This is a genomic window from Agromyces arachidis, assembly GCF_052805135.1.
In genome coordinates, this window is record NZ_JBRBDK010000003.1 from 1 (window position 1) to 55,100 (window position 55,100).

The window sequence follows — 55,100 nt, forward strand, 5'->3', positions numbered from 1 at the left end:
CGGTGGGGGAACGTCGTAAACGACGCTCGCCGATCGCTGGCTCGCTCAGGGATCGTGAGGGCGATCGCCATGCGCCTAATCTGAGGGGCGAAGAATCACGTCAGCCAACCGCAACTGAAGGTTCCGAAGCACAGCCGGGATGCGTAGAGGGAGGGGATTCTCCGAATGTGTTGACTCCCGTTGGGAAGCCATGCCACTGTTCTCCCATCCCGATCCGGCGGTCGAAGGGAAGATACATGCGGGGAAGAGCAAATCTCGTTCGCGCAGCAGGAGCCTTCGTCGCGGCGATCGCGCTCGTCGCTATACCGATGTCACCTGCGTCAGCGCTGGGAAGCAAGACGATCAACTGCGTCTACGGGACTAACGGCACAGGCCAATCGAGCGGCTACTCCTGGCGCAACGCGGACTTTACCGGGGGCGCTCAGACGACCCGCACACCGAACTGCAACGTCCTCGTCACCTCGGTCCGAGCTCTGTATTCCGCTTACCCCGGCGGGCCTGCCTACTGGACGAGCTGGTCATCCACGAGCTATCAATCGGTGACGAAGTACCAGTCAGGTACGTCGAAGGGCGAGCACGAGATCACCGGCCACGCGAAATGGCAGACGTGAGAAATGGAACGCTTGAAGATGAAGACTCGAACGACTGTTCTCCGTCTGATGGTCGCAGCCGCCATCCTTTCGACGGCTGGTTGCGCCGCTACAACCGCGCAGGCCGGTAGTGGGGCGGTCATGCGTGAGGATCTCCCGCCGATTCAGCAGAGCGCTGAGCAGAAGGACGCGATCGCTGACGGAGTGATCACCCGTGGGGAATACACCTCCGGCTTCGCTCGCTTCAGTGCTTGCCTCAACCAGGCCGGGTTCGACGTCGTTGCGGTGAAGGAGAATGGAAACTTGATCGAGTACTCCGTTCCTGCGGACGCCGTCGCGACAGGTGACGACGACAGATGCTACCGCGGCGAATTTGTCGACATCGACCGAGGCTGGCAGCTCGCGCACGAGGATGAATCGTTCACAACCAGGATGAACCAAGTGTGCCTGGACGCGAATGGCGTGCCCGCAAGCAAATCGGCCGAAGAGGTCTGGAAACAGCTTGAACGTCACGGTCTCGATGAGGAGGCCTGCTTGGAGTATGCCGACGAGGTCGAGTAGGGGTTCTCTCGCCTCTAGAGCACCCGCGAAACCCGGGGCGCTCACGCTGAACCGTCGGCGTGGAGCAGTCGGGATCGAGCGCGCCGGGATTTCCGTCTGACCGCGTCGTGTCGAGGTGGGCACTCGTGGGCGCGATCGTCACGGTGGTCTACTTGTTCCAGCCGTGGCGAACCTGTCCCTACGACGACTCCCCGGCAGCCTGCGCAATGCTGCCCGCGGACGCGACCGTATTGGCCGTCGCTGCCTGCGCGACGTTGATCGGCGTACTCATCCTCGTGCTCGGACTTCTTCGCAGACACGGCGAGACGTCCCGCTGAGGAATCGCCTGTCGGTTCGTGGGCCAGGCTTCCTATATTCCATTTAGGCGAGTATTCTCGCCATCATGAGGTCTGAGATGCGGGAGCCGACGTTCTGGACGTTGGTTTCCCTGAGCGGCGGGCGCCGGCACGGCTACGCGCTGATGCAAGAGGTCCGCGACGCTTCGGACGGACGCGTGGAGTTGAAGGTGGCGACGCTGTACGCGGTCCTTGAGCGTCTGCAGCGGGAGGGGCTCGTGGCCGCGGACGGTGACGAAGCGGTCGACGGTCGGCTGCGCCGGTACTTCCGCATCACTGAGCTCGGCGAGCAGGCCGTGGCGGCTGAGGTGGAACGCATGGAGACCGCCGCGCGACTTGCCCGGATCCGGTTGGGCTTGAGATCGGCGGCAGCGCAGTGAACGCAGCTGGCATGAACGGAAGTGGACGAATGGGTGAGACAGCGCGGGCGGAACGGTACCGGCGGATGCTGCGGTGGTACCCCGCCGATTGGCGCGCCGAGCATGAGGCGGTGGTCGTCGGCATCCTGCTCGATCAGGCCGACGCGCGCGGCGACGTCCGCCCGCGGCTCGGCGACCGGTTCGCGCTGGCCATCGGAGGCCTGCGACACCGGTTCGGCCTGGCAGAGGGCCGGCGGGCTGCCGTGCTGGTCCCACTGGTGCTCGCGGTCGCCTTCCTGCTGTTCTACGTGTCGGTGATCATCTGGTGGCCCGGGGTCGTCTACCCAGGAGCCTTGGGACCCTTCAGCAATCCGACGGTGATCGTCGCCGGGCTCTTCATCTTGGCGCTTGCCGCAGCAGCGACAGGGCGCAACGCTGCCGCACGCTGGATCGCACTCGGCGCCGTCACTACCCAGCTCTGCCTCTCACTGCTGGCGGCCCTGTTCGGGTGGCTCGGACCGAGCCTGCCCACGACCGTGCTGATCGTCGGCTTCGGCGTGATCGCTGCCCTGCCCTGGCGCACACCCCTCGCCACCGGCATCTCACTCAGTGCACTGCTCGCGGTGTTCGGCTACATGCTGATCGGCGACATCGCCGCGGCAGCCCTGCCCATCCCCGGCGCCGACATCGGCATCGCGCTCGCGCAGGTTGCAGTGCTCGTCGCCATCATCGCGGTGATCGCGATCGCCGCCCGACACGCCCGCAGACTCGAGCCTCAAGCGAAGCCGTCATGAGACGCGCTCGACGGTGACTCATTGAGGGATCGGCTGTGAGTCCTCGTCGGCATCAGGAACCCAGACCTCGAATCTCGACCCTGAGATCGCCGAATGCCACTTCGCCGAACCCGTCACTGCACAGGAGCGTGATCTGGTCGGACGACCTCGCGACCACCATGCCGACGTTGCCGACGCCGAACTGCATGACCCCGCGGGTGTCTCGCCACGCGTTCCAGAATCGACTCGTCATCGCTCGCCGCCGATTCGGCCGAGCATGCACTTCCACGTGCGGCGGGGCGGTATCGGTCCACAGCACAAGGTCGGACGCGTCCTGCCCCTCGACCTGCAGCGTGCCACCCTTCGCCGTCATGCAGAGCGCCTGAGGCCGCGGCGAGGACGCATTCAGCGACAGGTGGAAGACAACGGCATCCGAGATCGGCCCCACCTCGGTCCAGAGGTGAACGTCCTCGCCGCCCACGTTGATCGGCCGACCTCCGGACGCCATGAAGCGTTCCGCGAGCGTTGCGCTCACGCTGTGGTTTCCGGTTGGGCCTTCACGGCTCCGAGCCTATGCGGGCGTCGCGCTGAGGGATCGACGAATCACCCAACGACCTCTTCGTCAAGTTTGGGGTTGACCTCGCCGAAGAAGTGCGTCTGACTGACGTGCAGGTCATATGGGGCGGTCCCAACGAGGTGAGAGGCAAGTCGCGTTCATGAATATCGACCCCCTCGTGGAGAGCATCCTCGCGGCCATCGCGCTGCTCGAGAACTCGCCTGACTCGGAGATTGATCCCGATGTCGCCGTCCACGGAATCGAGTCTGTTGCAGATTCGCTGGATCAGCTCGACGAGGACGGTCGCCGTGAGTTCATCGCGGCAGTCGAACGAGTCGCCGAAGCGCAGGCCGACTCGGGGGCGAAGCGGTTCTACCTGTCGGTTCCGCGGCTGCTCGGCTTGTGACCCAAGCTGGCTAAAGAATCGTGCGGTGCGCGTCGACGTGACCGTACCGCCATCGCCGGTCACTTCGACACTCGAAGAGCCTGCGTTCGTCAGATGATGTTGACGCGCGGATCGCCCACGGCACTCTGCCTCCGGCACTTGAAGAGGAAAAGCCGTGGCAAGCCTAGAAGCGGCCGCCGCGCTCGTTCGCCGCGAGGTACTCGACCAAGACGTGCTCGGCCTCGGCGGGCTCAGCTTTGGCGCTGATCGGTGCCAGCTGTGGTCCGAATAGGGTTCCGGCTTCTGTCTGCCCGGCCTTGCATTGAGGGATCGTCCCTGCGTCGAGTGCGCACCGGCTACCGGGCGGTGCCGGCCGTCGTCTGCTCGCCTGAAAGGTGCTCAATCTGGGCGGCGAGCCGACGCAGCCGCGGCCGACGCGCCGTCAACGCACACAGTGTCCGCTCGTCGAAGACCGCGAATGTGATCGGCTCGGACTGCGCTCGGAGCGTCAGCACCAGCACGTCCGAGCGGCCGGTGAACATGCGCGCTCGCGAGGTGTCGACGCGCTCAAGCTGCTCGATCGGGATGAGCACGGTTCCGGCGCCCCGAGCCGTACTCATGAAACCAAGGTGCGAACTGTTCGCGAAGAAGACGAAGCAATCATCGGCGGCGTTCTCCAGAGCGGGGCGCCCCACCGCCGCTGAGAGCGCGGCGGAGGTGCTCAGTCCACGACGACCAACAAGAACGAGCGCCCTGCGGTCCAGCCTGCTGAAGGCCTGCGCGCGACGCAGGACAGGGACCCGGAACGCCAGTACGCCGGCGCCGTAGAGGCCGGCGATGAGAACGAGCGACCCCCCGACGAGCGTCCAGCCGCGGGATGGCTCGATAACAAACGCCTCGACGAGGGTCAGCGCCGTCACAAGCCCAAGTGGGACCGCCAGGCCGATCGCGCCCCAGAACCACCTCGTGCGGGTCCACGGGACGGCGCCGGCTGCAATATCGCTCAATCGCTGTTCCTCGCACTTCGCACTGGCACTTCCATGCCCATCTTGCAGCAGTCGAGAGCTCGAGTTTCACTACGGGATCGTGCGCGCGTCGCCGGCGGACCGGCTTTCGGGCCGGCGCGGCCCCGCCATCGCTAGGAGTCGAAGTACCTTCGGATCGTGGACACATGGAATGGCTTGCGGATCGAGATCTCCAAGCTTCGCCAAGCCGTGACTCGACTCCTCGATGATGATCGGGGCGTTCAGTGGGAGCTCGTGTGGCTTGGCGACGTCCTGAAGGTCATCGGTCCTCTTGCCTAGCGTGATGGCTGGCAGGGGTACCCGGCTCGCCGCTGGCGTCTCGGTGGGCATCGGCGTCGTGTCGTCGCTGTCGGGGTGTGTGCTGCTCGAAGCTCAGGGTGGTCCGTACAGCCTCGGCTGGGACGGGGAGCACCTCCTCATCGGGATATGCCAGGCGATGGAGATCGACCGCGTGCGACTGTTCGAGAGTCGGAGCCCGGGCCGTGACGACGGGTTCGTGTGGGACGCGCGAGGCCACATCGAAGCCGATGCTGGCGACGTGCTGACGGTGCGAGGGTCGAATGCCGGTTTGTCAGATCGGCTTGCATCGGACGGTGTGCGCCCGTTGCTTGGTGTCAAATTCGACCTCCTCGTCAACGACCGGCCCGATGCAGACAAGGTCGCGGTCTTCGTCATCCCAAGCGAAGGACTCGCTCCGGGAAGTTGGTTGACGTCGCGAGGGAACGAGGTCCACGACGAGCCGTGCGATTGAGAGTTCCGCTGAAGGATCATGACCGAGCAACTGCGAACCCTGTTCCGTGACCGGCTCACGAAGATCTCAGGTCGGGTTTCGACCGACTGCCTCGCAGCCGTGCGGATGTGGCTGGGTGATTTCCTCGACCTCTGACCATCTCCGGCACCTGACATCCCCCGGTCGATCGATGTCGAGTTCGCCGGCGAGACCGCTCGGAGGATCACGCTCCGAGCTCGGCGAGCTCCTCCCTCATCCGTTCGACATAGAAGGGAATCGTGAGTCGTTGAACCGAGAGCTGAAGCACGATCCCACGTGCGTCGGCTTCAGTGCAGCCGAACGCCTTCGCCACCAGGACCTCCGCATCACTGCGATCCTCCGCCGACCGCAGGATGGCCACGTACTCGTCGAACCGGTCGGCCACCTCGAGAATCAGTCGCAGGACTGCGATGCGCTCCTTGCGCCATTGGTCGGCTTCATCAGGCATGGCGCCATCGTACGATCAGCGCCGCTCGCCGGGCGAAGGCCCGCACCTCGGGCGCGAACCGCGGGATAATGAGGCATGTCCTCCTCTTCGGTCGAACGCCGCTCCAACCCGACAGCCTGGGCCGCGTTCTGGGTCGCGCTGGCCGGCCTCGTGCTCATGCCCATCCCCCTGTTCATCGGCCTGATCATCGGCGGCGGCCTCTCGGTCATCGCCGCGATCCTCGCCGTCATCGCCCTCTTCAAGGGGCTCGCCCGCAGCGGCACGGGCATCGCGCCCGTCGTCTTCGCCGCGATCTTCATCGCCCTCACGTGGGGCGGGATCTCGGTCGGCGGCGGCACGATCTGGTAGGTCGGCCGACCGTCGGCCGAGACGCACGCGTCGGCGACGCCGCGCGTTCGAGAGGGGGAGCGATCGGATGGCGCCACTTCGGTACGCGATCAACGTGACGCTCGACGGCTGCGTCCATCATGAGGCGGGGATCGCCCCCGATGCCGAGTCGATGCGCTTCTGGACCGCCGAGCTGGAGCGAGCCGATGCGCTGCTCTTCGGCCGGACCACCTACGAGATGATGCAGTCGGCCTGGCGACGGCCGGCCACCGGCGAATGGCCCGACTGGATGCGGGAGTGGGAGATCCCGTTCGCCGAGGTCATCGACCCGAAGCGGAAGCACGTGGTGTCGAGCACCCTCGACTCGGCCGACTGGAACGGCCAGCTGGTGCGGGGCGACCTCGAGCACGCGGTCCGGCGGCTCAAGCAGGAAGCGGGCGAGGGCCTCTTCGTCGGCGGCGTCGAGCTTCCCAGGGCGCTGGCATCGCTCGGCCTGATCGACGAGTACGTGTTCGTCGTGCAGCCGGTCGTCGCCGGGCACGGACCGACGCTGCTCGCCGGGCTCCCCGAGCGCATCCGCCTCGAACCCGTCGAACGCCACGAGTTCGCATCGGGCACGCTCGCCCTGCGCTACCGGCCCGCTGACCGGGACTCGGCCTAGGCACGCGCCGCACCCGCCGCACCCGCCGCGGCGGCCGCCGGATGCTGCACCCGGTCACTCCGCCAGCGGCACGACCTCCAGCCGGCCGTCGGCGCCCGCGAGCACGAGCACCCGGCGTGCGGCGACGCCCTCGAACGCGGATGCCACGGCCGCGGCATCCGCGACCGGGACCGGTTCGGCGGGCGTGACCGCCGCGAACGGCTCACGCCGCCACACGGTCACCGAGGCGCCCGTGGCCGCCTCGATCGAGCGCACGAGCTCGGGCGCGGCATCCGCCGTCACCAGCACCACCCGGCCGATGCGGCGCGACGGCGCGATGCCCTGTTCGACGATCGCGGCGCGATCGCGGCGCCACACCGCGAAGTGGTAGGCGAACACCAGCACCGTCGCCGTCAGCAGGCCGAGCGGAGCCCGGATGCGGTCGACGAGGCTCGCGCCGGATGTCGCGTCGAGTGCGAACTCGAACAGCCGGAAGCCCACCACGAGCAGGGTGATCAGGCCGACCACGGCGCTCAGCCCGAACACCGCGATCAGGTAGACCCGGCGACCCTGGTACGTCAGGTCCTCGGGCGTCGGGGGCCGCGTCGGATGCCAGTGCACCCACCACACCGGCGCGCCGACGACGAGGGCCGCGATCCCGCCGAGGAGCAGGGACCGGGTGTCGGCCGCAACGAGCGGGCTGACCAGCGCGCCGAGGGCCGCGTTCACGACGACCCCGATACCCGCGGCGGCGGCCGCGAGGCCGAGCGCCGACATCACGAGATCGGCCGCGCGGCGGGTGCCCGTGGACCGTGCGGCGGCGATGCGCCGGTGGACGACCCAGACGACGGCGCCGACCGCGGCCGCGGCGAGCGCCGTGCCGAGCGGGGCCAGGATCTCGCCGACGGTGTCGGCAGGGTCGAAGGCGAGCCGCAGCCCCACCCACAGCGCAGTGCCGAGCCCCCCGAGCATCACCGCAGCGCCGCCGAGGACGCCGACCACGACGAGCGCGACGCCCGCGAACCCGGTGCGGAGCGACCGCACGTCGTCTCGATACCAGTGCCACCACCACACGAGCCCGCCGACGACCGCTCCGACGAGCGCGGTGAGCGACAGGCGCCACCAGGGCGCACCGGCGAGTGCCGGCGCCGTGCCGCCGACCAGCGCCTCGTCGAGGAGCGGAGCGAGGACGCCGATCGCCCCCGAGACCAGGAGCACCAGGCCGTAGACGGCGGCGATCACCCACGGCACGGCGCGGAGGCGCACCGGTCCGCGGCGCGGGTGGCGCGACATCCATCGATGCCAGACCCAGACGGCGGCCCACACGACCGCGGTGGCGAACTCGGCGGGCAGCCAACGGGCCTCGATCGCCGCCGTCGCCGTCGCCATCAGCGCCGAGGTCGCGACGATGAGCGACACGGTGTACATGGCGGTGAGGTACAGCCCCCATGCGAGCGAGGACCGTTCACCCTCGTCCGTCAGCCGACGCCAGACCACCCACCAGAGCACCGCCGCGAGCGGGCCGGCGATCAGGGCGAAGGCGAGCCAGAGCGCCAGGTCGGCGACGCCGCCGCCCGCGAGCGCCGCTCCGGCGTCGACCGCACGGCCGAGGAGCCCGGCGAGGCCGATCGCGGCGATCACGACCAGCACGAACAGGAGGCCGTAGACGATGAGGCGTCGCACGGTCCCCTGCGCGCCGCCCTGCTGGCGGACCACGACCGGCTCGGCGGCGCTCATCATCGCCACGCCCCCGGCTCGCAGATGGTGAGCGGCCACGGCGCCGTCTCGATGCGCCATCCGTCGTCGGTCCTGACCAGGTCGAAGGTGCCCTCCTCCTCGACGCCCGAGCCGCCGAGCGGCCCCTCGTCGTACGACCACGAGATCAGCACGTCGACGTCGGCGCTGTCGTCGCGTTCCGTGGTCGAGGCGAGCGTGACCCGCATGCGGTCGGACGGGGCCGTCTCGATCCGGATGCAGTCCTCGGCGACGTCCGGCACGAGGTAGCCCATCGCCTCGCCCTCGTCGCCGGCGATGACCGCGGCCGTGTACCGCTGCACCACGCCCTCAGGGGTGGCCTCGTCGAGCTGCTCCGGCTCGCCGCGCGTGAAGACCACGACGAGCGCGACGGCCACGAGCGCGGCGACCGCGGCGAGGATGACGAGCAGGGTGCGGTCGGCGCGCGACCGATCGCGCGCGACGGGTGACCGGTCGGAGGGCGCGTCGGGTGCGGCACCGGACTCGGGCGCGGGGTCGGGTGCCGCGTCGGGATCGCGTTCGTCCATCCCTGAATCATTGCGCGGGGTCCGACCGGATCGGCGGACCAAGGTCATTCGGCCGCGGCGCGTCGCGGGGCACGTTCGAGGGGCGCGTGTCCGGCGATCGCTCGCCTGACCCGCGCCCCGTCCGGATGGATGACTGCGTGCGTCGTTCCCCTGCTCACTGGACCTGCGAGGCCTTGAACTCGCGGACCTGCTCGGGAGTCATCGGCTCGGCGGTCACCGGCGCCGGCTCCGACTCGGACTGCTTCGACTGGCGGATGCGCTCCTGCACGCTCAGCACGGGGGTCGACTCCGACTGCTTGACGGAGCGGAGGACCTCGTTGCGGCTCATGTCCGCGGCGGCCTGCTGTGCGGCGCGGGCCTGGAACTCGGCCTCCTTGGCCTGGCGGAGCAGCTCGTAGGCCTGCGCCTTGAGGGCCTGGTCAGGGCTCAGCTGCTGCTGGGCCGCGGAGAGGCGGTTCTGGGCGGACTCGGCCCGGGCCCCGTCGTCGAACTGGCCATCGACCCCGGCGCAGCCCGTGAGGGCCAGCAGGATCGCGGCGGTGCCGGCGATGAATGCGGTGCGGTTGGTGTTCATGGTTCCTTCTCCTTCTCGAGAACCCGACTCTCTGGAGTGGGGATACTGCGAGGTTAGGAATCCTCAGGTTGCTGCTCATCAGGGCGGTCCCCTCGATTCGCTCGCGAGGTACGTGAGGGCTCGCACGGACCCCCGCCGGTGGCAGCACCGGGCGGCATCCGTACCGGCACCGAGGCCCGCGCGCCCCGAATCAGCGCGGGCCGTGGCTCAGCAGGCCCGAAGCGGGCAGCGATCCGCCGAACTGCTCCGCCACCGTGGCGAGGGTGAACCCCCGGGCCCGCAGGCCCGCGATCACGCCCGGCACCGCTTCGACCGTCTGCTCGTGCGTGTCGTGCATCAGCACGATGCTCCCGCGCCGACTCCCGCCGACGGCGCGCTCGACGACCACCTCCGGCCCGGGGTCGCGCCAGTCGACCGTGTCGACGTCCCATACCACGAACGGCAGGGCGACCAGGCCACGCACGCGCTCGTCCGAGGCGCCGTACGGCGGCCGGATGCTCCGCGCCGTGACGCCCGTCGCGTCGCGGATGGCGGCCTGGGTGCGCTCGACCTCCCGGCGCACGGCCTCGTCGTCCTTCAGCTTCGTGAGGTCGGGGTGCGCCCACGTGTGGTTGGCGAGTTCGTGCCCGCTCTCGGCGATCCGCGCCGCCGTGCCCGGGGCGCGCTGCACCGACGAGCCCTGCACGTAGAACGTCGCGGGCGCCCGCGCACCGTCGAGGAGGTCGAGCAGGCCCGCGGTGAGCCCGGTCGGCCCGTCGTCGAAGGTGATCGAGACGCAGGTCGCGAAGGAGCAGTCGACCGGGTCGTCGCCGACCGGGGCGGACGGGGCGGCGTAGGGCTCGTCGGCCGCGGCCGTCGCCGTCGCGGCGAGGCCGGCCTCGGAGAGGAACGGCTGCAGGAGGCGGCCGGGCACGAGCACCGAGACCGGTGCGGTCGACCCGGCGACCGCCAGCGTGACGATGATCCCCTCCCGGGTGACCGCGGAGTCGGCGAGCAGGGCCCGCATGGCCGCGGCGTCGAGCCCGGCGAAGGGATCCGCGGCGGCCTCCGCACGTCCCGCGGAGCGCAGCGCCTCCGCGACGAGCCCGAGGACCCGCCCCTCCCGGCCGGGCTCGTAGAGCGCGGCGCCGTCGTGCACCGCGCCGGTCGCGGCATCCCCGTACCAGACCTCGCGCGCCACGGACCCGGCGCCCCCGGCCTCGCGGCGCAGCACCGTGAGGCGCTCCCCCAGCAGCGATCCGGCGGCGGTCACGATGCTGCAGTCGACCGAGAGCACCGCGCCGGCCGCGCCCGACACGGTGGCGCCGCGACAGGGTGCCGAACTCCCGCCCGGGACCACGTCGGCGGCCGGCACCCACGCCGCGCCGTGCTGGGACGCGAAGTCGCGCGCGAGCTGCTGCACGCGAGCGTCGAGCGTGTCGCCGAGCGCGCTGCGACCGGGGGGCGTCGCCCAGCGGACCGCCGCGGTGAGGTCGGCGGCGGTGGTGGCGGCCAGGCGCGCGACCAGCCCGGGCGCCTCCGCCGCGGACAGTCGCGGCGGCCCGGGGACGATGCGCGGCTGGCTCGGCGCGGGGGCGGCGGGCGGCTCCGTCGCGCCCGACGGCGCCGTGGCCACGGGCGACGCGGCGACGGTCGGGGCGCCCGGGACGATGGGCGCCTGCGCGGTGCACGCGGCCAGCGCGCCGGCGAGGAGCACCGCGAGCCCCGACGGCACGGCACGCCGTGCCGGTCGGCGTCGCCGCGTCCCGCGCATGCCTCCACGCTAACCCCACGAAGGGGTTGCGCCTCCCGGCGGCGTGCGTGTCCGCCCGTCGGGGGCGCGGGCGTGCGCGAGTTCGCAGGTCGCGCGCGTGGTTTCGCGCGTCCACGCAAGAATCCCGCGTGCGCCCGCAATCAATCGCGAAGGACCGCCACGTAGCCTTGAGTGGGCGGCCGAATCGTCGCCGCCCACCCGCGCCGCGAGGCCCGACCCACTGAGAACGGAGGTTCCGATGTCACAGGACACCCTGACTGCAATCGTTGGCGAACCCGAGGTTCTCGAGGACGAGGGCATCGAGGTCACCCCCGAGCTCATCGCACTCGCAGGCGGCGTCGAGTCCGACCCCGCCTGGCTCCGCCTCAAGGAGTCGGCGACCGAGCTGCAGTCGCTGCAGGTCAAGGACGGCTCGGTCCCCGAGGAGTCGGACAAGCCCGCGGCATCCGCGCTCGTCGACGCGATCGTCGAGTCGGTCGCCGCGCTCGCCCCGCGATTCCCGCACGAGGCCGCGTACCTCGAGGCGCTGCAGGCCGACTTCCGGAAGTGGCAGGCCGACGGCCTCGGCGTGCCCGACTTCCTCGACTCGCTCGTCGAGTTCCAGCCGCAGCTGCACCGCGTCGACGGCATCCGCCACCTCGTCGTGTTCCCGATGTACACGCAGAACGGCTCGTCCGACCGCCACGTGGAGGCGCTCGTCGTCGAGACGATCTGGCCCGAGTTCATCGCCCACCTCGAGGCCGGCGACTACGGCAACAAGCTCTTCGTGAGCCTGCGCCTCGTCGACTTCACGCCCGGGTACGACACGAACTCGGCCGTGCTGTTCCCCGAGACGGTCGCGATGCGCGAGATCCCGCCGTTCACGTGGGGCGCGATCTTCCAGGACCGCGAGGCCGCCCGGTACCGACGGGTGGTGCGCGCGGCATCCGAGATCACCAAGCTCGAACTGCCGGATGACGCGGCGAGCCTGCTCGACGACCAGGACCTCGCCGAGCGCACGTTCGTGATGTGGGACATCATCCACGACCGCACGCACATGCGCGGCGACCTGCCGTTCGACCCCTTCATGATCAAGCAGCGGATGCCGTTCTTCCTCTACTCGCTGGAGGAGCTGCGCTGCGACCTGACCGCGTTCCGCGAGTCGGTGAAGATCGAGCGGGGCCTCCGCGCGCGCGTCGACGCCGGCGAGACGCTCGACGAGGTCGACGCCCAGATGCTCGAGCACGCGAAGCTCGTGCAGTACGCCGTGATCTTCGACCGCATCTTCCGGTTCGCGATCACCGGTACGCGCGTGCGCAACTACGACGGCCTCGGCGGGCAGCTGCTGTTCGCGTGGCTGCACCAGAAGCACGTGCTCGACTGGACCGACGTGAAGCTCACGTTCGACTGGGACGCCGTGCCCGACGCCGTCGTCGAGCTCGGCGACGCGATCGACGAGCTCTACTGGAAGTCGATCGACCGGCCGAAGACCGCTCACTGGCTCGCCGCGTACGAGCTCGTGCGCTCGGTGCTCACGCCCAACCCGGCGTCGGTGTGGGCCGAGGGCCTGCCGCGCGAGGTGCTCGCCGGCCCGCCCAAGGGCTACACCGACCTCGTGATGGACGACGAGTTCCCGCTCTCGATGTTCTTCGAGGCGCTCGACAAGAAGATGAAGCCCGTCATCGAGTCGACGGTGGGCATCACCGCCGCCGACGCCTGACGCCGACCCGCACCACCGCACCACCGCACCACCCGCGAGTCACCCCGAACGGCCATACCCGAGGCATCCGCCGGCCGCTCGGGGTGACTCGCGCATGAGAGGATCTCCTACCGTGAACAGCCTGCAGGACAAGGTCCTCGTGATCGCCGGCGCGACCAGCGCCTCCGGCCGAGCCGTCGCGCGCGCCCTCGTCGACCAGGGTGCGAAGGTCGTCGTCATCGGCACGCACCAGGGCCGCCTCGACGAGCTCGAGGTCGAGATCCCCGGAGTGCTCGGCGAGCGCGCCGACCTCACCGACGGCGACGACGTGCTCGAACTCGCCATGCGCGTGCACGCCCGGGTCGGCGACGTCGACGGCGTCGTGCACCTCGTCGGCGGGTGGCGCGGCGGCGGCGGCATCGCCGGCCAGACCGAGGAGGACTACCGCGTCCTCGAGCGCTCGTTCACCGCGCTGCGCTACGTCAGCCGGGTGTTCTTCGACGACCTCGTGCACTCCGACGCCGGCCGCATCGCGATCGTGTCGTCGACCACGGTCGAGAAGCCCACCGCCGGCGGCGCGAACTACACCGCCATCAAGGCGGCGAGCGAGTCGTGGATGCGGTCGCTCGCCGACGGCTTCACCAAGGCCGACTCGCCCGCGGCGGCGGTGACCTTCCGCGTGAAGTCACTGTCGGGCCTTGAGGAGCGGCTCGCCGACGAGGTCGTCGCGCTGTGGTCGGCGGATGCCGCGGCCGCGGAGCTGAACGGCCGGGTCACCACGATCACCCCCTGACGTCGCGCCCGCGCGACGCCGCCCGGCTCAGTCGACGGTGGGCGGCAGCGCGGCATCCGTCGCCGGCTCGTCGCCCGCCTGCGGACCGGTCGTGACCTCGCGCGCCGTGTCGGCCGGGTCCTGCTCCCGCCGGCTCAGCAGCACGAACGGGACCGCGAGCACCTGGACGGCACCGCTCCAGAGCATCGAGAAGCCGTACCCGCCGAGGTCGGCGGTGCGACCCAGCGCCGGCTGGATCGCCGCGCCGCCCGCGCTGCCCAGCAGCGAGTCGAACGACAGCACCGTCGCCCGCTGCTTCGACGGGATCATGTCGTTCAGGTACGCGCGGTGGACCGGGTCGTCGATCGACGACGACACCCCCCACAGCGCGATGAGCGCCACGGCGACCCAGAAGTTCGCCGAGAACGCCAGCGCGACGAGCACGGCCGTGCTCGTCAGGGTCGACAGGAGGATCACCGAGGTGCGCTTGCGGAACCGGCGCCGAACGACCGGAGCGAGCAGTCCACCGACGATGCCCGCGCCCGACAGCAGGGCGGCCGCGAGTCCGGCGATCGAGTAGGCGCCCTCGTCGCCCCACAGCTCGAGCAGGTACGGCTGGAGGGCGTAGAACGCGTAGAACCCGACACCCGTCGTGAACGGGGTCGTCAGCATCAGCCAGCGCACCGGGCGGTTGCCGAGGCCGTACTTCACCGACGCCCGGAGCACGGTCCCGGTGGCCTTCAACGGGCCGGCGCCCCGCTCCGGCGTGAAGCCGAGGTCGCGCATGAGCAGGGCGGCGACCCCGAACATGACCACGAGGATCCCCGCTCGCACCAGGAACGGCACGCCGAGGTTCGTCAGCTGCGCGATGACGCCGCCGAGCACCGACCCGCCGAGCATCGCGACGCTGCCGATGATGACCGCGCGACCGAACACCGACTCGAGGCTGCCCGTGTAGCCCGTGGCGGTGAGCGCGTCGACGAGCCACGCGTCGACCGCGCCCGAGAAGAACGTGAACCCGAGCCCGAGCAGCACCGATACCAGGGCCCACGCCCAGAACGGCGACTCCCACACCCACAGCAGCCAGTACAGCGCCGTCGTCGCAGCGAGCGTGACGGTGCCGAGCAGGTAGGACACGCGCCGGCCCAGGGTGTCAGCCACGACGCCGGTCGGGATCTCGAACAGGAACATGCCGACGCTGAAGAAGGCATTGGCCGCGAACGCCTCGAGGTTCGAGAGGCCAGCATCGAGGAGGAACAGCGTGTTGATGCCCCAGATAAACGACGCCGCGAGGGTGTTGCCGAGCATCAGCGTGTAGTACGTGCCCTGGACGCGCCGCGCCGCCCGCTGGTCCGGCACCGGTCCGCCCGGTCGATCGCCGCTCGTGCCCGTCACGGAGTCATCCTCCCCCCGACGGGCGTCCGCCGCTAGCCTTCGAGCATGGTGCGCTTCCTGATCAACATCGCGATCTCGCTCGTGACCGCGGCCATCGGCCTGCTGGTCACCTCCTGGATCCTGCCGGACTTCCACCTCGACGCCGCCGGCTTCGTCGTCGCCGTCGTCGTCTTCACGGTCGCGCAGGCCATCCTCGCGCCGTTCATCTTCAACGTCGCCCGGCAGTACGCCTCCGCCATCCTCGGCGGCATCGGGCTCGTCTCGACGTTCGTCGCCCTGCTCATCGCGTCGCTGTTCCCCGACGGCATCCGCGTCGACGGCATCGTGACCTGGATCCTCGCGACGCTCATCATGTGGATCATCACCGCGCTCGGCACGTGGCTGCTCGGGCTCTGGTGGCTGAAGGGACGCGTCGGGAAGCGCTCGAACCCCTAGTGCCGCCGGGTTACCAGAGTCGGCGCAGGGGCGGCAACGCCCTTGCGGGGCGCGGCGCGACCCGGTCGCATGGTTCTCCGGAGGTGGTCCGGATGACCCAGCATCGGCCGACAGACCCGCACGAGACCGACGCCGCGACCGACACCGGCGGCGGCGAGCGGCACGACGATTCCCGGAGCACCGCGGCGACCTACCTGCGGTTCGCCGCGATGATCCTCACCTCGCTGGCCGTCATGTACTTCGTGATGTTCGCGGGCTCGTGGGAGTGGACCCACATCCGGTTCAGCCAGAGCCGCGTCTTCATGGCGATCACCATGGGCGGGACCATGGGGCTGGTGATGCTGGCATGGATGCTCGGGATGTACCGCAGTTGGAAGGCCAACATCGCCGTCGTCGCCGCGAGCCTGCTGCTCATCGGCGGCGGCATCGCCCTCGACCGCACGCAGGCGACGGTCGACGACGCGGCGTTCATGCGCGGCATGATCCCGCACCACTCCCTCGCGATCACCCGCTCCGAGCGCTTCCGGAACGTCGATGTCCGCGTGTGCGAGCTCGCCGCGGGCATCAGCGAGGCGCAGCGGCGCGAGATCGACGAGATGGACTGGCTGATCCGCGACATCGAGGCGAACGGCGTCGCCGCGACGGCCGAGGAGGCCTCGGCACGCCCGGTGCCCGACTTCCCGGCGGCGGCTGACCGCCAGTGCCCGACCGGGTGACCGAGCGGTGACGGATGCCGCGGCCCGGGCTCGCGGCATCCGTCACCGGGTCTCGTGCTCAGTGCATGTTGTCGCGCCCCGTGACGTGGGTCGCGTAGCCGCTGCACCCGGCGTCCTCCCAGCGGTAGGCCGCGCCGGGGAGCGGGTCGCCCCAGAGCTGACGCGACCAGGCCGCGCGCTGGTCCTCGTCGAGCGACGCCGGCATCTGCGGCAGGTACTGCGGCGGTCCGTGCGGGTACTCCCTCGCACCCGGGCGCAGCTCCCACGGCATGAGGTAGTCGAACCCGGCGTCGTCCATGCAGCGCTGGATCGCCTGGTCGTACACGAACTGCGCCTGGCGGGGCGTGGGCGTCGCCGGATCCGGGTCGGGCACGTCGACCGCGAGCACGGTGCCGGAGGCTGCCGCCTCCTCGAGCTCGTGCTCGACGGCGCCGATGCACCCGCGCTCGGTCCAGGGCCTCGTCCAGTCGTATCCGGCGAGTGCCTGGTCGCCGAAGAGCGTCGTGTTGAAGACCCTCGACTCGTCGAAGCTGAGTCCGCGCGGCTGCGAATCCTCGGCGAGCCACCAGGCGGCGGGGTAGTAGGTCACGCCGCGGTCGGCCATGCACCGCGCGATCGCGTGCTCGCGGATCATGTGCTGCTCCCGCTCGGCCGGCGTCACGAACGACGGGTCCTCCGGGTCGAGCTCGGGGACGATCGTGAGCCATTCGAGGTGCGCGACGGGCACACCCGCCGGGTCGATGCCGCCGCGCAGGAGCGACGGATCGACGTCGTCGCCCGCCACGGGCTCGGGCTCGGGCTCGGGCTCCGGCTCGGCCGGCGCGCCGGCGGCGATGATCGGCGCGGGAGCGGCAGGCTGCGCGCTGGCGGGCGCCGCGACAGGCGCGCGAGTGGCCGTCGGCAACTCGAGGCCGGCGGCGCCCGCGCCGAGCGCGGCCACCGCGGCCACGCCGAGCAGCGCGCCGGCACCCGCGACCGGCGCCGCGAGCCGCTGGAGGTTCATCGGCCCTCCCCCGTCCGGGCGCCGCCGTCGAGGGGTGCCCACCAGAGGGCGAGCCCGGCGAAGAGGAGCACGCCCGCCGCGGTCAGCACGTCGACGACGAACGCGGACTGGGCGCCCTGGCCGTATGCGAACGCGCCGAGCGAGACGCTCGCGGTCATCAGCGCGACGGTGCCGTGCTGCAGCAGCACGTACGCCGCGGCGGCGAGCCAGAGACTGCCGAACCAGCGGCGACCGGGCACGAGCGAGAGCACGCCGCCGGTCACGGCGAACGCCAGGCCGACCGCGGCAGCGGCGACGAGGTCCCACGCGCCCCACCAGGCGCCGGTCGCGACGAGCGGCGCGACGCGCGCGACGACGAGCACGCCCCACGCGATGAGCAGTGCGGCGGCGGCCAGCCCGAACGCCGGCACCGCGCGCGGGAAGGTGCCGCGCGGTGCTGCGATCGCCACCCCGCGCATGCGGGCGGCACGCCAGGCGAGATCGGCCGGGATGCCGCGCAGCCAGCGTTGCGCGATCGACGCCGACGCCGCCTCGCCCGCCCAGGCGCGCTCGTCGTGGAGGTCGGCGGCGAGCTCGTCGCGCCGGTCGGCGGCGACCTCGGCGGGCAGGTCGCGGGTGTACCAGCGGGCCCAGCCGAGCACGAGCGCGTCGAGGTGCTCGTCGCCGGTGCGGCGGGCGACGGCGGTGGGTTCGGGCAGGTCGAGCCCGGCGTGGTCGAGGGCGGCGATCGGCGCGGCCGTCCCGAGGCTCACGCGAACGCCGCCTTCGGTGCGCCGACGGCGTCGGCGCGCTGCGCCGCGAGCTCCGCGCGCAGCGCGACCTCGCCCGCGCCGGTCACGCGGTAGAGCCGCCGGCGGGGCCGACCCTCGGCCTCGGCGATCGCCGAATCCTCCCAGTGCGACTCGAGGAGCCCCGCGTCCGCCATCCGTGCCAGGGCCTTGTAGAGCGTGCCGTGCGCCGTGAGCGCCGCGGCATCCGCTCGCTCGGCGATGCGCTTCGCCAGCGCGAACCCGTAGAACTCGTCACCCTCGGCCTGCAACTCGATGCCCGCTCCGAGGATGTCGACCTCGAGCGGGACCAGCCGTCCTTCACGTCTGCGTGCCATGTCGGACAGCATAGGAAGATATCTTCCCATTCCGCAAGCACCGCACCTCCGCTCGCCGCTCATCCCTCACGCCTCACGCACGCCGCTGCTCCCCGGCTCACGCCCGTCCGCCCGCCCGAACTCCAGCTCCCGTTGCCACTTCCGCCGGAAACCTCGCCCGCACTCCAGCTCGCCGTGCCGCTTCTGCCGGAAACCTCGCCCGCGTTCCCGGCGAAAGCGGCAACCCGATGGGCGGGGGCACCAACGCTCCTCCGCTCGCCGCTGTTCCCCGCGACGCGCGTTGCCACTTCTGCCGGGAACCTCGCCTGCATTCCCGGCGAAAGTGGCAACCCGATGGGGAGGGGGGGGTCAGGCGTGCTCGGGGCGGTACGCCAGCACCGCGCCGGCGACCGAGACGCGCACCTCGGTTCCGCGCGGCACCAGGCCCGAGGCGGTCACCCGGGCGCGCAGACGCTGCCCGTCGGCGAGGGCGAGCGCGAGCATCGCGTCGTGCCCGGTGTACTCCACGTCGGTGACCACGCCGTCGAGCGCAGCGGATGCCGCCGCCCCGCCGGCCGCGTCCGCAACCGGGATGCCGCCGGCCGCGTCCGGCCCGGGGGCGCCGACCAGCCCCGCCGCGCCCACGGGCGCCACGCGCAACTCCTCGGGCCGGATCAGGACCGTCACGCCCTCCCCGTCGGCCGGGGTCAGCCCCGCGGCATCCGTCACCGGCACCGCGCCGAGCCGGCCGATCGCCGTCGCGACCTCGTCGCCGTGCAGCACGCCCGGCAGGAACACGGCATCGCCGACGAATCCGGCGACCCACGGCGTGGAGGGCACCCGGTATACCTCCTCCGGCGTGCCGAGCTGCAGCACCTCCCCGCCGCGCATCACGGCGACGTGGTCGGCGATCGACAGCGCCTCGGCCTGGTCGTGGGTGACCAGGATGCCGGTGACGCCCTCGGCCCGCAGCAGCTCGCGCACCGAGGCGCGGAGGTCGGCGCGCAGCATGGGGTCGAGCGCGCCGAACGGCTCGTCGAGCAGCACGAGCTCGGGGGCGGATGCCAGCGCGCGGGCGAGCGCGACCCGCTGGGCCTGCCCGCCGGAGAGCTGCCCGGGCTGCCGATCGGCGAGCGGCCCCAGGTCGACCAGCTCGAGCAGGCGCCGCACCTCGTCGGATGACGCGGCGCGACGTGCCGCACGCGACGAGCCGCGACCGGCGAGCATGCCGAAGGCCACGTTCTCGGCGACGGTGAGGTGCGGGAACAGCGCCGCGTCCTGCGGCACCCACCCGATGCGCCGCTTCTCGGGTGCGAGGTGGATGCCGTGCGTGGTCACCATGCGCGTGCCGATGCGGATCTCGCCGGACCGCGCCCGCAGGAGGCCGGCGATCGTGCGCAGGAGCGTCGTCTTGCCGCAGCCGCTCGGGCCGACGATCGCGAGCAGCTCGCCGTGCGGCACCTCCACGTCGACGGCGTGCAGCACGGGCGCGCCGTCGTACCCGACGGTCAGGTCGCGGACTTCGAGCCGGCTCATGCCATCGCCTCCTGGTTCGATCCGGGTCCGCGGCCGGGCGCCTGCGCCGCCGCCGAAGCCGTCGCGGCCGGCGCGATCGCCTCGCGCGTCGCCTCCCGCCCGGCGCGTGCGTCGGAGAGCAGGAAGGCCGGCACGGCCGCGACGACGAGCAGCGCGACCGCGTAGGGCGCCGCCGCGCCGTAGGCGGAGATGTCGGTGCGCTGCCACAGCTCGGTGGCGAGGGTGTCGGTTCCCGTGGGGCGCAGCATCAGCGTCGCGGGCAGCTCCTTCATCGCGCTCACCGCGGCGAGCATGGCCGCCGCGAAGATGCCGGGTCGCGCGAGGCGCGCGGTCACCGTGACCCAGGTTCGGGTGCGCGAGTTGCCGAGCGTGCGCGAGACGTCCTCGAGCGAGGTCGGCACCTGGCCGGTCGCGGAGCGGATGGAGCCGATCGCCTTCGGCATGAAGAGCACGCCGTACCCGAACGCGAGCACGAGCGCCGTCTGGTACAGCCCCGGCAGCACGCTCAGCGAGAAGAAGACCAGCGACAGGCCGACCACGATCCCCGGCAGGCCGAGGGCGAGGTAGCCGGCCGACTCGATCGTGCGCACCAGCCGGCCCCGATGTCGGGCCGCGAGCACGCCGATCGGCAGGGCGAGGGCGACGGCCACGATCGCGCCGCCGGCCGACAGCACCACCGTGTTGCCGACCGCCTGCGCGAGGTTCACCGGGTCGAGCGCCCGCAGGGTCTCGGCGGTGAGCACCCGCGAGATCAGCACCGCGACGGGGACCACGACCGCGACCGCCGGCACGAGCACGAGCAGCAGCACCGCCGGCGCCGTCCAGCGGCCGAGCCGCGTCATCCGCCGCCGGCCCGTCGCGGGTGCCGCCTGGATGCGCCGCGCGGCGCGGCCGCGCGCGACCTGCTCGGCGACGACCACGAGCAGCGCGAGCGTCACGAGCAGCACGGCGAGCACGGCCGCCTCGTCGCGGCTGAAGCTCGCCGAGTACGCCTGCTGGATGGCGGTGGTGAGCACCGGGAAGCGGAACAGCGCCACGCCGCCGAAGTCGCTGAGGGTGTACAGCGCCACGAGCAGCGCGCCGGCGCCGACCGCCGGCCGGATCTGCGGCCATGTGCCGAGCATGAAGGAGCCCAGCGGGCCGCGGCCGAGGGTGCGGGCCACGTCGTCGAGGCCGGTGCCGCCGATGCGCAGCGCCGCCGCGACCGGCAGCGTCACGTACGGCACCGACACGAAGCTCAGCACGAGCCACGCGGCCCAGAAGCCCTTCATCGAGGGCTGCCACGCCAGCCACCCGTACGCCGCGAGGTACGAGGGCATCGCGAGCGGGAGCGCGGCGAGCACGGCCCAGAACCCGCGCCACCGCAGCCGGGCCCGGGCGAGCAGGAAGGCGCTCGGCACCCCCAGGGCGACCGCGGTCGCGGTGACGGATGCCGCGAGCATCACCGAGTTGCCGACGAGCGTCGGGATCCGGGGCCGGTCGAACACCGACGCGAGCTCGGCCGGGTCGGCCGACAGGACGCGCACGACGAGGTGCGCCACGGGGATCGCCGCGAGCGCGACCGCGATCAGGGATGCCGCGATGAGCCCCCACGGGCGGCGGGGGCTCGGAGTCGCGACCTGGGCAGTCATGTCGTGGTCAAGCGTAGGGCGGCGAAGGCGGATGCCCGCTGGGAGGCGGCGGCGTCCGACATCCGCTCGCCCGTTCCTAGATCAGGCCGTTGTCGGCCAGGAGCCGCTGCGACTCGCCCACCGAGTCGAGGTCGGACAGGTCGAGGCCGGGGTTCACGAGCGAGTCGATCGCGGGCAGGCCCTCGGGGGCGTCGACGCCGGGCAGGAGCGGGTACTCGAAGGTCTCCTCGACGAAGTACCGCTGCGCCTGCTCGGAGACGAGGAACTCGATGAAGGCGCGAGCGTCGGCGTCATCCGCCGCGCCCTTGAGGATCGCGGCGCCCGTCACGTTGACGATGCCGCCCGGGTCGCCCGGGAGGAACTTGAGCTGCGCCCGCATGTTGTCGGCGCCGACCTCGGCGGCCTGACGGAACCAGTAGTAGTGGTTGATCAGGCCGATCTGCGCCTGGCCCGTGTTGACGAGGTCGAGCGAGGCGAGGTTGTTCTCGGTGAGCTCGGGGTCGTTGGCGGCCATGCCGGCGACCCACTCGGCCGCGGCGTCCTCGCCCTCGAGCACGCGCAGCGCGGTGACGAACGACTGGAAGCTCGCGTTGCCCGGGGCGAACGCGACCTCGCCCGACCATTCCTCGCCCGTGAGCGTGTCGACGGTGTCGGGGACCTCGTCCTCGGCGAGCTGCTCGCCGTCGTAGGCGATGACGCGCGCCCGGCCCGTGACGCCGATCCACGAGTCGTCCTGCGAGGTGAAGCCGTCGGGGATGAGGTCGGCCAGGTCCGACGGGATGTCGGCGACGAGGTCGTCGTCGGCCAGCGCGCCGAGCGCGCCGGCATCCTGCGACAGGAAGACCTGCGCGGGCGTGCGGTCGCCCTCCTCCAGCAGGAGCGCGGTCAGTTCGGGCGTCGCCGCGTAGCGCGCCTCGACCTGGATGCCGGTCTCCTCCTCGAACTGCTCGATGAGCGGCCCCACGAGGCCCTCGTCGCGGCCGACGTAGACGGTGAGCGCGCCCTCCTCGGCGGCGGGGTCGGTGGCGCAGCCGGTGAGGGCGAGCGCGGCGGCGAGGCCGGTCGTGGCGAGGGCGATTCCGCGGTGGGCGCGCATGGGCGTGCTGACTCCATCGGTCGGTGGGTGGCGGCAGCCCGACGAGTTCGGGCGAACTTAGCTTAGCCTAACCTCTGTCACCGCGGGCCCACGCAAGCGGACGGGCGAGCACGGTCGCGGCCCGCGCACGCCCGACGCGCGATCAGTCCGCCTGCACCCACACGATCGCGTGATCGGCCGCCTCCGGCCGTGCATCGGCCTCACCCTGGGTGCACGCGGCGAGCGCGAGCACGCTTCCCGCGCACAGCGCGAATCCGGCGAGGTAGGGCACTGCAGTCCGATCGATCACGGGGCCACGCTCCAACACTCGCCCGGCAGAGTCAACGGGTTGCGCATCACGTTCAGGACTCGTTCACGTCCCGTCGCGGCGTCGCGCTGCGGCATCCGCCGGCCCTGGGAGGGGCCGCCCGGCCGCGTCTGGGAGAATCGTCCGGTGACCCACGAGTTCGTTCCCCTCCACGACCGCGAGTTCCGCGGCTTCGCCTCCGACAACTACTCCGGCGTGCACCCCGAGGTCCTGGCCGCGATCGCCGCGGCGAACGGCGGCCACCAGGTCGCCTACGGCGACGACGCCTACACCGAGGATGTGCAGAGGCTGTTCGCACGCCACTTCGGCGACCCCGTCGAGGTGTACCCGGTGTTCAACGGCACGGGCGCGAACGTGACGGCGCTGCAGTCGATGCTGCCCCGCTGGGGCGCGGTGATCGCGGCCTCCACGGCGCACATCAACGTCGACGAGGGCGGAGCGCCCGAGCGGGTCGGCGGCATCAAGCTGCTGACGGTGCCGACGGATGACGGCAAGCTCACGCCCGAGCTCGTCGACCGCGAGGCGTGGGGCTGGGGCGACGAGCACCGGGCGCAGCCCCTCGTCGTGTCGATCACCCAGACCACCGAACTGGGCACGGCGTACTCGGTGGACGAGATCCGGGCCCTCGCCGACCATGCCCACGAGCGCGGCATGAAGCTGCACATGGACGGCGCGCGCATCTCGAACGCCGCGGCCTCCCTCGGGCTGCCGCTCCGCGCCTTCACGCGCGACGCCGGCGTCGACGTGCTGAGCTTCGGCGGCACCAAGAACGGCGCGCTGCTCGGCGAGGCCATCGTGGTGCTCGACCCCGCGGCATCCGAGGGCCTGAAGTACCTGCGCAAGCTCAACATGCAGCTGTCGTCGAAGATGCGCTTCGTGTCGGCGCAGCTCATCGCGCTGCTCGACGGCGACCTGTACCTGCGCAACGCCTCCCACTCGAACGCGATGGCGCGCCGCCTGCGCGACGCGCTCGACGCGGGCATCGCGGCGGGCGAGCTGCCCGGGCTGTCGTTCACTCAGGAGACCCAGTCGAACGGCGTCTTCGCGGTGCTGCCGGCGGGCGTCGCCGACCGGCTGCGCGAGCGCGGCTTCAAGTTCTACGACTGGGACGCGGCACGCAACGAGGTGCGCTGGATGTGCTCGTTCGACACGACCGAGGACGACATCGACGCGTTCGTGGCGGGGATCCGCGAGGAACTGTCCCGCTGATCGCCGTTCTCAGGACGACGCGCCGGTCGGCTCCGCCGAGCGCGGCGTGTCGTCCTGAGGAACCACCCACTCCGCCTCGGAGTTCCTGAGAAACGGATGACCCGGTGGAATACCGGGCGGATCCATGCGTTGTAATGGATCGGGCCGACGGCGTCCCTCCAAGACAGCACAACCGCACCACCGGAAGGGCGACGCCATGACCCTCATCGAGACCACCACCCGCCGCGCCGACACCGACGCACCGCTCCTGGCCCCCCTCGTCGAGCGGTGGAGCCCCCGCGCCTACGACCCCACGGCCGAACTGACCGACGACGACGTGCGCACGCTCCTGGAAGCCGCGCGGTGGGCGCCCTCCGCGATGAACCTGCAGCCGTGGCGCTTCATCGTCGCCCGCCGCGGCAGCGACGCCTTCACGACCGTCCACGACGCCCTCATGGGCTTCAACCAGGCATGGGCCGACTCGGCCGCCGCGCTGGTCGTCAACGTCGCCGAGCTGGTCGGCGATGACGACCGGCCGCGCCCCTGGGCCAAGTACGACCTCGGGCAGGCGGTCGCGCACATGACCGTGCAGGCCCAGCACGACGGACTGCACACCCACCAGATGGGCGGATTCGACGGCGACCGCCTCGCCGCTGCGTTCGGACTCGGCGACGGGCTCGAGATCGTCTCGATCACCGCGGTCGGCCGGGTCGGCGATGCGTCGACGCTGCCCGAGCCGCTGCGCGAGCGAGAGGTCGCACCCCGCAGCCGCAAGCCGATCGACGAGATCGTCATCGCCGCGGCCTGACGCCGACGCGCCGGCCGGTCCCATCGCGCGGCGGCGCTACGGCCGGAGCAGCACCTTCGTGGCGCGGCGCTCGTCCATCGCGGCGTATGCCTCGGCGGCATCCGACAGCGGCAGCTCGAGGTCGAAGACCAGGCCGGGGCGGATGGCGCCCGAGCGCACGTCCGGCAGCAGTTCCTCGATGTACCCGCGCACCGGGGCGACCCCGCCGTTGACGCCGACGTTGCTGTTGAACATCTGGCGGACCGGCAGTTCGGGGCCGCCGTTCGGCACGCCGACGTACCCGACCATCCCGCCCGGACGGGCGGATCGGAGCGCCTGGTCCATGGCCTCCTTCGTGCCGACGCACTCGAGCACGCGATCGGCGCCGATCCCGCCGGTCAGGGCCTGCACGGCCGCGACCCCCTCGTCGCCGCGCTCCTCGACGACCTGGGTCGCGCCGAACTCGCGCGCGAGCGCCTGTCGGTCGGCGTGGCGCGACATGGCGATGATGGTGGTCGCACCGAGGCGCTTGGCGGCGATGATCGCGCACAGGCCGACGGCGCCGTCGCCGACGACCGCGACCGAGTCGCCCGGGCCGACGCCCGCCGACACGGCGGCGTGGTGGCCGGTGCCCATGACGTCGGAGAGGGTGAGCAGGCCGGGGATCTCGTCGTCGCCGACCGGGCCCGGCACCACGTAGAGGGTGCCGTCGGCGAGCGGCACGCGCACGCGCTCGCCCTGGCCGCCGTCGGCGACGCCGCCGACCTTGTCGTGGCCGCCCCACCAGCTGCCCTGCACGCACGAGGTGCTGACGCCATTGCGGCAGTTGGCGCACGTGCCGTCGCAGACGTAGAAGGGGGCGATCACGAAGTCGCCCTCCTTCACCTGCGCCACGTCGGCACCCACCGACTCGACCACGCCGACGAACTCGTGGCCGATGCGGTGCGGCTGCTTCGTCGGGGTCACGCCCCGGTAGGGCCACAGGTCGGAGCCGCACACGCATGCGGCGACGACGCGCACGATCGCGTCGCCCCCGGTGGAGAGCTCGGGGTCGGGGACCTCCTCGACGCGGATGTCACGGGCAGCGTGGATGACGGTGGCGAGCATGCGTGCGAGCCTACGCGGCGGGTCGCCGGCGTGGCTGGGCGTTCGCCTACTCCTCCACGATCTCGGCGTCGATCACGTCGTGGTCGCCGCCCTGCGGCGCCTCGCCGGGCTCGGGCGCCCGCATCACCGTGAGGTGCTGGCCGTCGGGCGCGAGCCCGACCACGACCGTGTCGCCGTCGCGGATGTCGCCCGCGAGCAGCGCCCGCGCGAGCCGGTCGGCCACCTCGGTCTGGATGAGGCGGCGCAGCGGCCGAGCACCGTAGAGCGGGTCGTACCCGCGCTCGCTGAGCCACGTGCGGGCGTCGGGAGTGACGCCGAGCTCGAGCCGCCGCTCGTGCAGCCGCGCCGTGAGCCGATCGACCTGCAGGTTGACGATCTCGCCGAGCTCCTCCTGAATCAGCGCCGCGAACACGACGAGGTCGTCGAGGCGGTTGACGAACTCGGGCTTGAACGACTGGCGGACGGCAGCCATGACCGCCGCCTCCTTCTCGGGCCAGTCGAGCGTCGGGTCGATCAGGAACTGCGAGCCGAGGTTCGAGGTGAGCACGAGGATCACGTTCCGGAAGTCGACCGTGCGCCCCTGCCCGTCGGTGAGCCGCCCGTCGTCGAGCACCTGGAGCAGCACGTCGAACACCTCGGGGTGGGCCTTCTCGACCTCGTCGAGCAGGATGACCGAGTACGGCCGCCGCCGCACGGCCTCGGTGAGCTGGCCGCCCTGCTCGTAGCCGATGTACCCGGGGGGCGCGCCGACGAGCCGCGAGACCGAGTGCTTCTCGCCGTACTCCGACATGTCGATGCGGACCATCGCGTGCGGGTCGTCGAACAGCACGTCGGCCAGCGCCTTGGCCAGCTCGGTCTTGCCGACGCCGGTCGGGCCGAGGAACAGGAAGGAGCCGGTGGGCCGGTCCGGGTCGGAGACGCCGGCCCGCGCACGGCGTACGGCGTCGGCGACGGATGCCACGGCGCGCTTCTGCCCGATCACGCGGCGCCCGAGCTCGCCCTCGAGGTGCAGCAGCTTCTCGGTCTCGCCCTGCATGAGCCGGCCGACGGGGATGCCCGTCCACTGCGCGATGACCGCGGCGATGTCTTCCTCGGTGACCTGCTCGTTCACCATGCGGGGCTCGTCGGGCGCCTGCTCGGCGCGCTCGGCGGCGTCGAGATCGCGCTGCAGCTCGGCGATGGTCTCGTACTCGAGCTTCGACGCGGTCGCGTAGTCGGCCTCGCGCATGGCCCGGTCGCGGCGGGTGATCGCGTCGTCGAGCTGCTTCTTGAGGTCGCCGACGCGGTTCAGCGACATCCGCTCGCGCGCCCAGCGCTCCTCGAGCCGCACGAGCTCGCGCTCCTGCTCGGCGAGCGTCTCGCGCAGTCGCTCGAGCCGCTCCTTCGACGCGTCGTCCTTCTCCTTCTTCAGCGCGAGCTCCTCGAGCCGCAGCCGGTCGACCTGGCGCTTGAGCTGGTCGATCTCGACCGGGCTCGAGTCGATCTCCATCTTCAGGCGCGACATGGCCTCGTCGATGAGGTCGATCGCCTTGTCGGGCAGCTGCCGCGCGGTGATGTACCGGTTGGACAGCGCCGCGGCGGCCACGAGCGCGGCATCGGTGATGGTGACGCCGTGGTGGGCCTCGTACCGGCCCTTGAGCCCGCGCAGGATCGCCACGGTGTCCTCGACGCTCGGCTCGCCGACGAAGACCTGCTGGAAGCGGCGCTCGAGCGCGGCGTCCTTCTCGATGTACTCGCGGTACTCGTCGAGCGTGGTCGCGCCGATGAGCCGCAGCTCGCCGCGCGCGAGCATGGGCTTCAGCATGTTGGAGGCCGCGACCGAGCCCTCGCCGCCGCCCGCACCCATGAGCAGGTGCAGCTCGTCGACGAAGGTGATGATGCGCCCCTCGGCGTCGTTGATCTCCTTGAGGACGGCCTTCAGGCGCTCCTCGAACTGCCCGCGGTACATGGCGCCCGCGACGAGTGCGGAGATGTCGAGGGCGACGAGCTGCTTGTCCTTCAGCGAGTCGGCGACGTCGCCGGCCACGATGCGCTGCGCGAGACCCTCGACGACGGCGGTCTTGCCGACGCCGGGCTCGCCGATGAGCACGGGGTTGTTCTTTGTGCGGCGCGTGAGCACCTGGCTGACGCGCCGGATCTCGGCGTCGCGGCCGATCACGGGGTCGAGCTTGCCCTGCCGGGCGATCTCGGTGAGGTTGACGCCGTACTGTTCGAGCGCCGACTTCTGCTCCTCCTGCGAGCTCGGCGCGCCCTGCATGTTGGCCACGGGGCTCCCTTCGACAAACTTGAGTGTACTACGCTCAACTCTTCCTCCGCGAGCCGTATTCCGGATGCGGACCGCCCTCGCCTCCGCGTCGCGGCTCGCCGCGCCATCCGCTCGTCGTCCGGCCGCCCGCCGCCCGCCGCCCGGCCGCACGCCCCCCGGCCGCCCGCCGCCCGCCCCGGATACCGTTCTCAGGAGCCGTGGGCGGATTCGCGGCGTTCCTCAGGACGACACGCCGATGCGGGCGCAGGCCCGCGGCGTGTCGTCCTGAGAACGGAATGCCGGTCGGGTCGCAGGCGTTGGCGAACACGACGGATGAACCGAACGAGGAGGAACGGATGCCGCTGCAGGGCGAGTACGCACCGAGCACGTCGAAGTGGGCCCGCGACCAGGCCGAGGCCTACGAGGCGACGGGCGGACGGGAGGGCGGCGAGCTGCGCGGCCGTCCGGTCATCGTGCTCACGACCGTCGGGGCGAAGAGCGGGAAGCTCCGCAAGACGGCCCTGATGCGCGTCGCGCACGAGGGCGAGTACGCGGTGGTCGCCTCGCAGGGCGGCGACCCGGAGCACCCCGCCTGGTACTTCAACCTGAAGGCCCAGCCCCACGTCGAACTGCAGGACGGCCCCGACAAGCGGGACTACCTCGCGCGCGAGGTCGTCGGCGACGAGAAGGCGGCGTGGTGGCGGAGGGCCACGGCGGTCTGGCCGCCGTACGACGACTACCAGGCGAAGACCGACCGCGAGATCCCCGTCTTCGTGCTCACCCCGTACGACCCCGACGGCGCCGCCCGCGCCTGAACGCGAGCCCTCAGAGCCAGCGCATCGTGAACGCGCGAGCGAGGGCGGCTCGCGTGGGCGGGAGCGCCAGCACGCGGACCGACGCGTTCCGGGCGCGCAGGCGGAGCCCGGCGACCGGAGCCCCCATCCGCATGTTGAACGCCGCCTGCCGCATCGCCCGCGTCGCGGCCGACCGGCGGCCGCGCTCGTAGGCGGCGAACGCGTCGAGCGGCGCCCCCGCGGCGAGCGCCGCCTCCAGCTCGTGCGCGAGGTGCTGGGCGCCGATCCAGCCGAGGTTCATGCCCTGCCCGCCGATCGGGCTGATCTCGTGCGCCGCATCGCCGACGAGGGCCACGCGCCCCACGGCGATCGGCTGCGCGAGGTGCTGGTGCGCGTCGAACGCGGTCGGCCGGCCCGCGGCATCAACGTCGAACCCCGCCCCGGTCCGCGCCTCCACGATGGCGGCGACCGCCGACGCGTCGAGCACCGAGGGACGGCGTCGCACGCGCGCCACGTAGCGCCGCATGCCGCCGGGCATCGGGAACGACTCGACCACGCCGGTCGGCTCGAAGTGCAGCAGCGCCGTCTCGGGCGCGCCGGTGTCGTCGCGGGCATCGCACATGACGTAGGTCGCGGCCCGCCCCCGGGGGCGCCAGCGCGCCTCGATCAGCGAGCGGATGCCGCTGCGCACGCCGTCGGCGCCGACGACGTAACGGGCGGGCACCGCGACCTCCGCGCCCGCCTCGGTCGCGGTCACCTCGACGTGCGTGCCGCGGTCGCGGAGCGCGGCGGCCTCGACGCCGCGGCGCAGGTCCACCGTGGCAAGGCCCGCGAGCCGCTCCTCGAGCAGCGCCTCGACCTCGCGCTGCGGCAGCGACCGCACGAGCGCCGACCGGGGGAACCGCAACGCCCCCAGCGTGCGCCCCTCGCAGGTGACCCGGCCCTCGCGGATCAGGACCGCCCGCTCGCGGACCGACTCGCCGACGCCCGCATGGTCGAGCGCCTTCAGGCCGGGCGGGTGGATGCCGATCGCCCGCGACGGCGCGCCGGGCGGCGGCGCCTCGGCACGCCGCTCGAGCACCACCACGTCGCGCCCACGGCGCCCCAGCAGGCACGCGAGCAGCAGCCCCACCGCGCCGCCGCCGACGATGACGACGTCGTGGATCGCGAGCCCGCCCGGACCGCGTTCCGGCGGGACGGGGCGCTCGGCGTCGGCCGGATCAGCCATCGGCGATCTCGCTCCCCCACACGAGCTCGAGCCGGGCCGGGAAGCCGCGCTTGACGCGCCATCCGCTCGGGACGGCGCGGGCGAGCTCGGGCGCGGTGTGGCTGCGCCTGATCGACGTCAGGCCGTCCGGACGGATGAAGGACCCGGCGAAGACGGTGGCGGCGAAGGGCAGGGTGGCCGCCCAGAACGCCAGGTAGGCTCCGGGGCTCCGCTCGATGTCGCCGTGGACGGCGATGCCGCCGGGGGCGACGAGCCGCTCGGTGTCGGCGAGGAGCCCGCCGAGCTCGCGCGCGGTGAGGTGGTGCAGCACGTGGTTCGACCAGACCACGTCGAACGTCTCGCCCTCGGCGACCAGGTCGGCCGTGGTCGCCGCCCGGAGGCGCAGTCGCTGTCCCGCGTGCCGCGAGGCGGCCCGGACCGCACGCTCGTCGGGGTCGATCGCGAGCACCTCGAGCCGCAGCCCGTCGCGCTCGGCGTGGTGCAGGATGCGCGCGGGCAGGTCGCCCCCGCCCGCGCCGACGTCGAGCAGTCGCGCGGTGCGCGTGGTCGACAGGTGCGGACGCACCCACTCCTCGTACACGGCCGCGGGCCGCGAGACGATCCGGTTGACGAGCCCGAACCGGCGGTAGGTGCGGTCGAGCGCCGCGGGGTCGGCGGCGGGATCGTCCATGAGCTCGAGGGCGTGCTCGTCGCGCCGGTCGAGGCCCGCCAGTGCGCGCAGCAGCCCAGGTCCGGCGGCGGCGGGACGCGGCATCCGTCAGCCCTTCACGGTCAGGAGCGCCGACTCGACGGTCAGCCCCGGTCCGAACGCCATCGCGGCGACCCGGTCGCCGTCGTCGGAACCCGGCCGGTCGAGGATGTTGCGGAGCACGAACAGTACGGTGACGCTCGACATGTTGCCGTAGTCGCGGAGCGTCTCGCGGGCGGGCACGAGCTGCTCCTCGCTCAGCGCCAGCCGCGCCTCGACCTTGTCGAGGATGCTCCGTCCGCCCGGATGGATCGCCCAGTGCGCGACGCGGTCGCCGGAGGCATCCGCCTCGAGGGCCGACGCGAGGTCGTCGTCGGGCGCGAACAGCGGCTCGAGCGCCCCGGTGATGTGCTCGTCGATGATCGACGGCACCGCGTTCGAGAGCACCATCTCGAAGCCGTGGTCGCCGATCTTCCAGGCCATGTCGCCCTCGCCGACCGGGGTGATGCGGGTCTCGAACCGGTCGAGGGCGAACGCCCGCTCGCCCGGTTCCAGCGGCCGGGAGGTCACGATCCCGGCACCGGCGCCGTCGGCGAACAGCGACGACGCGACGATCGTGTCGGGGTCGTTCGACGACCGCAGGTGCAGGGTGCACAGCTCGACGCTGACCACCAGCACGACCGCGTCGGGATCGGCGACGCAGAACTGGGCGGCGTTGCGCAGGGCCGGCATCGAGGCGTAGCAGCCCATGAACCCCAGGTGGTAGCGCTGCACTGCGGGTCCGAGCCCGAGGTCGCGCACGAGCATGTAGTCGGGGCCGGGCGCGTAGAAGCCCGTGCACGACACGGTCACCACGTGGGTGATGTCGGACGCCTCGATGCCGGGCGTCGCCGCGATCGCCGCGCGGGCGGCCTCGAGGTAGAGCTTCGTCGCCTCGATCGCGTAGATGTCGTTGCGCGCCCTCGTGCCGGGCATCAGCAGGTCGCCGGTCTCGCGGTCGAAGAACACGGGGTCGCCGTCGACGTCGTTGAAGGTCAGCTCGTCGAGCACGGTGTAGCGGCGCTCGATGCCCGACACGTCGAAGGAGGTGGCGATGATCCGCTGCGCCAGCCGGTTGAGGCCGGGCTGCGCGGCGAAGACGTCGCGCACCGCGGCCTGCGGCAGCTCGGTGCGCGGCACCACGGTCGACAGCCCTCGGAGATGCACCCCCGCCGTCACTGCGTCGCCCTCGGGTCGGTTCGTCGCTGCGGCATGGGTGCCCCCTCTCCCGCTTGCAGACTAACCAGACGCTCCCCCGCCGGTCCACCCGGGAGGGCCGTGAGTCCGCTGGGGAACGCGGGCGTCGCCGGACAGCCACCGCAGCCACCTCGCGCCCGGGTCGCGGTCGAGCAGCAGGTCGCGGACGAGCAGCGTGAGCGGGATCGAGAGGATGGCGCCGAGCGGGCCGATCACGAACGTCCAGAACACCACCGAGAAGAAGCTCAGCGTGAGCGACAGGTCGACGGTGTCGCTGACGAACTTCGGCTGCACGAGCACCTGCAGCACGACGTTCACGACGGAGTAGATCGCGACGACCGCGAGCATGAGCGGCAGCCCGCCGACCACGAACGCGAGCACCGCGGGCGGCACCAGGCCGAGCACGAAGCCCACGTTGGGGATGAAGTTGGTGACGAAGGCGAGGATCGCCCAGACGACCGGCGCCGGCACCCCGAGCGCCCAGAGGGCCAGGCCGTCGATGATCGCCACCACGGCGCCGAACGAGGCGTTGACGACGTAGTAGCGCCGCACCGACGAGTCGTACGCCCGGATGCGGTCGACGGTCGGTCGGATGCCGGTCCCGAACGCCTGCTCCGCGCGTCCGTACCGGGCCGCGTCGGCGGCCATGAAGATGATGTAGGCCAGCACGAAGAACGCGGCGGTCAGGAACCCCAGCAGCCAGCCGCTCACGCCCTGCGCCACGTCGAGCAGCACGGCCGGGTCGAGGGCGGATGCCGCGGCATCCGCCGCCTGCTGCCCGAGCCCGATCGACGCCAGCCAGTCGCCGAACGCCACCGCCGCCTCCTGCAGCTCGTCGAGGACGTCGGTGACGAGCGCGCCGAACTCGAAGCCGGCGAACACGAGCATCGCGGCGAGGGCGGCGAGGATCAGGTACGCCACCGCTACCACCACGGTCGTGGCCAGCCAGCGCGGCCAGCCGCGGCGCTCGAGCGGATGCCGCAGCGGGTGCACGATGATCACGAGCACGGCCGCCAGCGCGAGCGGCGCCACGATCTCGCGCGCGAACCAGAGCGCGCCGAGCACCACCACGACGGCGACCACCAGCAGGAGGGTGCGCACGCTCGGCGACGGATCCGGCGCGGGTCCGGGATCCGTCGCGGGCGCCGGATCCCGCGCGGCGGGTCCGCCGGTCATCGGAGCCCACCGCTCACGGCAGCACGATGTCGAACGACGGGTCGCCGGGCTGGAGCACCGACATGAGCGCGTCCAGCACTCCCTCGTCGCCGCGCTTGTCGATCCCCGGGCTCTCGCGATCGCCGGCGAGCAGCGCGAGCATGCGCGGCTTCGCGAGCGAGACCGTCGCCTGCGCGCTCGCCTCGTCGGCGGGCTTCGCGACGTACACGAGCACGCCGTTGCGCAGGGTCACGCGGAAGTTGCGGCCGACGTCGGTGAAGGTCAGGTCGAGGGCGAGGTCGAGGTCCCAGGCGCGGGGACCGTCGACCGTGATCGCGATCGCGTCGAGGAGCTGCTCGGGCGTGAGCTGCGCCACGATCTCCGGCGCGGCCGTCGAGGTCGGCGTGCCGAAGTTCTCGCCCCGAAGCTCGGTGGCGCCGGAGAGGAAGAAGTTCCGCCACGTGCCGTTCTCCGCGCCGTACGCGAGCTGCTCGAGGGTGTCGGCGTACAGCGAGCGCGCCGCCGCATGGTCGCGGTCGGCGAACACGGCGTGGTCGAGCAGGGTCGCCGCCCAGCGGAAGTCGCCGTCGTCGTACGCCTGCTGCGCGAGCTCGACGACCCGGTCGAGGCCTCCGATCGCGGCGACGTACCGCTCGGCCAGCGCCTTCGGCGGGTGCGGCCAGAGGCGGGCGGGGTTGCCGTCGAACCAGCCCAGGTATCGCTGGGAGATCGCCTTCACGTTGTGGCTGACCGACCCGTAGTAGCCCCGCGCGTGCCAGGCGTTCTCGAGCGCCGGCGGGAGCTGGATCTCCTCGGCGATCTCGGCGCCGGTCATGCCCTGGTTCAGCATGCGCAGCGTCTGGTCGTGCAGGTAGGCGTAGAGGTCGCGCTGCAGGCCCAGGAACTCGCGGATCTCGTCCGCCCCCCAGGTCGGCCAGTGGTGCGACGCGAACACCACGTCGGCGCGGTCGCCGAAGCGCTCGATGGCCTCGGTGAGGTACTTCGACCACACGTGCGGATCGCGGACGAGGGCCCCGCGCAGCGTCAGCAGGTTGTGGAGGTTGTGCGTGGCGTTCTCGGCCATGCACAGCGCCCGCCTCCCGGGGAAGAGGAAGTGCATCTCGGCGGGCGCCTCGGTGCCCGGCGCCATCTGGAACTCGATCTCGACGCCGTCGACGACGTGGGTCTCGCCGGTCGTGCGGATCTCGAGCGTCGGGACGACGATGCCGGGCTGCCCCGTCGAGGTCGACTGGCCGAGCCCCGCGCCGACCGCGCCCCTCGGGCCGCGGTCGAGCGCCGCGCCGTACATGTAGCCCGCCCGGCGCGACATCGCCGTCCCGGCGTACACGTTCTCGGCGACCGCCTCGGCGACGAGGCCGTACGGCGCGATGACCTGCACGCCCCCGGGCCGGACGTCCTCGGGGTCGACCACGCCGAGCACGCCGCCGAAGTGGTCGACGTGGCTGTGCGTGAAGATCACCGCGCTCACGGGCCGGTCGCCCCGGTGGGCGCGGTACAGGGCCAGCGCCGCGGCGGCGGTCTCGCGCGAGATCAGCGGATCGACGACGATGACGCCGGCGTCGCCCTCGACGAAGCTCACGTTCGACAGGTCGAGCCCGCGCACCTGGTAGATGCCGTCGGCGACCTCGAACAGTCCCTGCTTCGAGGCAAGGGTCGACTGGCGCCACAGGCTGGGGTTGACCGTGTCCGGTGCGTCGCCGGCGATGAACGCGAACTCGTTCGCATCCCACACCACCCGGCCGTCGGCCGCACGGATCTCGCCGGGCTCGAGCGCGGCGATGAACCCGCGCTCGGCGGCGTCGAAGTCCCTCCGGTCGTCGAACGGCAGGTGCCCGGCGAGCTCGCGCTGCCGGGCGCGGATCGATTCGGTCGCCTCGTTCTGCTCCATGCGGTCCTCCATCGATCGGGGTTCAGAAGTTGCCGATGCCCTTGCCGATCAGCACCACGCCGATCACGAGCAGCAGGACGGCCATCACGGTCGCGTTCTCGTGCACGAGCCAGGAGCGGAGGCGTTCCAGCGGCCCGGCCATCCGTTCGGCGGCGACGAGGTACGCGATGACCGGCACGGCGACGGATGCCGCGGCGATGACCGTGAACACGACGATCACGACGACCGCCTCGCCGGCCGTGAGCCCCGCCGTGCCGACCGTGACGCCGGCGCCGGCGCCGAGGAGCAGGTTCTTCGGGTTCACCGCCGCGAGCAGGAACCCGAGCCCCACGGCGCGACCCGCGGTCATCGAGTCGATCCCCGCCATCCACTTGGGCAGCGGCGGCTCCTCGCCCGGCCCGGGGCGCGAGCGCCACTGCCGCACCGCGAGGAGCAGCAGGCCGGCGCCGAGGAGCAGCTGGACGACCCCGGCGACCGGCTTCGCCGCGTCCGGGTCGTCCTCCGGGAGCACCGACGAGAGCAGGGTGAACGCCGTCACGGCGACGGCGATGCCGAGGACCCAGCCGCCGAGGAAGCCCACCGCGGTGCTGCGCGCCCGTGGCGAGAGCAGCATCAGGATGGCGGCGATGATCGGGATCGGGCTGACGGCGATGCCCACCGCGAGCGAGAGGATGTCGCCGATCACCGCACCCATGAGCACCCTCCGATCAGATCCGGATCGGGAACGTGGCCATGATGACCACGCCGACGACCGCGACGACGAAGGCGAGGCCGAGCAGGGTGCGGCCGACCCACGGCGCGATCTCGCGCTGCGACATCGCGGTGAGGAACAGGACGAGGGCGAAGAGCACGGTCAGCAGCGAGTAGTCGTCGCCGCGCTGGTTGTTCTCGAGCGCCTGCGCGAACTTCTCGTCGGCGCGCACGTTGAGCTCCTCGGCCTCGACCGAGCCCGCGGGCACGTACTCGTCGCGCGCGAACGGGGCGTTCTCGACCATCCCGCCGTCGACCCACGCGTCGTAGGCGACGCGGAACGCCGGCGTGAACCGCTCGCGGATGTAGTCGGCGAGCTCGACGTTGCCGTCGCCGACCGCCTCGACGTACGCGGCGTAGATCGTCAGGTCGAATGCCTGGGCCGAACGCGCCTCGCCGTCGGCGTTCGCGGCCTGGATGCGGGCGCTCGACGCCTGGCTGAAGGCGATGGACATCTCGCCGCCCCACTTCGACGCCTGGAAGCCGCACCACGCGGTGAGCACCGCGACGACCGAGAGCAGGAACACGCCGACGATCTCGGTGGCGCGCTTCGCCCGGTCGTGCGCCTGCTCCTCCGCCACCGGCCGCCCTCAGCCGAGCAGCTTGGCCTTGGCGGCGGCGAACTCCGCATCGTCGAGGATGCCCTGCTCCTTCAGCGCGGCGAGCTTCTGCAGTTCGGCCACCACGTCGACCCCGGCGGCCGGGGCGGGCGGCGGCGGCGGGGCGGCCGCCTGCTGGGCGGCTGCGGCCTGCTGCGCCTGGTACTGCTGCGCCTCCCACTGCTGCTGCGCGGCCGCCTGCTGCTCGGCCTGCTGGTCGGCGTACTTCGCCTGCTGGCGACGCGCCACGCTGCCGCTGACGGCGGTGGCGGTGCCGGCGACGACCGCCGTCCGCGCGGCCATCCCGACGAGGCCCGGACGGCCCATTCTCCTGATCGGCATCTCGATGCCCCCCTATTCCTCGCTCGCCTCGGCGAGCACCTCGTTGACGACCGTCGCGGGGATCCGCTCGACCTGCAGCACCTCGCCGCCGGACGCCGCGAACGCCGACGCCAGCCGCTTGGCGAAGATCAGCTCGATCGCCATGATGGCGCCCGCGGTTCCGGGCGGGATGATCTCGGCCAGCTCCTCGATGTCCTCGTCGCCGATCGCGCCCGTGGCGTCGAGTTCGACCACCGTGAAGCCGAACTCGTCGCGGAACTCCTCGAACTCCCGCACCGTGACCTCGCCGTCATCGTCGCGGGCCACGATGAGCAGGTCGAGCAGCTTCACCTGGTCGTTCACCATCAACTCGCCGAGCGCCGCCAGCGTCGCGTCATCGGGGCGCGAACCCTCGAAGCTCACGACGTAGATGTCGACCGGCCCGAATTCCAGTTCACTCATCCCATCCCCCTTGTCACCGCAGACTAGGCGCTCGGCGCGAACAGCACCAGAGCCGATCACACCGCACGACACGGCCCGGGCACCTGCCGAAGGTCCTGTCGGTCCGGGCGTCGGCGGCGCTATGGTGACGCTCGAGGGAGCGATCCTCACTCCCCGTCACCGATCGGAAAGGCGCACCCCCGTGGATTTCTGGAGCAACTTCTGGAACATCGTGTGGATCTTCTTCTGGAGCTTCGCATTCATCGCCTACCTGTTCGCGCTGTTCGCCATCATCGGCGACCTCTTCCGCGACCACGAGCTGAACGGCTGGCTGAAGGCGGTGTGGATCATCTTCCTGGTGTTCCTGCCGTTCCTGACCGCCCTGGTCTACCTCATCGCACGCGGCGACGGCATGGCCCGCCGCTCGGCGAAGCAGGCGCAGGACATGCAGGCGCAGACCGAGCAGTACATCCGCCAGACGGCGGGCGGGCACAGCCCCTCCGACGAGATCGCCAAGGCGAAGTCGCTGCTCGACGCCGGCACCATCAACGCCCAGGAGTACGAGGCGCTGAAGGCCAAGGCCCTCTCCCACTCCTGATCACGACCGACGGACGGCCGGGTGCGCACGCACCCGGCCGTCCGCACGAGCAGCGGATGCCGCCGGCATCCGTCACGCGGTGACCGCGACCACCCGCCTCGGACCGGCCGACCCGGTGTTGCGCAGGAACAGGATGACCCAGCTGAAGATCAGCACCCCCGCGACGAGCTCGACGGCGGTGAGGTTGTAGTAGCCCACCGCGAAGAACACGCCCAGCACGACGATGACCCCCACGTACACCCAGCCGAGGTAGACGAACACCTTCGGCATCGTCGGCAGGAACCGCGGCAGGCCGATCACCACCACCGCGAAGACCACCGCCATGCCGCTGGCCACCGTGTTGTGCAGCGCGAAGAAGTCGTCGACGGGGAACACCCCCACGAGCGCCAGCAGGATGCCGATGGCCACGAGGCCCCAGCGGACGAAGTCGCGACCGCGGCGCTCCCGCGGCGTGCCGGCGGGCAGGCCGGCGGTGGCGTATCGCGCGACGATCGTCACGATCGCGCCGGCGATGATCAGCGTGAGGTTGAACGCCAGCGACGAGATGTCGTTCGTGATGCCGAGCGCGCTGAGGTTCTTCTCCCACCACAACGGGTCGGTGGAGCTCAGCATCGCCGCGAGGATCCCGACCACGAGGAACACCGCCAGCACGAGCGAGAGCAGCATGGGCGTCATCCGCACCGACGAGAGGAACGAGACGTAGCCGCTCAGCGCGAGGGCGACGCCGAACAGCAGCGCGGCCGGGATCGGGAAGACCTCGGCGCCGAGGAAGCTGCGCTCGAGGATGTCGGCCAGCCCGGTCCAGCCCAGGAGGGCGACGACCGCGTGCGCGACGGCGAGCGCGACCACGTCGAACCAGTGCAGGCGCGGGCCGGGGAGGTCGGGTGCGCCGGGCGATCCGACGGGCGCGCGCGTCGCACCCGTGTCGACCTCGGCCCCGGCGCTCGATCCGAACCGGCGCCGGAGCACCAGTCGCCCGGCGACGAACGCGAGCGCCGACGCGACGGCGCCGCCGATGGCGACCGCCGCGCCGAGGGAGCCGCGCCCGGCGATCGGGAGCGAGGCGCCCCAGAAGAGCAGCAGGCCGATCGGCGTCGCGAGGACGAACAGGGCGAACCCCACGATCAGGGCCGACGACTCGGTGGACTCGATGGTCCGGGTGGGCTCGCGGAGGACGCCCGCGATCGACGACGGCTGGGACATGGTTCCTCCGCTCAGCTGGCCGTGCCCCGCCATCCTCCGACGACGCGCACGGCTCGCGAGACACAGCCTGCCACTCCCGCCCGTACGGGGTCGACCCGCGACGCGCCGATCCGAGCCGAGCGGGTCAGCGGAGTGCGGCGAGTTCCTTGCCGTGCACGGTCAGCGCGTAGATGACGAGCACGTCGACGGCGATCACGATCGCCGACCAGAGCGGCTGCAGGGGCAGCACCATGAGGTTCGCCAGGATGCCGAGCGAGGCGAGCACGACCGCCACGACGCGCGCCCAGGCCGCGCCGGCCAGCACCGCGATGCCGACGGCGAGCAGGCCGATGCCGAGGAACAGGTGCACCCAGCCCCAGCCGGCGGCATCGAGCAGCATCAATTGGCCCCCGGACGCGGTGACGAAGTACGTGTTGTCCGGCAGGAGGATCGCGATGAACCCGTGGATCACGCCGATCGCGCCGGCGATGATGATCATCGTCCCGGCGAACCAGCCCCAGCCGACCCAACCCGTGACCTGCGTGTCCGACATCGCCGCACCTCCGATCGCACGCCCCCCACGGGCGTCCCTCTCCGCATGCTGCACCCGCCAGGGGGAGGCGGCCGGGACCTTCGGCCCGCTACCGGCCGAGCGGGTCAAGCACCTCGAGCATCGATCCCTGCACGATCCCCGCCCACTCGTAGGCGGCCCGCAGGTAGTCGTCGCGCTCGTCGTCGGCCGGCTCCGCCTCGTCGGGGTCGGTGACCCCCACGCGTTCGGCGAGGATCAGCCGCAGGTCGGTGAGGAAGGTCAGCCACCCCCACGCCTGCGCCTGGTCGAGCTCGATCTCCACGATCTCGTCGTCGCGCCCCGCCGCGGTGGCGTCCCGCACCGCCTGCGCCGCCTGGCGCTTGCCGTCGACGAGGCTGTCGCGCGTGTAGCGCTCGAAGTCGCGAGCCGATGCCTCGTCGTCGCGGTACGCGGCGGGGAACAGCCGCCCCAGCGCGGGGTCGTCGTCGCCGCCGAGCAGCAGGACCGAATCGACCTGGTCGGCGAGCTCCGAGAGGAGCATCGCCTCCTCGGTCTCGAGCACCAGCCGAACGCCGTCCGCGCCCCCCTCGCGTCCGGCGACGATCATGGCTCGGCCCTCGCCACCGTGGCCTGCAGGCCGTAGCCGTGCATCGCCTGCACGTGCCGCTCCATCGACTCGCGGTCACCAGACGCGACGACCGCGCGGCCCTCGTGGTGCACCTGCAGCATGAGCCGCTCGGCCTCCTCGCGCGGGTAGCCGAAGTAGCTGCGGAACACGTAGGCGACGTACGTCATGAGGTTCACCGGGTCGTCCCACACGATCGTCTGCCACGGCACGTCGACCTGCACGGCCTCGCCGGCGACGAGGTCGGTGTCGAGCTGCTCGATCGTGGACGTCACCCGTCCAGACTGTCACGGACCCGCCTCGGATCGCACGCCCCCCATGGGGTCGCGGCCGAGCGCGAAGGCCACCGCCTCGTCGAAGCCCATCTCCATGCCGGCGGCGTACAGCGGGGCCAGGTCGGCACGCGTCGGGTCGAGTTCGTCGATGGTCAGGCCGCGGATGCGCGTCACCTCGTGGTCGACGATCCTCGCGCCCGACGAGTTCCGCAATCCCTCGACCGCACCCGCGAGGCGCGCCGCCCGCTCGTCGTCGCCGGATGCCTGGGCGAGGGCCATCGCCAGCGACAGGAACAGCACGACGGCCGAGACGTCGTGGTGGGGCGCGAAGAGGTCGAGGCCCTGCTCGAGGTAGTCCCACGCGGTCTCGAGGTCCGCGAGCCGGGCACTGAAGACGGCGACCTCGAACATCCCCCAGCCCATGCCGAACTCGTTGCCCGCCCGGCGGTAGTGCCCGATGCTCTCGTGGAGGAGCGCGAGGGCGGCGGCCGGGTCGTCGGCGAGGTCGGAGACGGCCAGCCCGCGCCCCCAGGTGATGTTCCCGAGCCCGTTCTCGTCGCCGAGCCGGCGGTAGATCGCCTCGCCCTCGTCGTAGAGCGCGAACACCTCGCGGCGGACCTCGTCGGTGACGCCCGTCGTGACGGCCGCGACGGCCTGGCCGATCGCCGCGTTGTAGATCGCGTTGGCGATCTCGGCGGGATCGCCGAGCTCGCGCTGGATGGCGAGCGCCTCCCGGTAGGGCCCGACGCACCGCTCGATCTCGCCCTGCCACCAGTACACGCCGCCGAGCGCCTCGAGGGCGCGGGCGCGGTGCAGCGGCTCGCCGCCCGGCAGCGAGACGACGGTCTCGATCCGGCTCCGCCCCTCGTGCAGGTGGCCGCGCGTCTGCCAGAACCGCCAGGACGCGGCGGCCAGGCGCAGGACGAGGTCGGTCTCGCCGTGCACCGCTCCCCAGTCGAGTGCCGTGCGCACGTTGTCGTGGTCCGCGTCGAACCGGTCGAGCCATGCGGAGCGGTCCTCGCCGAGGACGTGCGCCGCGACCTCCTCCGCCCAGTCGGCGTACGCCTCCAGGTGGCGGCGATGCATCGCCTCCGCCGACCCGCTCGCCTCGAGCTTCAGCAGCGCGACCTCGCGGATCACGTGGAGCGTCCGGAACCGCGCGCGGCCGCCCGGCGCCGCGATCTGCCGCAGCAGGCCCTGGTCGACGAGCTCGGCGAGCCCGCCCAGCAGGTCGACGTCGACGTCGTCGCACACCCGCTCGATCTGCTCGAGGTCGGCTCCGCCCGCGAACACGCCGAGCCGCGCGAACAGCTCCTGCACCGGCGGGTCGAGGAGGTCGTGGCTCCACGAGATCGCGCCCTCGATCGTGCGCTGGCGTTCCGGCAGGTCGACGGTCCCGGTGCCCGGACGCGCCGGGTCGAGCCGGGCGAGGATCTCCGGGACGGGCAGCAGCCGCACGCGCGAGGCGACGAGCTCGATCGCGAGCGGGAGACCGTCGAGGCCGCGCACGAGCTCGGAGATCGCGGCGACGTTGTCGGCGGTCACGGCGAAGTCCGGGCGCACCGCCCGGGCGCGGTCGACGAACAGCGCGACCGCGTCCGAACCCGTGGCCTCGACGGAGCCGCCCGCGTCGGGCCGCTCGGGCACCTCCGGAAGGTCCATCGGCTCGAGCGGCATCTCCTGCTCCGCCGCGATGCGGAGCGGACCGCGCGAGGTGACGAGGAAGCGGGAACGCGGCGACGCGGCGACCAGGTCGGCGACGACGGATGCCGCGGCGATGACCTGCTCGAAGTTGTCGAGGATGAGCAGCACCTCGAGGTCGGCCATCCGGTCGACGAGCGCATCGAGCGGCCGGCGGTTGCCGGGCGTGGAGTCCTCGCCGAGCGACCGGAGCACCTGCGACGGCACCACGTCGGGGTCGTCGACCGGTGCGAGGTCGACGAAGTACACGCCGTCGCGGAAGCGCACGCCGAGCTCGGCGCCCACCTGCAGCGCGAGCCGGGTCTTGCCGGTCCCGCCCGATCCCGTGACGGTCACGACGCGCGAGGACTCGAGGAGCTCGCGCACCCGGGCGCACTCGCGACGGCGCCCGACGAAGTGGGTGACCTGCGTCGGCAGGTTGTTCGGCACGGTCTCGAGGGACCGCAGCGGGGGGAAGGCGTGCGCGAGTCCCTCGATGTCGAGTTGGAAGATGCGCTCGGGCTGGGAGAGGTCCCGCAGGTGGTGCCGCCCGAGGTCGCGCATCGCCACGCCGACGGGCGGATCGTGCTCGACGAGCGCGGCGGTCGCGCCCGAGAGCACGACCTGGCCGCCGTGGGCGGCCGAGGCGATCCGGGCTGCGCGGTGCACGTCGATGCCCACGTAGTCGTCGCCGCCGAGCATGCCGAGGCCGGTGTGCAGTCCCATCCGCACCCTCGGCGCGAGCCCCTCGGGCCACTCGTGCGCCGCGAGCGCACGCTGCGCGTCCGCCGCGGCCGCGACGGCGTCGACGGCCGAGGGGAACGCCGCGAAGAACCCGTCGCCCTCGGTCTTGACCACCGTGCCGCGATTGGCCGCGAGGGCGCCCCGGATGAGCCGGTCGTGGTCGGCCAGCAGCCCGGGCCAGCGATCGGCGGCGGCCTCCAGCAGACGGGTCGATCCCTCGACATCCGTGAACAGGAAGGTGACCGTCCCCGTCGGGAGGCGGCGACGGCTCGGTGACGCCGTGGTGGTCACCCTTCGAGAGTGGCACGGCGACGCGCCCGCCGCACCCCCTTTCCGGACGCTCGACTCAGCGCGCCGACGCGGTGACCGTGAACCGGGGGTTCCGCGCGATCTGGCGCGTCGGCCCGACGAGCCGCTCGAGGAGCGGCCGATAGCGGAGGTGCGAGTTCCACACGCACCACAGCTCGCCGCCGGGCTCGAGGACGCGCGCGGCCTCCGCGAACAGGTGCGCCGCGATGCCGGTGTGCACCGCGGCATCCGAGTGGAACGGCGGGTTCAGCACGACCAGGCGCTCGCTCGCGTCGGGCAGGTGCTCGAGGCCGTCGGCCCTGGCGACGCGCACGCGATCGCCGACGCCGTTCGCCGCGGCGGTCAGCCGAGCGGATGCCGCGGCCGCCGCGCTCCGGTCGGACGCGTGCACCGTGATGCCGGGCCGCTCGCGCGCGAGCCACGTCGCGACGACGCCCGACCCGCACGCGAGGTCGACGGCGCTCGCGGCATCCGGCACGGCATCGGCGAGGACGCCGAGCAGGAACCGGGTGCCGACGTCGACCGACGTGCCGGCGAACACGCCGCCGTGCGCGACGACGACGAGGTCGAGCGCGTCGTCGCGCGCCTGGCGCGGCCACGGCGGCGCGGGGGCGGGTTCGAGCCGGGGCTCGGCCGCCACGAGCACGCGCGACTTCTGCCTCGCGTGCGTGACGTCGACCCGGCCGAACCGCCGCCCCAGCACCTCGTTCATCGCGAGGGACATGTGCTTCACGCGGCCGCCGGCGAACACGCGCACGTCGGGAGCGGCGTGGGCGCGGATCAGCTCCGCGACCTCGTCGAGCCGGTCGAGGGCCCGCGGCAGCCGCATGAGCACGACCCGCGCGCCGTCGACGAGCTCCGGTCCGAGCGGGAGGCTGCGCGGCCGCTCTCCCTCGGGAACGCCGAGTCGGTCCGCGTTCCCGGCGAGCGCGCGCTCGCCCGTGATCGGGTCCTGGTGCGCGCGGACGCCATGGGCCCCCGCGTCGACGGCGCCGAGGGCGAGGGCCCCGTAGGCGTCGTCCACGACGACGACCGGACCGGGGAGGGCGCCGGCCTCGGCGAGCGCTGCGGCGGCCTCGTCGAGGATCAGCCGGTCGGCGGCATCCGCCGCCACGAGCCCCGGCGCTTCGAGGTCGGGGTGCCGCCGGAGCGCGTCGAAGTCCACCTCGCCACCGTACAAGAGCGCTCCGCGCCCGGCGCGGGCCGGGCCCTTCGCCCCGCCGGGGCGCACCGGGTCGGAGTACGCTCCTCGACGTGACCCGGATCCGGACCGCACCCGCCGCCGACCTCGCCGGCGTCGCGCGCGCGATCGCCGCCGACGAAGCCGAGCGGGCCCGCGTCCAGCGGCGGACCCTCGCCGTCGTGGTCGCGAGCCAGGTGCTGGGCGGCGCCGGACTCGCGGCGGGCATCACGGTGGGCGCGCTGCTCGCGCGCGACATGATCGGCTCCGACAGCGTCACCGGCGCGCCCGCCGCGCTGTTCACCCTCGGTTCCGCCCTCACCGCGTACCTCGTCGGGCGGATCACCCAGCGGCGCGGGCGGCGCACGGGCCTCGGGCTCGGGTTCGCCGCGGGCGGCGCCGGCGCGATCGGCGTGGTCGTCGCCGCGGTGACCGGCTCGGTCCCCCTGCTCTTCGCCGCCCTGTTCGTCTACGGCGCCGGCACCGCGACGAACCTCCAGGCACGGTACGCGGGCACCGACCTGGCGCTGCCCACGCAGCGCGGCACCGCGGTCAGCGTCGCGATGGTGTCGACCACGCTGGGCGCCGTGGCCGGCCCGAACCTCGTCGAGCCGCTCGGGACGCTCGCCGTCTCGTTCGGGATCCCGGCGCTGGCCGGGCCGTTCCTGCTGGCCGCGGCCGCGTACCTCGGTGCGGGCATCGTGCTGTTCCTCCTGCTCCGCCCCGACCCGTTCCTCGTCGCGCAGCACCTCGATCGCGCGCCGGGGATGCCGCCGGTCGCCGAGCCGGCCGGCCGAGCCGACGCGGGCGCCGCCGCCCCGGCCGCGCCCGCGCCCCGCGATCGCCGGCCCTCGCCGGGCGTCGTGCTCGGGGCGACGATCATGATCCTCACGCAGGCCTCGATGGTCGCGATCATGACCATGACCCCCGTGCACATGCGCGGCCACGAGCACGCCCTCTCGGCGGTCGGCATCGTCATCGGCCTGCACATCGGCGCGATGTACCTGCCCTCGCTCGTCACGGGTGTGCTCGTCGACCGGATCGGCCGCATCCCGATGGCGATCGCCGCCGCCGTCACCATGCTCCTCGCGGGCGTCGTCGCGGCGCTCGCGCCGAGCGACTCGCTCGGCCTCCTGATCACCGCGCTCATCCTGCTCGGACTCGGCTGGAACTTCGGCCTCATCGCCGGCACGGCGCTCGTGGTCGACGCCACCTCGCCCACGCACCGCGCGAAGACCCAGGGGTCGATCGACGTGCTGATCGCCCTCGCCGGGGCCGCGGCGAGCGCGCTCTCGGGCCTGGTGCTCGCCGCGACCGACTACGCGACGCTCGCGATCGCGGGCGGCCTCCTGTCGCTGCTGCTGGTGCCCGTCATCGCGTGGGCGCGGGGCGCCGCCCGCCGGATGCGGTCGCCGGGGGGCTGACCCGACCCAGCCGCGTTTGCTACCCTCGGCCCTCGATGCACCAGTCGGCGCAGCACCAGGGGGAGCGTCGCGCGGCGATACGAGCGACCGCGCGGCGCCCGTTCCGTGCGCGCGGGGGCGGCCACCGGGCCGACCGCACCGAACGCCCGCGCCTCGCCCGCCGCCGCGGCGCCGCCGCAGCGGCCGCGCTCGTCGCTGTCGGAGGACTGCTCGCGACCCTCTCGCTCGCACCGCTCCCCGGCCCCTCGATCGCGCTCGCCGATGCGTACGCGACGTCGCTCTCCCCGTTCCACGGCGACGTGCAGGATGTGACGGTGCCCGCCGACATCACCCCGGCGGGCGTCTCCCGAGAGGGCTACGCCAGCGCGACCGGTCCCGACACGCTCGTGGCATCCGGGACCAACTACGACTGGGCGAAGCTCGTCCTCGTCTTCGGCGACTGGCCCGTGACCGATGAGAACGTCAGGTTCATGGTCGAGTGGATGCGCGAGGAGAACGGGCCCGACAACTGGTGGAACCGCAACAACCCGCTGAACAACGGCTACGGGTCGGGCGGCGGCAGCGGGCTCGGCAGCTACGACACGCTCGTGACCGCGGCCGAGTACGCGGCGTCCAACCTGCAGAAGCGCTCGTTCTACGTCGACATCGTCGCGGGGCTCGAGGCCGGCACGTCGGCGGATGCCACGGCCCGGGCCGTCTGGGCGTCGCCATGGGCCGAGAGCCACTACGGGTACGGCTCCTGGTGGTCGACCTCGCCCGTGCCGGTGGTCGCCGCACCCGCATCCGCGTGGGGGCGCTGAGCCCGTCCGTGGCCGTGCGGTGGATCTTCGCGGAGCAGCTCGGCTCGCAGTTCGACGACGGCGGGCGGATGCTGCTCGTCGAGGCCCGGGCGGCGTTCGGCCGCCGGCCGATGCACCGGCAGAAGGCGCACCTGTACCTCTCCGCGCTGCGGCATCGCGCGGCCGAGCTCGGCGATCGCGTCGAGTTCCGGCAGGTGGAGCGGTTCGGCGATGCCGTCGACGGGCGCGACGACCTCGAGGCGATCGCGCCCGTCTCGTGGGCGGCGAGGGCGGCGCTGCGGCGCCGCGGCATCCGGATGCTGCCGAGTCGCGGGTTCGTCACGACCGAGGCCGACTTCGCCGAGTGGATGGCGGCGCGCCGCGGCCGCCGGCCGCGCATGGAGGACTTCTACCGCTGGACCCGCGAGCGCACCGGCATCCTCATGCGCGGCCCCGAGCCGGAGGGCGGGCGCTTCAACCTCGACCGGGAGAACCGGCAACCGCCGCCCAAGGGGGCGGTCACGCTCGGGCTGCCCGACCCGTGGTGGCCCGAGGAGGACGACATCGACCGGGAGGTGCGCCGTGACCTCGACCGGTGGCAGGCCGACGGCCGCGTGCAGTTCATCGGCGACGACGGCCCGCGCCGGTTCGCCGTCACCGCAGCCGAGGCGGAGCACGCGATCGCCGACTTCGTCGAGACCCGGCTCGGCGACTTCGGGCCGTTCGAGGACGCGGTGCTCACCCACGACTGGGTGATGGCGCACTCGCTGCTCAGCGTGCCGCTCAACCTCGGCCTGATCGAACCGCTCGCCCTCGCCGAGCGCGTCGCCGCCGAGCACGCCGCCGGGCGCGCGCCGCTGCAGAGCGTCGAGGGCTTCGTGCGCCAGGTCGTCGGATGGCGCGACTGGATGTGGCACCTGTACTGGCACCTCGGTCCCGACTACGCGACGTCGAACAACCGCCTCGGGGCCACGCGCCCGCTGCCGCGCCCGTTCGCGACGCTCGACACGTCCGGCGTCGAGGCCGCGTGCATCCGCGACACGCTCGACGGCGTGCGCGCGCACGGGTGGGCGCACCACATCCAGCGGCTCATGGTGCTCGGCAACTGGGCGCTGCAGCGCGGAGTCGACCCGGCGGCGCTCACCGACTGGTTCGCGGGCGCGTTCGTCGACGGCACGCCCTGGGTCATGCCCGCGAACGTGGTGGGGATGTCGCAGCACGCCGACGGCGGCCTCGTGGCCACCAAGCCGTACGCGGCGGGCGGCGCCTACCTGTCGAGGATGACCGACCACTGCGGCGGATGCCGCTTCGACCCGCGGAAGCGCATCGGCCCCGACGCGTGCCCGGTCACCGCCGGGTACTGGGCGTTCCTCGACCGCGCCGAGCCGCACCTGCGCGGCAACCACCGGATGGCGCAGCCGCTCGCCGGGCTCCGGCGCCTGTCGGATCGCGAGGCCGTCGTCGCCCAGGAGCAGGCGCGCGACCGCGACAGCGAGGGCTTCGGCCCGGCGCCGTCATGAGGTGATGCGGAACTCCGGCGCGCGGGAGACCATCAGCCACGCGGGCAGGATGATCACGCACAGCCACGGCAGCAGCGCCAGGTCGCCCGCGATCGCGGCGGCGACGAACAGCGCGAGCCAGCCGTCCTTCGTGACCACCAGGAGGATGCCGATCATCGCGCTCGCCACCGCGAGCGCGATGGGCACGTCGGGCACGAGGACGTGCGCCAGCATCCCGATCGCGGCGCCGATGAAGGCCGCGGGGAAGACGCGGCCGCCGCGGAAGGCCGCGCTCGCGGCGACGAGGAGCGCCGCGAGCTTGACGAGGATGATCACGACGAGCTGTCCCGCGTCGTACGCGTCCGGGTCCGAGAACAGCTCGCCCATCTGCTCGAGGCCCTTGAAGAGGGTGATCGGCCCGCCGATCCAGCCGAGCAGCCCGAGCACCAGGCCACCGGCCGTCGCGATGAGCAGGGGCTGGCGCAGGGCGTGGAAGGTGCGGTGCAGCCACGGGAACGCGAACGTGCCGAGCAGCCCGAAGGCGACCGTGGCGCATGCGATGACGATCCCGGCCAGCAGGCCGAGCATCGTGGTCGGCGCGGTCGGCAGCGTGAACTGGAGGGGCGGCGCACCGAGCACGTGCATCGTGCCGGCCGCCGCGGCCGCCGACGCCAGCGGCAGGAAGAGCTTGTCCCAGAGCGCGCCCCCGCCGCGGACGGCGGCGAGCGTCCCGGTGAAGAGCAGGGCGGCGGCGACGGGCGAGCCGAACAGCGCCCCGATGGTGCCGGCGCCCGCCATGAGCATGCCGAGGCGCGGACCGACGGCGGGCATGAGGCGCCCGAGCACCGCGACGGCGAGCGCCACGTTCACGGCGATGATGGGGTTCTCCGGGCCGAGGCTGACCCCGCCGGCGAGGGCGAGGGCGGTCACGATCACCAGGCCGGGCACCGTGCGCAGCTTCAACGGCTCCGAGACGAGCTCGGTCTTCGCCGAGTCGGGCCCGCCGTGACCCGGCAGGAACTGCAGCCCGAGGCCCACCGCGAACCCGGTGGCGGTGAGCACCGCCACGATCCACCATCCGCCGGGGTCGACGCCGAGCGCGTCCGGCACCGTCGTCCAGAGCACCTCCTGCAGCGCGGCGGCGGCGAGGTCCAGCGCGCGGAGGATCAGGGCGCAGGCGGCGCCGATCACGAGCGCCGGCACGGCGAGCAGCAGGAGCTGGCCCGGCGTCGGCGCCGGGAGGGTCACCTCTGACGGCACGGCCGTCCGGTCCGGCTCGTCGCGCTCGTCGGGTCGCTGCATCCGTCAGCGCCGCAGCTCGTCGAGGATGATCGGGTGGGTGTCGCGCCATGCGTCGGCGCCGAAGACCACGTCGAGGTGGCCGTACCCGGGGATCCGGTGCAGCGCATGGCGGCCGGGCGCGAACCGCTCGAAGTGCTCGTAGCTCCGCTGCTGGCTCTCCGGGAGGAAGCAGCGGTTGTCCTCCCCCGCGATGAATGCGAAGCGCGCGTCGGTGCGCGGCGGCACCGTCAGGCTGGGCAGGATGCCCGGCGCGGTGCCCGCCGGGACGAGGTGCCCCGCCTTCACGCTCTCGCGCATCTGCAGGAAGAAGGTCATGGGCGCCCCGGCGAACTCCCCGGTGATCCAGTCGTGCGTGGCGCGGTCGATGTTCCGGTGCGCCCACAGGGCGGGGTGGCCGCTGCCGTAGGTGAAGCTCACCATCGCGCAGACCGGGTTTTCGCACTCGGGGTGGGTCGCGACGACCCCCGCGCGCAGCATCCGCGAGAACGGCCCCTCGGACTTGTAGCCCCACTTGGGCGAGAGCGTCGGCGAGATGCGGCTGATCGTCGGCGCGAGGCCCAGGATCTTCATGCGCGAGCCGACGGGCAGTACCGGATGCAGCGACACCGCGTTCGTCACGATCGTCGTCACCTCGGGCAGCAGCCCCGAGATCGCGGCCATCGTGAACGACGTCGAGCCCTGGCAGTGCACGAACGCCTTCACGGTGTCGGCGCCGGTGCGCTCGCGGATGAGCGCGACCGCGGCCGGGTGGTCGAACGCCGCCGCGTCGTCGAGGGTCCACGCGACGGGCTCGAGGTCGATCGATGCTCGCCAGTTCAGCATCCACACGTCGAAGCCGTCGTCGAGGAGCGCGTCGACGAGCGTGCGCGGCAGCGGCGGGCGGAAGATCTCGGCGCGCACGCCCGCGCCGTGCACGAGCAGCACCGGCCCGCGGGTCGGCGTGATCGCGGGGTTCTCGACGTGCAGCATCGTGAGCCACTGCCCGTCACCCGCGCGGAACGGGATGCGGTCGGTGCGGTGCTCGGCGCGCGTCGTGCGCGCCGGCAGTTGCTCGAAGCGGCCGGGCGCGGTGCCCGTTGCCCCGGATGCCGTATCGCGCGCCGTGCTCACGACCGCTCCCTCGCGAGGCGCGCGTACGTCGACCACAGCCGGCCGAGGAACAGCGACCCGAACCGCGCGATCGCCTGCGCGCCATCCGGCCCCGTGGTCGCGAACGTCGTGAGCTGCTCGGCGAAGTCGAGCGGCTTGATGCGCAGGACGCCGGCGCCGAGCACCGACGGGTCGTCGGCGTCGACGAGGCCCGTGGCTGCGGCATCCGTCGGCGGGGGCACGTGCCCGTCGAGCACCTGCACGAACAGGGTCGTCGTGTCGTCCCACAGGTCGAACCCGGGGTCGTCGCGGATCTCCTTGTAGCCGACGAACGTCACGGGCGACCCCGCGTCGGTCGTGAGCCACAGCCGGTACTTCATGAGCCGCTCGTCGTCGCGCCCGCCGGCGACGAACAGGTTGAACCAGCCGCGCTCGACCAGCTGCCGGCCGCCGAGCGCGTCGGACTCGAGGTACCCGCTCGCCTCGGCCTCGTGCGCGTCGCCCTCGACGAACGCGTCGATGTCGCGTGCCGTGATGGTGAGCTCGAACATCATGCGCTCGTCGCGCACGCGCGCGTCCTCGGCGGCAGAGCGCGGATCGCCCTGTCCGAGGAGGAAGAACCCCTTCATCTGCTCGGTGAACGCGACTGAGGTCGGGGCGGCGGTCGGCTCGGGTGCGGGCCGTGCGGCGGCGGCATCCATTGCGGTTCCCTTCACGGTGGCGGATGCCGCGGCGCCGGCCTTCCCGGCGGCGGCCCGAGGGGTGCCGCGGCGGCGTCCCTTCGGCCAGGTCTCGATCATGCGGTCCGACGCGCGATCGGCGAACGCGGCGATCGTGAGCGACGGGTTAGGGCCCACCGGTCCGGGCATCGCCGCGCCGTCGACCACGGACAGCCCCGGATGGCCGTACACCTCGCCCCACGGGTCGACGACGCCCTCGAACTCGTTGCGGCCCATGGGCGCCCCACCGAGCGGGTGCACGGTGATGACGCGCTTGGCGAGCCAGAGCGGGTTGTCCACGTAGCGCGCGCCGAGCGTCTTCGCGAACGCCGACATGGTCTCGCGCATGGCCCCGAAGTACTCGAGCGACGTCGCCGTGGTCCAGTCGATCGCGAGCCGGCCGCGATCGAGGTACATCTTCCCGTCGGGGATGTCCCTGCCCATGCCCAGCACCGGGAGCGAGCTGGTGGAGATCGCGCTGCGGCCGAGGACGTGGGCGAGGTCTGCCGACACGTTCGACTCGCCCGCCAGGCTGAGCCGCTTGCCGATCATCGTGAGCGCGACGCGGGTCGACCGCGAGACGACCGAGCGCAGTTGCGCGGTCTCGAGGAGCCAGTTGAGGAAGCCGGGGTAGCCCGCCTCCTGCACGTAGTAGCCGCGGCCGGGGCTGCCGTCGCCGTCGACCCGGTCGCCGACGCGGATGGCGCTCGTGATCACCGGCCCCCGGCTGCCGGCGATGCGCCTGGCCTTCGCGACCTTGTCGATCTGCTCCTTGGCCCCCATGAGGAAGCCGATGAGGTCGCCGTTGCCGCAGAAGCGCGTGCCGAGTGCGGGCGAGAGGTTGCGGAGGGAGGCGCGATTGCGCAGCAGCAGGTAGGTCGAACCGAAGGTCCCGGCGGCGAGCACCACCCGTCGTGCGCGGATCGCCCCCTCCGCCGGAGGCTCGCCGTCCGTTCGATGCGCTCGGAATCGCACCTCCCACTCGTCCTCGACCGGGCGGATGCCCTTCACGTCGTGCAGCGTGCGGACGTCCGCGCCGTGGTGCACCGCGGCCGACACGTAGGTGTGGTCGAGCGAGTTCTTGGCCCCGTAGTTGCATCCGATGTCGCATTCTCCGCACTGCGAGCACGTGAACCGGGTCCGCCCATGCAGGTTCCCGTACGGTTTCGGCGCCACCGGCAGGAACGGCCCCACTTCGCCGTCGGCATCGGCGAACGTCACGGCGAGCGGCGGCCGGATCACCTCGTGGCCGGCGGCGCGGGCGACCATCTCGAACGCCTCGGTCTTCGGGGTGTCGCGATACGGGTACGGCGTCGCGTCGAGCATGTCCTCGACGCGGTCGTAGTGCGGATCGAGGTCCTCGCGGGAGATCGGCCAGTGCTCGTACCCGCCGCCGGGCAGTGGCGAGTCGTGGACGAACCACTCCGGGTCCTTGCGGAGCAGCACGTTGGCGTAGATCAGCGACCCGCCCCCGAGACCGGATGACACGACGCCCTCGAGCCCGCGGAAGCTCCAGGTCTCGAACAGTCCGAAGATGCCGTCGTCGGGCGCCCAGAAGTTCTCGCCGAAGTCCGTGGGCGTCCGTGCGAACGAGCCGGGCGGGTAGGCGCGCCCACGCTCGAGGAGCACCACGGAACGGCCCGCCTCCGCGAGACGGTACGCCGCGACGGCGCCGCCGAAGCCCGAGCCGATGACGACGGCGTCGACGTGCTCGACCGACTCGACCATCGCACCACCTCCGGTCACGAGCGCGAGCGAGGATTCCTCATCGTCGCACCGCTGCGGGACGCGGCGGCATCCCCCGCATGGGGGTCGGCGGATGCCGCGGCATCCGCCGGGCCGTCAGTCGCGGTCGAGCGGCCGCCACACCACGACGGCGTTCTCGCGACGCACGCGGGTGCCGGCCTTCAGCGAGATCACCTCGCCGTGCGAGCCGGCCGCGAACACCCGGCGGCCCGGACGGTTCAGCATCTCGTCGGCGAGCGCGCGCTCGAGCTCGCGCACCCGGGCGCGGAGGTCGGCGACCTCGTTCTCGAGGCCGAGCACGCGACGGATCCCCTCGAGGCTGACGCCCTCGCTCGAGAGCTGCTGGATCTCGCGGAGCTGCGCGACGTCGCGCATCGAGTACCGGCGCGACTTGCCCGCCGTGCGCTTGGGCGAGACCAGGCCGAGCCGGTCGTACTGGCGGAGGGTCTGCGGATGCATCCCGGCGAGCTCGGCCGCGACCGAGATCACGAACAGCGGGCTCTCGCCGTCGACCTGCATCAGTGGCCCCTCGCCTTGGCGATGAGGTCGTCTCGCGGGTTCTCCGGCGGGAGCATCGACGCGAACTCCCGCAGCTTCTCCTCGGCGTCCTTCGCCAGGTGCGACGGCACCGCGACCTGCACCACGGCCAGGAGGTCGCCGGTGCCCTTCTTCGTCTCGACGCCCCGGCCCTTGACCCGCAGGACGCGGCCGCTCGGCGTGCCGGGCGCGACGCGCAGCTTGACCGGCTCGCCGCCGAGCGTCGGCACCTGGATCGTGGCGCCGAGCGCCGCCTCGGCGAAGGTGACCGGCACGTTCACGCGCAGGTTCAGGCCGTCGCGCTCGAACACCGGATGCTTGCGCACCTTCACCGTCAGCACGATGTCGCCGGGCTCGCCGCCGTCGGGCGACGGATGCCCCTTGCCGCGCAGGCGGATCTTCTGCCCGTCGGCGACGCCCGCCGGCACGTTCACCGTGATCTCGCGACCCTCGGCGGTCTGGAGCGTGATCCGGTCGCCCTTGGTCGCGGTGACGAAGTCGAGGGTCGTCGAGGCGGTGACGTCGCGACCCGGCGTCGGGCCCCCGAACCCGCGGTAACCGCCGGAGGGCTGGCCGAACCGCCCCCCGCCGAACAGCCCGCCCAGCAGGTCCTCGTACTGGCCGCCCTGCTGGTAGGTGTAGCGGGTGCCGCCGGCACCGCCGGGGCCGCCGAACATGCCGCCGAAGACGTCCTCGAACCCGCCGGCGCCGCCGCCCGGGGCCGTGAAGCGGGCGCCGCCGCCCATCGCGCGGACGGCGTCGTACTCCTTGCGCTCCTCGGGATCGGAGAGCACCGAGTGCGCCTCGCTGATCTCCTTGAACTTCGCCTCGGCCGCGGCATCCCCCGGGTTCTGGTCGGGGTGGTACTTGCGGGCGAGCTTGCGGTACGCCTTCTTGACGTCGGCGTCGCTCGCGTCCTTCGAGACGCCGAGGATCGCGTAGAAGTCCTTGTCGAACCAATCCTGGCTGGCCATCGGCGCCTCCCTCCTCGAAATCTAGTGGCTGCCGGCGACCGGGAGGACGATTCGTCCGCCCGGCCGCCGGCGGTGGTGACGGATGCCGCTACGCGGGCGTCTTGACGACGACCTTCGCGGCCCGCAGGAGCGTGCCGCCCAGCAGGTACCCGGTCTCGACGACGTCGGCCACGGTGTCGACCTCGACCTCGTCGGAGTGCTGCTGGAAGATCGCTTCGTGTCGCTGCGGGTCGAACGCCTCGCCCGCCTCGCCGAACGGCGTGAGGCCGAGCTTCTCGACCGATGCGCGCAGCTTGCCTGCGATCGTGGCGAACGGGGTGTCGCCCTCGAGGTCGCCGTGCTTCTCGGCGCGGTCGAGGTCGTCGAGCACCGGCAGCAGCACGGCGACGGCCGCGCCGATCGCGCGCTCGCGCTCGACCTCGCGGTTC

General features: G+C 72.5%; 57 protein-coding genes (1 of these 57 running past the window's edge). 19 read left to right on the forward strand and 38 right to left on the reverse strand.

All coding sequences use genetic code 11. From position 1 onward, the window contains the following. The first annotated feature begins 614 nt into the window (after nt 1–614). The 4 genes from ACUY4T_RS04880 to ACUY4T_RS04895 all read left to right on the forward strand — a co-directional run bounded on the left by ACUY4T_RS04880 (nt 615) and on the right by ACUY4T_RS04895 (nt 2,639). Entirely contained in the window at nt 615–1,151 is a 537-nt protein-coding gene (locus ACUY4T_RS04880) for a hypothetical protein (protein WP_446017790.1), read from the forward strand. A 125-nt stretch (nt 1,152–1,276) separates the two neighbouring features. Then, entirely contained in the window at nt 1,277–1,468 is a 192-nt protein-coding gene (locus ACUY4T_RS04885) for a hypothetical protein (protein WP_446017791.1), read from the forward strand. Between the two features lie 65 nt (nt 1,469–1,533). Further along, nucleotides 1,534–1,866 (forward strand): PadR family transcriptional regulator, encoded by a 333-nt coding sequence (locus ACUY4T_RS04890; RefSeq protein ID WP_446017792.1) that lies wholly within the window; start codon nt 1,534–1,536, stop codon nt 1,864–1,866. Nucleotides 1,867–1,931: 65 nt separating this feature from the next. Beyond that, the gene (locus ACUY4T_RS04895; protein WP_446017793.1) at nt 1,932–2,639 is read left to right on the forward strand and encodes a hypothetical protein; all 708 of its coding nucleotides are present in this window, start codon (nt 1,932–1,934) and stop codon (nt 2,637–2,639) included. Nucleotides 2,640–2,691: 52 nt separating this feature from the next. On the opposite strand, the gene ACUY4T_RS04900 is transcribed toward ACUY4T_RS04895, so the two are convergent. Then, entirely contained in the window at nt 2,692–3,153 is a 462-nt protein-coding gene (locus ACUY4T_RS04900) for a hypothetical protein (protein ID WP_446017794.1), read from the reverse strand. Between the two features lie 199 nt (nt 3,154–3,352). On the opposite strand from ACUY4T_RS04900, the gene ACUY4T_RS04905 reads away from it, so the two are divergent. Continuing rightward, nucleotides 3,353–3,580, forward strand: coding sequence for a hypothetical protein (locus tag ACUY4T_RS04905; RefSeq protein ID WP_446017795.1), 228 nt, complete (start codon nt 3,353–3,355; stop codon nt 3,578–3,580). A gap of 335 nt (nt 3,581–3,915) precedes the next feature. Here ACUY4T_RS04905 and ACUY4T_RS04910 read toward each other — a convergent pair whose 3' ends face one another. After that, nucleotides 3,916–4,479, reverse strand: coding sequence for a hypothetical protein (locus ACUY4T_RS04910; protein WP_446017796.1), 564 nt, complete (start codon nt 4,477–4,479; stop codon nt 3,916–3,918). A 388-nt stretch (nt 4,480–4,867) separates the two neighbouring features. Between ACUY4T_RS04910 and ACUY4T_RS04915 the strand changes: the two genes are divergently transcribed. Beyond that, the gene (locus ACUY4T_RS04915; RefSeq protein ID WP_446017797.1) at nt 4,868–5,335 is read left to right on the forward strand and encodes a hypothetical protein; all 468 of its coding nucleotides are present in this window, start codon (nt 4,868–4,870) and stop codon (nt 5,333–5,335) included. 202 nt (nt 5,336–5,537) lie between these two features. Here ACUY4T_RS04915 and ACUY4T_RS04920 read toward each other — a convergent pair whose 3' ends face one another. After that, on the reverse strand, nt 5,538–5,801 hold the full coding sequence (locus tag ACUY4T_RS04920; protein ID WP_446017798.1) for a hypothetical protein: 264 nt from the start codon (nt 5,799–5,801) through the stop codon (nt 5,538–5,540). Between the two features lie 75 nt (nt 5,802–5,876). Here ACUY4T_RS04920 and ACUY4T_RS04925 point away from each other — a divergent pair, with 75 nt between their 5' ends. Further along, the gene (locus tag ACUY4T_RS04925; RefSeq protein WP_446017799.1) at nt 5,877–6,149 is read left to right on the forward strand and encodes a hypothetical protein; all 273 of its coding nucleotides are present in this window, start codon (nt 5,877–5,879) and stop codon (nt 6,147–6,149) included. A gap of 67 nt (nt 6,150–6,216) precedes the next feature. Beyond that, nucleotides 6,217–6,789, forward strand: coding sequence for a dihydrofolate reductase family protein (locus ACUY4T_RS04930; RefSeq protein ID WP_446017800.1), 573 nt, complete (start codon nt 6,217–6,219; stop codon nt 6,787–6,789). A 54-nt stretch (nt 6,790–6,843) separates the two neighbouring features. Here ACUY4T_RS04930 and ACUY4T_RS04935 read toward each other — a convergent pair whose 3' ends face one another. The 4 genes from ACUY4T_RS04935 to ACUY4T_RS04950 form a co-directional block, all read right to left on the reverse strand. Further along, nucleotides 6,844–8,508: a DUF5671 domain-containing protein gene (locus tag ACUY4T_RS04935; RefSeq protein WP_446018129.1), complete on the reverse strand. Its 1,665-nt coding sequence runs from the start codon at nt 8,506–8,508 to the stop codon at nt 6,844–6,846. After that, nucleotides 8,505–9,050 carry a hypothetical protein gene (locus ACUY4T_RS04940; protein ID WP_446017801.1) on the reverse strand — a complete coding sequence of 182 codons (546 nt, stop codon included), beginning with the start codon at nt 9,048–9,050 and terminating at the stop codon, nt 8,505–8,507. The genes ACUY4T_RS04935 and ACUY4T_RS04940 overlap by 4 nt, the downstream gene beginning before the upstream one ends. Before the next feature lie 154 nt (nt 9,051–9,204). Next, entirely contained in the window at nt 9,205–9,624 is a 420-nt protein-coding gene (locus ACUY4T_RS04945; RefSeq protein WP_446017802.1) for a hypothetical protein, read from the reverse strand. Nucleotides 9,625–9,814: 190 nt separating this feature from the next. Beyond that, nucleotides 9,815–11,377 carry a polysaccharide deacetylase family protein gene (locus ACUY4T_RS04950; RefSeq protein ID WP_446017803.1) on the reverse strand — a complete coding sequence of 521 codons (1,563 nt, stop codon included), beginning with the start codon at nt 11,375–11,377 and terminating at the stop codon, nt 9,815–9,817. 238 nt (nt 11,378–11,615) lie between these two features. Here ACUY4T_RS04950 and ACUY4T_RS04955 point away from each other — a divergent pair, with 238 nt between their 5' ends. Together ACUY4T_RS04955 and ACUY4T_RS04960 are read left to right on the forward strand one after the other, a co-directional pair. Continuing rightward, on the forward strand, nt 11,616–13,076 hold the full coding sequence (locus ACUY4T_RS04955; RefSeq protein ID WP_446017804.1) for a DUF6421 family protein: 1,461 nt from the start codon (nt 11,616–11,618) through the stop codon (nt 13,074–13,076). 112 nt (nt 13,077–13,188) lie between these two features. Continuing rightward, nucleotides 13,189–13,848 (forward strand): SDR family NAD(P)-dependent oxidoreductase, encoded by a 660-nt coding sequence (locus ACUY4T_RS04960; RefSeq protein ID WP_446017805.1) that lies wholly within the window; start codon nt 13,189–13,191, stop codon nt 13,846–13,848. 27 nt (nt 13,849–13,875) lie between these two features. Here ACUY4T_RS04960 and ACUY4T_RS04965 read toward each other — a convergent pair whose 3' ends face one another. Next, nucleotides 13,876–15,135 (reverse strand): MFS transporter, encoded by a 1,260-nt coding sequence (locus ACUY4T_RS04965; protein WP_446018130.1) that lies wholly within the window; start codon nt 15,133–15,135, stop codon nt 13,876–13,878. Nucleotides 15,136–15,267: 132 nt separating this feature from the next. Here ACUY4T_RS04965 and ACUY4T_RS04970 point away from each other — a divergent pair, with 132 nt between their 5' ends. Both ACUY4T_RS04970 and ACUY4T_RS04975 read left to right on the forward strand, forming a co-directional pair. Further along, nucleotides 15,268–15,657, forward strand: coding sequence for a phage holin family protein (locus ACUY4T_RS04970; protein WP_446017806.1), 390 nt, complete (start codon nt 15,268–15,270; stop codon nt 15,655–15,657). A gap of 92 nt (nt 15,658–15,749) precedes the next feature. Next, complete coding sequence (locus ACUY4T_RS04975) at nt 15,750–16,373, forward strand: DUF305 domain-containing protein (RefSeq protein ID WP_446017807.1); 624 nt, start codon at nt 15,750–15,752, stop codon at nt 16,371–16,373. A 58-nt stretch (nt 16,374–16,431) separates the two neighbouring features. Here the strand turns inward: ACUY4T_RS04975 and ACUY4T_RS04980 are convergent, their stop codons facing one another. The 7 genes from ACUY4T_RS04980 to ACUY4T_RS05010 all read right to left on the reverse strand — a co-directional run bounded on the left by ACUY4T_RS04980 (nt 16,432) and on the right by ACUY4T_RS05010 (nt 23,012). Further along, nucleotides 16,432–17,376, reverse strand: coding sequence for a hypothetical protein (locus ACUY4T_RS04980; protein ID WP_446017808.1), 945 nt, complete (start codon nt 17,374–17,376; stop codon nt 16,432–16,434). After that, the gene (locus ACUY4T_RS04985; protein ID WP_446017809.1) at nt 17,373–18,128 is read right to left on the reverse strand and encodes a hypothetical protein; all 756 of its coding nucleotides are present in this window, start codon (nt 18,126–18,128) and stop codon (nt 17,373–17,375) included. Before ACUY4T_RS04985 ends, ACUY4T_RS04980 begins: the two co-directional genes overlap by 4 nt. After that, nucleotides 18,125–18,481: a PadR family transcriptional regulator gene (locus ACUY4T_RS04990; RefSeq protein WP_446017810.1), complete on the reverse strand. Its 357-nt coding sequence runs from the start codon at nt 18,479–18,481 to the stop codon at nt 18,125–18,127. The genes ACUY4T_RS04985 and ACUY4T_RS04990 overlap by 4 nt, the downstream gene beginning before the upstream one ends. Nucleotides 18,482–18,829: 348 nt before the next feature. After that, nucleotides 18,830–19,996 (reverse strand): ABC transporter ATP-binding protein, encoded by a 1,167-nt coding sequence (locus ACUY4T_RS04995; RefSeq protein ID WP_446017811.1) that lies wholly within the window; start codon nt 19,994–19,996, stop codon nt 18,830–18,832. Next, nucleotides 19,993–21,627 (reverse strand): ABC transporter permease, encoded by a 1,635-nt coding sequence (locus ACUY4T_RS05000; RefSeq protein ID WP_446017812.1) that lies wholly within the window; start codon nt 21,625–21,627, stop codon nt 19,993–19,995. Before ACUY4T_RS05000 ends, ACUY4T_RS04995 begins: the two co-directional genes overlap by 4 nt. Before the next feature lie 76 nt (nt 21,628–21,703). After that, nucleotides 21,704–22,723, reverse strand: coding sequence for an extracellular solute-binding protein (locus ACUY4T_RS05005; RefSeq protein ID WP_446017813.1), 1,020 nt, complete (start codon nt 22,721–22,723; stop codon nt 21,704–21,706). 142 nt (nt 22,724–22,865) lie between these two features. Beyond that, nucleotides 22,866–23,012 (reverse strand): hypothetical protein, encoded by a 147-nt coding sequence (locus ACUY4T_RS05010; protein ID WP_446017814.1) that lies wholly within the window; start codon nt 23,010–23,012, stop codon nt 22,866–22,868. 144 nt (nt 23,013–23,156) lie between these two features. Between ACUY4T_RS05010 and ACUY4T_RS05015 the strand changes: the two genes are divergently transcribed. After that, nucleotides 23,157–24,239 carry a threonine aldolase family protein gene (locus tag ACUY4T_RS05015; protein WP_446017815.1) on the forward strand — a complete coding sequence of 361 codons (1,083 nt, stop codon included), beginning with the start codon at nt 23,157–23,159 and terminating at the stop codon, nt 24,237–24,239. 196 nt (nt 24,240–24,435) lie between these two features. After that, the gene (locus ACUY4T_RS05020) at nt 24,436–25,026 is read left to right on the forward strand and encodes a nitroreductase family protein (RefSeq protein ID WP_446017816.1); all 591 of its coding nucleotides are present in this window, start codon (nt 24,436–24,438) and stop codon (nt 25,024–25,026) included. 36 nt (nt 25,027–25,062) lie between these two features. On the opposite strand, the gene ACUY4T_RS05025 is transcribed toward ACUY4T_RS05020, so the two are convergent. Beyond that, complete coding sequence (locus ACUY4T_RS05025; RefSeq protein ID WP_446017817.1) at nt 25,063–26,112, reverse strand: zinc-dependent alcohol dehydrogenase family protein; 1,050 nt, start codon at nt 26,110–26,112, stop codon at nt 25,063–25,065. Nucleotides 26,113–26,158: 46 nt separating this feature from the next. Next, the gene (locus tag ACUY4T_RS05030; protein ID WP_446018131.1) at nt 26,159–28,369 is read right to left on the reverse strand and encodes an ATP-dependent Clp protease ATP-binding subunit; all 2,211 of its coding nucleotides are present in this window, start codon (nt 28,367–28,369) and stop codon (nt 26,159–26,161) included. Nucleotides 28,370–28,713: 344 nt separating this feature from the next. Here ACUY4T_RS05030 and ACUY4T_RS05035 point away from each other — a divergent pair, with 344 nt between their 5' ends. Further along, nucleotides 28,714–29,172 (forward strand): nitroreductase family deazaflavin-dependent oxidoreductase, encoded by a 459-nt coding sequence (locus ACUY4T_RS05035; RefSeq protein WP_446017818.1) that lies wholly within the window; start codon nt 28,714–28,716, stop codon nt 29,170–29,172. A 10-nt stretch (nt 29,173–29,182) separates the two neighbouring features. Here the strand turns inward: ACUY4T_RS05035 and ACUY4T_RS05040 are convergent, their stop codons facing one another. The 9 genes from ACUY4T_RS05040 to ACUY4T_RS05080 are packed head-to-tail and all read right to left on the reverse strand — an operon-like array spanning nt 29,183 to nt 37,499. Then, nucleotides 29,183–30,379, reverse strand: a complete 1,197-nt coding sequence (locus ACUY4T_RS05040) for an FAD-dependent oxidoreductase (protein ID WP_446017819.1) — start codon at nt 30,377–30,379, stop codon at nt 29,183–29,185. Then, nucleotides 30,372–31,133 carry a methyltransferase gene (locus tag ACUY4T_RS05045; RefSeq protein ID WP_446017820.1) on the reverse strand — a complete coding sequence of 254 codons (762 nt, stop codon included), beginning with the start codon at nt 31,131–31,133 and terminating at the stop codon, nt 30,372–30,374. The genes ACUY4T_RS05040 and ACUY4T_RS05045 overlap by 8 nt, the downstream gene beginning before the upstream one ends. Nucleotides 31,134–31,136: 3 nt before the next feature. Continuing rightward, nucleotides 31,137–32,285 (reverse strand): type III polyketide synthase, encoded by a 1,149-nt coding sequence (locus ACUY4T_RS05050; protein WP_446017821.1) that lies wholly within the window; start codon nt 32,283–32,285, stop codon nt 31,137–31,139. A 60-nt stretch (nt 32,286–32,345) separates the two neighbouring features. After that, nucleotides 32,346–33,479 carry an AI-2E family transporter gene (locus tag ACUY4T_RS05055; protein ID WP_446017822.1) on the reverse strand — a complete coding sequence of 378 codons (1,134 nt, stop codon included), beginning with the start codon at nt 33,477–33,479 and terminating at the stop codon, nt 32,346–32,348. 13 nt (nt 33,480–33,492) lie between these two features. After that, a complete protein-coding gene (locus ACUY4T_RS05060; RefSeq protein ID WP_446017823.1) occupies nt 33,493–35,367 on the reverse strand; it encodes an alkyl/aryl-sulfatase in 1,875 nt (624 codons plus the stop codon). Nucleotides 35,368–35,389: 22 nt separating this feature from the next. Then, on the reverse strand, nt 35,390–36,061 hold the full coding sequence (locus ACUY4T_RS05065) for a GAP family protein (RefSeq protein ID WP_446017824.1): 672 nt from the start codon (nt 36,059–36,061) through the stop codon (nt 35,390–35,392). A gap of 13 nt (nt 36,062–36,074) precedes the next feature. Then, entirely contained in the window at nt 36,075–36,698 is a 624-nt protein-coding gene (locus ACUY4T_RS05070) for a hypothetical protein (RefSeq protein WP_446017825.1), read from the reverse strand. Nucleotides 36,699–36,707: 9 nt separating this feature from the next. Continuing rightward, complete coding sequence (locus ACUY4T_RS05075) at nt 36,708–37,058, reverse strand: SHOCT domain-containing protein (protein WP_446017826.1); 351 nt, start codon at nt 37,056–37,058, stop codon at nt 36,708–36,710. 12 nt (nt 37,059–37,070) lie between these two features. Beyond that, entirely contained in the window at nt 37,071–37,499 is a 429-nt protein-coding gene (locus tag ACUY4T_RS05080) for a DUF6325 family protein (RefSeq protein ID WP_446017827.1), read from the reverse strand. Nucleotides 37,500–37,680: 181 nt separating this feature from the next. On the opposite strand from ACUY4T_RS05080, the gene ACUY4T_RS05085 reads away from it, so the two are divergent. After that, the gene (locus tag ACUY4T_RS05085) at nt 37,681–38,076 is read left to right on the forward strand and encodes an SHOCT domain-containing protein (RefSeq protein WP_446017828.1); all 396 of its coding nucleotides are present in this window, start codon (nt 37,681–37,683) and stop codon (nt 38,074–38,076) included. A 72-nt stretch (nt 38,077–38,148) separates the two neighbouring features. Here the strand turns inward: ACUY4T_RS05085 and ACUY4T_RS05090 are convergent, their stop codons facing one another. The 6 genes from ACUY4T_RS05090 to ACUY4T_RS05115 all read right to left on the reverse strand — a co-directional run bounded on the left by ACUY4T_RS05090 (nt 38,149) and on the right by ACUY4T_RS05115 (nt 44,588). After that, on the reverse strand, nt 38,149–39,279 hold the full coding sequence (locus ACUY4T_RS05090; RefSeq protein ID WP_446017829.1) for a DUF998 domain-containing protein: 1,131 nt from the start codon (nt 39,277–39,279) through the stop codon (nt 38,149–38,151). A 124-nt stretch (nt 39,280–39,403) separates the two neighbouring features. Then, complete coding sequence (locus ACUY4T_RS05095) at nt 39,404–39,811, reverse strand: DUF7144 family membrane protein (protein WP_446017830.1); 408 nt, start codon at nt 39,809–39,811, stop codon at nt 39,404–39,406. An 88-nt stretch (nt 39,812–39,899) separates the two neighbouring features. Beyond that, nucleotides 39,900–40,397, reverse strand: a complete 498-nt coding sequence (locus ACUY4T_RS05100; RefSeq protein ID WP_446017831.1) for a DUF2017 family protein — start codon at nt 40,395–40,397, stop codon at nt 39,900–39,902. After that, complete coding sequence (gene clpS / locus ACUY4T_RS05105) at nt 40,394–40,690, reverse strand: ATP-dependent Clp protease adapter ClpS (protein WP_446017832.1); 297 nt, start codon at nt 40,688–40,690, stop codon at nt 40,394–40,396. Before clpS ends, ACUY4T_RS05100 begins: the two co-directional genes overlap by 4 nt. A 12-nt stretch (nt 40,691–40,702) precedes the next feature. After that, a complete protein-coding gene (locus tag ACUY4T_RS05110; protein ID WP_446017833.1) occupies nt 40,703–43,405 on the reverse strand; it encodes an ATP-binding protein in 2,703 nt (900 codons plus the stop codon). A gap of 55 nt (nt 43,406–43,460) precedes the next feature. Beyond that, nucleotides 43,461–44,588, reverse strand: a complete 1,128-nt coding sequence (locus tag ACUY4T_RS05115) for a class I SAM-dependent methyltransferase (protein ID WP_446017834.1) — start codon at nt 44,586–44,588, stop codon at nt 43,461–43,463. 89 nt (nt 44,589–44,677) lie between these two features. Here ACUY4T_RS05115 and ACUY4T_RS05120 point away from each other — a divergent pair, with 89 nt between their 5' ends. The 3 genes from ACUY4T_RS05120 to ACUY4T_RS05130 are packed head-to-tail and all read left to right on the forward strand — an operon-like array spanning nt 44,678 to nt 48,326. Further along, nucleotides 44,678–46,027, forward strand: a complete 1,350-nt coding sequence (locus tag ACUY4T_RS05120; RefSeq protein ID WP_446017835.1) for an MFS transporter — start codon at nt 44,678–44,680, stop codon at nt 46,025–46,027. Between the two features lie 35 nt (nt 46,028–46,062). Next, a complete protein-coding gene (locus ACUY4T_RS05125; RefSeq protein WP_446017836.1) occupies nt 46,063–46,827 on the forward strand; it encodes a hypothetical protein in 765 nt (254 codons plus the stop codon). Beyond that, nucleotides 46,770–48,326, forward strand: a complete 1,557-nt coding sequence (locus tag ACUY4T_RS05130) for a cryptochrome/photolyase family protein (protein ID WP_446017837.1) — start codon at nt 46,770–46,772, stop codon at nt 48,324–48,326. Before ACUY4T_RS05125 ends, ACUY4T_RS05130 begins: the two co-directional genes overlap by 58 nt. Here ACUY4T_RS05130 and ACUY4T_RS05135 read toward each other — a convergent pair. The 6 genes from ACUY4T_RS05135 to ACUY4T_RS05160 form a co-directional block, all read right to left on the reverse strand. Next, nucleotides 48,321–49,607 carry an ion channel protein gene (locus tag ACUY4T_RS05135; RefSeq protein ID WP_446017838.1) on the reverse strand — a complete coding sequence of 429 codons (1,287 nt, stop codon included), beginning with the start codon at nt 49,605–49,607 and terminating at the stop codon, nt 48,321–48,323. The genes ACUY4T_RS05130 and ACUY4T_RS05135 overlap by 6 nt on opposite strands. Nucleotides 49,608–49,610: 3 nt before the next feature. Beyond that, entirely contained in the window at nt 49,611–50,717 is a 1,107-nt protein-coding gene (locus tag ACUY4T_RS05140) for an alpha/beta fold hydrolase (RefSeq protein WP_446017839.1), read from the reverse strand. After that, entirely contained in the window at nt 50,714–53,143 is a 2,430-nt protein-coding gene (locus tag ACUY4T_RS05145) for a GMC oxidoreductase (RefSeq protein ID WP_446017840.1), read from the reverse strand. The genes ACUY4T_RS05140 and ACUY4T_RS05145 overlap by 4 nt, the downstream gene beginning before the upstream one ends. Before the next feature lie 114 nt (nt 53,144–53,257). Further along, nucleotides 53,258–53,680 carry a heat shock protein transcriptional repressor HspR gene (locus tag ACUY4T_RS05150; protein ID WP_446017841.1) on the reverse strand — a complete coding sequence of 141 codons (423 nt, stop codon included), beginning with the start codon at nt 53,678–53,680 and terminating at the stop codon, nt 53,258–53,260. After that, a complete protein-coding gene (locus ACUY4T_RS05155; RefSeq protein ID WP_446017842.1) occupies nt 53,680–54,672 on the reverse strand; it encodes a DnaJ C-terminal domain-containing protein in 993 nt (330 codons plus the stop codon). Before ACUY4T_RS05155 ends, ACUY4T_RS05150 begins: the two co-directional genes overlap by 1 nt. Nucleotides 54,673–54,760: 88 nt before the next feature. Continuing rightward, nucleotides 54,761–55,100, reverse strand: the final stretch of a protein-coding gene (locus ACUY4T_RS05160) for a nucleotide exchange factor GrpE (protein WP_446017843.1). It continues 344 nt past the right edge of the window; only the last 340 of its 684 coding nucleotides appear in the window; the start codon falls outside the window, past its right edge — the gene reads right to left on this strand; the stop codon is at nt 54,761–54,763.

Coding starts and splice junctions, on each gene's coding strand:
- ACUY4T_RS05045 (WP_446017820.1), bottom strand. CDS start 31,133: ATGCCGCGTCCCGCCGCCGCCGGACCTGGGCTGCTGCGCGCACTGGCG.
- ACUY4T_RS04915 (WP_446017797.1), top strand. CDS start 4,868: ATGGCTGGCAGGGGTACCCGGCTCGCCGCTGGCGTCTCGGTGGGCATC.
- ACUY4T_RS04880 (WP_446017790.1), top strand. CDS start 615: ATGGAACGCTTGAAGATGAAGACTCGAACGACTGTTCTCCGTCTGATG.
- ACUY4T_RS05020 (WP_446017816.1), top strand. CDS start 24,436: ATGACCCTCATCGAGACCACCACCCGCCGCGCCGACACCGACGCACCG.
- ACUY4T_RS04970 (WP_446017806.1), top strand. CDS start 15,268: ATGGTGCGCTTCCTGATCAACATCGCGATCTCGCTCGTGACCGCGGCC.
- ACUY4T_RS04980 (WP_446017808.1), bottom strand. CDS start 17,376: ATGAACCTCCAGCGGCTCGCGGCGCCGGTCGCGGGTGCCGGCGCGCTG.
- ACUY4T_RS04920 (WP_446017798.1), bottom strand. CDS start 5,801: ATGCCTGATGAAGCCGACCAATGGCGCAAGGAGCGCATCGCAGTCCTG.
- ACUY4T_RS05150 (WP_446017841.1), bottom strand. CDS start 53,680: ATGCAGGTCGACGGCGAGAGCCCGCTGTTCGTGATCTCGGTCGCGGCC.
- ACUY4T_RS04940 (WP_446017801.1), bottom strand. CDS start 9,050: ATGGACGAACGCGATCCCGACGCGGCACCCGACCCCGCGCCCGAGTCC.
- ACUY4T_RS04925 (WP_446017799.1), top strand. CDS start 5,877: ATGTCCTCCTCTTCGGTCGAACGCCGCTCCAACCCGACAGCCTGGGCC.
- ACUY4T_RS04890 (WP_446017792.1), top strand. CDS start 1,534: ATGAGGTCTGAGATGCGGGAGCCGACGTTCTGGACGTTGGTTTCCCTG.
- ACUY4T_RS05135 (WP_446017838.1), bottom strand. CDS start 49,607: ATGCAGCGACCCGACGAGCGCGACGAGCCGGACCGGACGGCCGTGCCG.
- ACUY4T_RS05155 (WP_446017842.1), bottom strand. CDS start 54,672: ATGGCCAGCCAGGATTGGTTCGACAAGGACTTCTACGCGATCCTCGGC.
- ACUY4T_RS05030 (WP_446018131.1), bottom strand. CDS start 28,369: ATGCAGGGCGCGCCGAGCTCGCAGGAGGAGCAGAAGTCGGCGCTCGAA.
- ACUY4T_RS05125 (WP_446017836.1), top strand. CDS start 46,063: ATGCACCAGTCGGCGCAGCACCAGGGGGAGCGTCGCGCGGCGATACGA.
- ACUY4T_RS05055 (WP_446017822.1), bottom strand. CDS start 33,479: ATGACCGGCGGACCCGCCGCGCGGGATCCGGCGCCCGCGACGGATCCC.
- ACUY4T_RS05000 (WP_446017812.1), bottom strand. CDS start 21,627: ATGACTGCCCAGGTCGCGACTCCGAGCCCCCGCCGCCCGTGGGGGCTC.
- ACUY4T_RS05005 (WP_446017813.1), bottom strand. CDS start 22,723: ATGCGCGCCCACCGCGGAATCGCCCTCGCCACGACCGGCCTCGCCGCC.
- ACUY4T_RS04935 (WP_446018129.1), bottom strand. CDS start 8,508: ATGATGAGCGCCGCCGAGCCGGTCGTGGTCCGCCAGCAGGGCGGCGCG.
- ACUY4T_RS04955 (WP_446017804.1), top strand. CDS start 11,616: ATGTCACAGGACACCCTGACTGCAATCGTTGGCGAACCCGAGGTTCTC.
- ACUY4T_RS04965 (WP_446018130.1), bottom strand. CDS start 15,135: ATGCTCGGCAACACCCTCGCGGCGTCGTTTATCTGGGGCATCAACACG.
- ACUY4T_RS04990 (WP_446017810.1), bottom strand. CDS start 18,481: ATGGCACGCAGACGTGAAGGACGGCTGGTCCCGCTCGAGGTCGACATC.
- ACUY4T_RS05095 (WP_446017830.1), bottom strand. CDS start 39,811: ATGTCGGACACGCAGGTCACGGGTTGGGTCGGCTGGGGCTGGTTCGCC.
- ACUY4T_RS05075 (WP_446017826.1), bottom strand. CDS start 37,058: ATGCCGATCAGGAGAATGGGCCGTCCGGGCCTCGTCGGGATGGCCGCG.
- ACUY4T_RS04945 (WP_446017802.1), bottom strand. CDS start 9,624: ATGAACACCAACCGCACCGCATTCATCGCCGGCACCGCCGCGATCCTG.
- ACUY4T_RS05065 (WP_446017824.1), bottom strand. CDS start 36,061: ATGGGTGCGGTGATCGGCGACATCCTCTCGCTCGCGGTGGGCATCGCC.
- ACUY4T_RS05035 (WP_446017818.1), top strand. CDS start 28,714: ATGCCGCTGCAGGGCGAGTACGCACCGAGCACGTCGAAGTGGGCCCGC.
- ACUY4T_RS05040 (WP_446017819.1), bottom strand. CDS start 30,379: ATGGCTGATCCGGCCGACGCCGAGCGCCCCGTCCCGCCGGAACGCGGT.
- ACUY4T_RS04950 (WP_446017803.1), bottom strand. CDS start 11,377: ATGCGCGGGACGCGGCGACGCCGACCGGCACGGCGTGCCGTGCCGTCG.
- ACUY4T_RS04895 (WP_446017793.1), top strand. CDS start 1,932: ATGCTGCGGTGGTACCCCGCCGATTGGCGCGCCGAGCATGAGGCGGTG.
- ACUY4T_RS05145 (WP_446017840.1), bottom strand. CDS start 53,143: ATGGTCGAGTCGGTCGAGCACGTCGACGCCGTCGTCATCGGCTCGGGC.
- ACUY4T_RS05090 (WP_446017829.1), bottom strand. CDS start 39,279: ATGTCCCAGCCGTCGTCGATCGCGGGCGTCCTCCGCGAGCCCACCCGG.
- ACUY4T_RS04930 (WP_446017800.1), top strand. CDS start 6,217: ATGGCGCCACTTCGGTACGCGATCAACGTGACGCTCGACGGCTGCGTC.
- ACUY4T_RS05025 (WP_446017817.1), bottom strand. CDS start 26,112: ATGCTCGCCACCGTCATCCACGCTGCCCGTGACATCCGCGTCGAGGAG.
- ACUY4T_RS04975 (WP_446017807.1), top strand. CDS start 15,750: ATGACCCAGCATCGGCCGACAGACCCGCACGAGACCGACGCCGCGACC.
- ACUY4T_RS05060 (WP_446017823.1), bottom strand. CDS start 35,367: ATGGAGCAGAACGAGGCGACCGAATCGATCCGCGCCCGGCAGCGCGAG.
- ACUY4T_RS04995 (WP_446017811.1), bottom strand. CDS start 19,996: ATGAGCCGGCTCGAAGTCCGCGACCTGACCGTCGGGTACGACGGCGCG.
- ACUY4T_RS05080 (WP_446017827.1), bottom strand. CDS start 37,499: ATGAGTGAACTGGAATTCGGGCCGGTCGACATCTACGTCGTGAGCTTC.
- ACUY4T_RS05100 (WP_446017831.1), bottom strand. CDS start 40,397: ATGATCGTCGCCGGACGCGAGGGGGGCGCGGACGGCGTTCGGCTGGTG.